A 57,671-nucleotide genomic window follows, 5' to 3' on the forward strand; every position below is an offset into this window, starting at 1 on the left:
ATTGGCTTTTAATCGTAGCACGTTAATAAGATAATGATTTACTTCATTAGTTAATTGAATTGTCTTATTATTTTCTGATATGTCAGCTATATAAATTCTTGGTATTCTCATATGTTTAATTAAATTACCTTTGGTTAATTTATAGCAAATCTTATGGCATAATGCCGACCTGCTTAATTTTTGACAATTAACTATAATTAAATTTAACAAAAAAATAAATCTAAAGTGAAAAAAATGAAAAATGAACGATTGATAATATTTACACCGCCTATTTTATTTGGCATGTACTGGGCAATGGTAAAAGTATCATTACCAATTGTTGCTTTACTTTCTAATTACTTTGAAACCTCAAGTCAAAATATTCAACAGATATTTTCAATTGCATTTTTCTTATCTGGTTGCTTTCCTATGCTTTGGGGACCTATTATTGATAACTTTGAGCTAAGAAAATTTATTTTAGTTAATGGCATCATTTTTATTATTCTGAATGTTATTTTATCGTTTTCTACGAATATTTATATGTTTGGATTATTATTCATTGCAGCCTGTTCGCTATCTTCTGCTTTTGTTGTAGTTGGTAGAACCTTTCCATTTGTTTATTTAAAAGATAAGAGCCTAGTTCAAAAGGCTTTAACTTATGGCATGTTTGGTGGTTATTTTAGTGCGTGGATTGCACCATTTATTTCTGGATATTTAGCAGAACATATCCATTGGCGTAGTGTATTTTATATATTACCTGTTTTAACGATTATTTTAATTATCATTGCATCTAGGCTTCCAAAACAAAAAGAAGTAGTAGAAAAGCGTACACTTGTAAAAAATATAGTAACGATGTTTACGCATTTTAAAATTCAATCATTTAGAAATAATGTATTGATATTAGGCATATTCTCCTTTTTTGCACAAAGTGTTCTTATTTCAGTGCCATTTTGGTTAACTGATGCTTATGCTTTAAAACCTTATATTATTGGTTATATATTATTTCCAATGTTATTACCGGGCATGCTAGGTCCATTAATGAGTAGATTAATTTATAGTAAATTAACCTATAAGTCAGTTTTTTATATTAGTAGTATTATGTTTGTTGCTGGTGGTATTATCGCCATTATATTAAGTCTTGTATTATTAGAAACACGCTTATCCTATTGGTGGTGGGTTATTCCAGGTGCATTGGCTAATTTTGCAGTTGTTGCAATATTTCCTGTTGTGAGTGTTTTAGGTTATCGAGATATTAAAACTGGACATAATGCTGCATCAAGTGTCTTCTCATTAGCATTATATTGCTCTGGCGGTATTGGTATTTTTGTCTGTTCATTAATCTCAATTCATACATTCTATATATTTGGTATATTAATGCTTATTGGAATTACACTTTCATTAATGCTTTTTTTACAGGATTACAAACAATATTTATTAGAGCATGTTGAGTGATTGTTTCAAGCGTATTGATTTAACTTTAAATCTAAATCTATTTGAGTTTTATCATAGTTCAGTTATGATGTTGATTACATGAAACATTATTAACTTCAATGAGTTGGAGTAATTGCCACAGTGTGGTTATCAAAACTAAGTGTTTATTATCGACTTTATTGGTTGCAACGGACTGGTTGGGTATTAATCGCTGGGATTTTATTTTACTGTTATGAGTTTTTTTTAAGGATTTTAACTGGTGCTTATCAAAATGAAATTACTAGCTATTTTCATATTAATTCTCATTTAGGTTTTTCATTTTTAGTATCAAGCTATAACTTAACTTACTTAATTATGCAGATTCCAGCTGGAATCTTACTTGATAGATTTGGGAGTCGACGGTGTTTGATGGTCGCAACAATTATATGCGGATTTGGTAGTGCATTATTCATAATTGGTGATTATTATTTGGCATTGATTAGTCGATTATTAGTTGGTCTTGGATCTTCATTTGCTTTTGTTGGCATTTTAAAACTGTCTCATGAATATTTACCAAGGCGTTATTTTGGGTTGTTTGCAAGTGTTGTTATTTCACTTGGGACAATTGCTGCTGTTCTTTCGCAACAAATTAGCGTATTTTTTAGTAGTTACAAAGTTTTATGGCAAAGTATTTTTATCTTATCAGGTTTGTTAAGCATACCTTTAGCTTGTTTTTTTTGGCTAGCAATTCCTAGAACTAAGTTGAAAAATCAGCTTTTACCAAATATTCAAGCGATAAAAAAGGGTATGCTAAAATTACTAAAAAATAAGTTAATTTGGCTCAATGCAATATGGGCAGGTTGTATTTATGTACCAACGGTTGTGATTACTTCTCAGTATGGTGTTTATTTTTTTAATCAAATGTTTCATAAGAGCCAGTATCAAGCAGCAACATTAATTAGTGTTTTATTATTAGGCTGGATAGTATGTTCACCATTAATTGTTTATGTTGCAACCAAATTAAACTGGTTAAACCAGGTTGTATCAGTTTTTTTAGCTATGCTATTGATTAATATATTAATGATTGGCTTTTTACCTAATTTAGCTATTCATCATTTAACCTTATTAATTTTTACGTTTGGGTTATTTTCATCAGTTCAAGTTATTGTTTGGCAATGCTTTAATCAGATTTGTGATATTTCAATATCCGGCATAGGTATTGCTGTAACAAATATGATTATTACAGCAGTAACTGAAGTTGGCCAATTATTTAGCGGTGTAGTTTTAGATATTGAAGAAAATTATTATCACAATTTATTAAACTATGATGTGCAAGTATTAATGCTTTTGTTTGTTTTATTTATTATAAGTGGCTGGTATGTGTTTTATATATTTAGAAGAAATGCTATCCATAGCCTTGTGTCATTATAGTAATTAACTAGTTGGCGGTAATGCAATGTTAACTTCGCCAGCTGACTGATCATAGGATGTCACAATACCACCATTAAAATTAGTAGATAAGAGGGTATTGTTTGAACCACTGGGTGGATTTGTATTAATACCATCTAATGTACTATAGCCGATTAATGCATTAGCATTATCTAAAGTGATTGTTAATGCACCTGTTGAAGTAGCAGTATAGCTACCATCTGCATTTGCTTTTAATATAGAGCCATTTAATGATACTAATTTTATAGTTTCACCTTGTGGGTGCGTAATGTTAATTTTATATGCTGAAACTGATTGCGCTTTTACATCAAGTTTCATACAACGATCATTCATTGCTTCGGGTGAGGGTGATTCGCTATAAGCACAATAAGAGATATTAGGTATAGGGTTACTCTGATCAAATGCTGGATCCATAACATTTAGCCAGCAAGTTCCATCTAAATAACACGCTTTATGTGTATTATCGCCAATAAACGAATCAAAAATACCAACATTTATTTTTGGATATTGTTGATCAATGCCATCATTGCCTGATTTAACACCTTCATATTGAGAGGTTTTTAAAACAACCGTATCGGCTGTCATTGGGTTGGTACTATAACCATCACCTAATTTATAAGAGACAACGCCCATATAATGCTGGTTAGTTAAGTTTTTAACCACAGGCTCATCAGAAAACTCAAAATAAGCAGCGCCTAAAATATTCATTTTCTGAGCAGTTAATAGAATTTTACGCCAGAATAAGTCATAGCCCCATAGGTTAGCAAAACTACCCCAGTCATAGGTATCATATTTTCCCCATTCAGAGATAAATAATGGTAATTTGATTTTTTCAGGCATACTATTATAAGTATTAAAAAAGGTATCTAATGCAGATAGGTTAAAATCTTGAGGCTTTGGTCCCATACCACGGTATGTATTAACGGAATAAAAATCAATATAGCTGCCAGAACCGTCGGATTTTGCAAATACATTCCAATATTTTTGCCAGTCAGAAACGCTAGCATAGTGATCTTGATTTGTAATTGTAACTAAAATATTAGGATCATATTGTTTAATTGTTCTAGCTAATAGGCGAACAACTTTAGCTGCATCAGCATTTGTATCAGCAAATGTTTCATTACCTACAGCCCATGCTAAAATATCAGGATTGCCAGCATATTTAGCTAGTGATAACTGCATTAAAGCACTCCATGGTTGACCATTTTTTGTTGAGGTCATTTGACTCCAATTAAGTAGCTTTCCTGTTAGTGGGCTATTATTGTAAGTTTGAGAACTATTAGGCTCAGGCGCTGGCATAATAACATAAATACCATAACTATGAGCAAGGTTTAGAAAAGTTGTCATATTTCTAACCAGTGGGTCAATATGATAAATACGGATTGTATTAACACCCATTGCCTGCATAAGGCTTAAATCTCGATTCCACATTTGAATAAGCAATTGATTAGGTTTATCAGCACCTTTTAGTGCAGTATTATTGAGATATTGATGCATAAAGCCGGTCATATCAGTATCAAAACAATAGCTTTGGTTAGGACTACCAAAAGGGCCACTTGGTAGCGGTTGGCATATTTGTCCACCGCCAGTTTTATTAAAATTAGCTAAGTATACAGTTTCACCTTGAGCAGTATTAGCGTTGATAGAGCCGTCTGTAAATGGTTGACCAACAGGTGTTGGTTCATAATCCATTCCTCGAATAAAAAATGCTTGATAGCTTTGAGTTCTATCATTCCAAACATAGATTTGTTTTTGTTTGGTTTGTGGGTTGATTTGTATTTTTGGTGGATGTGTTGGTTTATTAATTGCATTAGATGGACTTCCAACTAAATCAGCAGGTACTGGGCCTGAATCACTCCAGTGTAATTTATAAGTATTACCAGGTAATGAGCCATTATTAGAGTAATTGCTACCAGATACTGTAAAGTTAAGTGGGATTGTACCTGCCATTTGATAAGTCGGCGTCATAAATAATAAACGGTAATGCTTAAAGTTTGATGTACTAAACTGAGGAACAACAACGCTGATTCTTGTTGGATTTGTTGTAGATAAAGTTACAGAAGTATTTGACTGAGAACCATCTCCAAAGACGTTACTCCAACTACCATCACTTTTCTGTCCTTGAAGTGTATAAGTTACAGTTGATGAAATAGTCCAAGTTTTAGGCAATAACACATTAACACTAAAGTTTAAAACAGTATCAGAAATAGCAGGAATTTGTGGGTCGGCTGCTGCAGTTGAAGTAATTGAATTGTTAAAGGTTGTATTAGCTTTAGCATATGAAATATTTATTGTAGATGCACTTATTAATGGCATACTAATTAATGTTGATAAAAATAATTTTCTCTTGTGATTTAGGTGTATCATAAATGATCTCCATTACGTTAGTTTCGGGATGTATTATAATCAGACATTTGCTATAAAATAACTAGTAAATTTCCCTGTTCGTATATTAAAAGTTAATTATATGGGTATTCTTTTTATTAAAGATTTTAGATTGAATAAGCTAAAAAACTTCTATTTTATTTCTTAACACTTTTACTTTACAATATAGGCATCTTTAACCCTTAGATGGTATGTTAATTATGCAATTATGTGGATTTGAAGTTGGTCATGATAAACCATTTTTTCTAATTGCTGGTCCCTGTGTCGTTGAAAGTGAAGCTTTAGCATTAGATACAGCAGCTTATTTAAAAGAAGTCACGGATAAATTAGGTATTCATTTTATATATAAATCATCATATGATAAGGCAAATCGTTCCTCCTTAAAGAGTTTTCGTGGGCTTGGTGTTGAAGAAGGTTTAAGAATTTTAGAGACAGTTAAAAGTAAGATAAATGTACCAGTCTTAACCGATGTACATGAAGACTCCCCCCTAGAAGAAGTTTCAAGTGTTGTTGATGTTATTCAAACACCCGCTTTTTTATGTCGTCAAACAAATTTTATTTTAAAAGCATGCTCGCAGGGAATCCCAGTTAATATTAAAAAGGGGCAGTTTTTAGCACCGTGGGATATGCAGAATGTTGTTGATAAGGCTAAGTCTTCTGGGAATCAACAAATTATGGTCTGTGAGCGAGGCGCATCATTTGGTTATAATAATCTAGTTTCAGATATGCGTTCATTAGCTGTAATGGCTGAAACTGGCTGTCCTGTGGTATTTGATGCAACTCATTCTGTTCAACTACCTGGAGGTCAGGGAACTTCATCAGGTGGGCAACGTGAATTTGTGCCAGTATTGGCAAAAGCAGCGACTGCAGTAGGTGTTGCAGGTATTTTTATGGAAACACACCCTGATCCGGATAAGGCATTAAGTGATGGACCAAATGCATGGCCGATGTATCAAATTGAAGCGTTGTTAAAGACGTTACAACAAATTGATCAAGTCGTTAAAAAAGCGTAATTCAAATTTTTTGTATTTATAATAAATGAGTTTTTATATTAGGAGCGTAAATCATGGCTAAGATTGAAAAAATTATTGCACGAGAAATTCTTGACTCAAGAGGTAATCCTACCGTTGAGGCTGATGTTATATTAAGTAATGGTATTTCAGGTCGTTCTGCAGTACCATCAGGTGCTTCAACAGGTGTACGTGAAGCTTTAGAATTAAGAGATAAGGATCCTAAACGTTATTTAGGTAAAGGTGTATTAACTGCAGTTAGTAATGTGAATAATCAAATTGCTTCTAAATTAGAAGGTATGGATACAGATAATCAAAAAGTGCTTGATCAAGTGATGATTGATTTAGATGGTACTGAAAATAAAAGTAATTTAGGTGCTAATGCAATATTAGCTGTATCAATGGCATTAGCGAGAGCAAAAGCTAATGATTATCATGTTGAGTTATTTCAGAGTTTAACAAACACAAGTGAAACTTATCAAATGCCCGTGCCAATGATGAATGTATTAAATGGTGGAGCGCATGCAGATAATAATGTCGATATGCAAGAGTTTATGATTATTCCAACTGGCTTTGATTCATTTTCAAGGGCTTTACAAGCGGGTACTGAAATTTTTCATACCTTAAAAACAGTTTTAGTTGATGAGGGCTATCCTGTTGTTGGTGTTGGTGATGAAGGTGGTTATGCACCAAATTTACCATCAAACGAAGTTGCAGTTGAGATGATTATTAAAGCAATTGAGAAATCAGGGTATATTGCAGGAGAAAATATCTTTATTGGTCTTGATTTAGCAAGTAGTGAATTTTATAAGGATGGCCAATATCATTTGGCTTCAGAAAATAAAGTGTTATCAGCAGAAGCATTTGTTGATTATTTGGAAAATTGGGTTGATAAATACCCAATTATTACCATTGAAGATGGTATGGCTGAAGATGATTGGCATGGTTGGAAACTCTTAACAGAGCGCTTAGGTAATCGAATTCAATTAGTTGGTGATGATTTATTTGTTACCAATACAAAAATTTTAAAAGAAGGTATAGATAAAGGTATTGCTAATTCAATTTTGATTAAACTTAATCAAATTGGATCTGTAACAGAAACACTAGATGCAATTCATATGGCACAAGAAAATGATTATACAGCTGTAATTTCACATCGTTCAGGTGAGACATCAGATACAACCATTGCAGATTTGGCAGTTGCAACGAATGCAGGACAAATTAAAACAGGTTCATTATGCCGTTCAGATCGAGTCTCCAAATATAACCAACTGTTAAGGATTGAAGCATTATTAGGTGATCGTGCGCTATATCCTGGTTTAAAAGCATTTAAGGCACTTGAGAAGGTTTCTGTATAAATTAACAATCAAACTGTAGATGTTTTTGATGAAATTTATTAATTTAAATCGCTATTTCCTATTTGGCAGTTTTCTAGTGATTTGCTTATTAGCTTTGCAATATGAGTTCTGGTATAGCGAAACTGGCTATAGCCAATTAAAAATACTCAAAATTGAAAATGCTAAATTAGATGCCAGTAACGAAAAAGATTTATTAAGAAATCAGCTATTAGAAGATGAAGTGGTGAGTTTAAGGAAGAATGACCATGTGATTGAAGGAATGGCGCGTAAAGATTTAGGTTTGATTTCTGATGGTGAAGTTTATTATCAATTTGTATCACCGAATGTTACGTTAGATAAAGATAATAATAAGAACTAAAGTTAAGGTTAAATTTTTATGTGGTGTGTTATTCCTGCTGCAGGTATTGGCCAACGAATGAGTGCTCATTGCCCGAAGCAATATTTAAAACTTGATTTTGGTAAAACAATTTTAGAAATGACAATTCATTCAGTTTTACAAGCAGAGTCTATTGATGGTGTTGTTATTGCGTTGAATGCTCAAGATACCGATTTTAAGCAACTAAAAATTCAGTCATCAAAACCTATTTTAACTTGTATAGGTGGCCAAAGTAGAGCAGATTCAGTCTATCAAGGCTTATTATTTCTAAAAGATAAAATCAAGCATCATGACTTTATTTGTGTGCATGATGTCGCAAGGCCCTTGGTTGATCCTTGTGATATTGATCGCTTAAATAATAGAGCAGTTAATTTAAATGATGCTTTGGGGGTGATTTTAGTTGCTGAAGTAGCTGATACAATTAAACAGGTAAATAACAACAAGGTTATCAAAACAGTGGATCGTTCTGATCTATATCGAGCATTAACGCCGCAGACGATGAAATATGATGTTTTATTCAATGCATTAGCACATTGTAAAAAGAAAAATATTCAAGTAACTGATGAGGCTTCAGCATTAGAAGCTTGTGGTCATTTAGTTGAGATAGTTGTTGGCTCACCAAAAAATATTAAAGTGACTTATGCAGATGATTTAAGCATAGTGAATGCTTTGATAAATGAATAGTTAATAATACTAAATAAAGATATGTTTTAAACACCATATTGCTTACGATAGCTAAGTAATGCTTGATCGTAACTTTTAAAATCAGGCTTTGATTGAACAAAATGGATTATATCATCAAAGTTTATAATGCTAAAAACAGGTGTCTGGTAATTAGACTCTATTTGACTAACAGCAGATGAATTAAGATCTTTACCAACTTCTTGGCGGTTTAATGCTAATAAAATGCCAGTTACATTAGCATTAACTGGCTTTAATAAAGTCATACTCTCATCAATTGCAGTGCCTGCTGTAATTAAATCATCAACGATAATAACACGTTTATTATTCATATCAGCACCAATTAGATTGCCACCTTCACCATGATCTTTTTTCTCTTTGCGATTAAAAGCAAAGCCAACATTTTTATTATATTTTGAGGCAAGTGCGACAGAGATGGCACTGACTAATGGGATGCCTTTATAAGCTGGGCCAAAAAGTATATCAAACTCAAGGTTACTTTCTAATAACCTTTGTGCATAACAGTCAGCAATTTCAAATAAAGCTTCACCATCATTAAAAAGTCCAGCATTAAAAAAATAAGGGCTTTTTCTGCCAGATTTAAGTGTAAACTCACCAAATTTAAGTACATTTTTTTCTAATGAGATATCAATAAAAGATTGAGCATAGGGTTTCATTGATTAACCTTATTTTGTTTTATTTTCTATAACTTGCGTCGTGCTCTAACACCTTCGGCAAGCTTTTCAAGCATCTCAACAGTCATATCCCATGACACGCAAGCATCCGTAATACTTCTACCATAAACTAATGGCTTATCATGGATAGATTGGTTGCCTTCAAGTAGATGGCTTTCAATCATAACACCAAATACTTTATCTGTTGTCTCTGGTGTACTTAAGTGTTCATAAATACTATCAACAACTTTAGGTTGGTTGCGGTAATCTTTTTTACTATTACCATGGCTGCAGTCAATCATTAAGCGAGGTTGAAGCTTAAGTTTATCTAGGTGTTCGGTTGATTGGATAATGGTATCACGATCATAGTTTGGACCACTTTTACCACCACGAAGTATGATATGGGTATCTTGGTTTCCACCAGTTTGGAAAATAGCCGTATTACCTTCTTTCGAAACTGATAAGAAATGATGTGGAGATTGTGCAGCATGAATTGCATCAATGGCAATATTAATATTACCATCAGTTGCATTTTTAAAACCAACTGGGGAAGATAAACCTGAAACAAGTTGGCGGTGAATTTGACTTTCTGTTGTACGTGCGCCAATAGCCCCCCAAGAAACTAAATCACCAATATACTGTGGGCTAATCACATCTAAAAACTCAGTTCCACAAGGTAGGCCTTGATCGGAAAGTTCTAATAGTAATTGGCGAGCTAGACGTAAGCCTTTATTAATATTAAAGCTATCATTTAAATCAGGATCATTAATAAAGCCTTTCCAGCCAACAGTTGTTCTTGGTTTCTCAAAATAAGTACGCATGATAATGACTAAATCTTCATTTAAGCGTTTAGACTCTTGAAGTAGTTTTTCGCCATACTCTAATGCCGCATCTAAATCATGAACTGAGCAAGGCCCAACAACAACAACTAAACGATCATCTTCACCATATAAACAGTTATGAACTTCTTGTCTACTTAAATAAATTGTCTGCGATGCTTTATCAGTAATTGGTAATTCTTCAATGATTACAAGTGCAGGAATTAATGCACGTTTGCCCGTAATACGTACATCATCAGTATTGTACATCATGGAGTTTACGATCCCCTCATCTTATGTTTTAGTTAATTCACTTATTGCATTTGTTGTTAACTTTCTATTCTTATCAAATAGAAGGTGCAATATAAACATCCCTACATGCCCACCCAAATAAAACCAAACGGTATTAGCTAAATACTCATGCGTTTCTTTTATGATATAAATTGTAGGACTATTCAGACTACCAGTAATTGAGTAAACCGTAAACCATAAAAAACCAGTTAATGCAACACTTAAAACTAAAAGTACACCTAAGCCTTGGACAAAGCCTTTAGCACCACCTTGATCATGTTTTTTAGGAAATTTAAATTTAACTAAGCTTACTAAATCTAAAAGTACTAGCTTTAAGCCATTTTTTGACCAAGGAAAAAGGTGGCTTAATTTATGGTTATCTTGTTGAGATATATTATATATCAGATATAACAATAACATAATACCAGCAAATAGTCCGCTATAGATATGACCTTGAAACAACCATAATGACCATTCAGGATAGTTTTTCCCAGGTTTTAAACGTACGTGCATCCATTGGGCAGAAATCAATTGATAGCTTACAGCTAATGCAAAAAGTAGATGAAATAATTTATTAACTTTATTCATAAGATCTCAAATTTTATTAATAAATTCTGTTTGTAAATTGTACTAGTGAGGCATGTTATAGCATTAACCATGCTGCTTGTCTAGTTGATTGAAAAGGGTATTTTTCATTAATATTAATCAAGCAGGTTTTTATAATAGAATTAGTCAAAATATATTTATCTTAAGGTGAAAAACATTAATTAATTAAGCATTTTTTGTTAGACTCACTTTAGTTAATATTGAAAATAGTAATAATTAGTCAATGAAAAAACAAGTAAGCGCCAAAAAAACCGCTTTAATAACAACCTTAGGCGCGGCATTAGAATGGTTTGAGTTTAGTCTTTATGGTTATTTAGCAACTTATTTAAGTGTGTTATTTTTTCCTAATGATGTTCAGTCAGTTGCTTTAATTACAGTATTTGGTATATTTGCAGCTAGCTATTTTATGCGGCCTTTAGGTGGGTTTATACTAGGTTCAATTGGTGATCGTTTAGGTAGGCGTTACGCAATTACTTTAAGTATTGGCTTGATGAGTATTCCCATGTTTATCATGACAGTTATGCCAACTTATGAGCAATTTGGTATTGGTGCTGTGATTATTTTAATTATTGCTAGAATGCTTCAGGGTTTTTCTGTTGGTGGTGAATATACAGGAGTTTTGATTCTATTAGCTGAAAATGCCTCGCAAAAATATCGGGGTTTTGCAACAGCATTAGCAAGTACAGCATCACAGGTTGGTATTATTTTAAGCGCTGTAGTAGTTGGTATTTTATCAACAATTTTTACGAGAGATGAAATGTTACAATATGGCTGGCGAATTGCATTTTTGATTGGTTTTATTTTTGCATTAGTCTCTATGTTTTTACAACATACAGTACGAGAGTCGCCATTATTTGAAGAAGTTAAAAAATCTAAAAAATCACTTAAAAATCCTTTATTATCAGCATTTAAAGGGCCAAAAATGCCATTGGTTTGGGTGTTTGCATTAACTGGCTATATAGGAATAGCTTATTATATGATGGCAACGTTTCTACCGAATGATTTTATTGAAACCCGTCATTTAGATGTAAATATTGTCATGTTAATTACCGTGATTGTCTCAGTTATTTATGCTGTTTTTTCACCTCTTTTTGGATGGTTTGCTGACTTATGGGGTAGAAAAATTATGCTTAATGTACCAATCATTCTATTGCTCATTTTAGCATATCCTTTATTTATTTGGTTAAATCATGGCAGTATGGTTGAAATTCTGATTGCAGAAGGTATTTTTGCGCTATTAGTTGCGGCAATGACGGCATCTTTTCAAATAACCATCAGCGAACTTTTTCCTACTGAGTATCGTTATAGTGGTATGTCAGCAGCTTATAATATTGGTAATGCTTTATTTGCAGGTACAACACCAATGATTTCTCTTTTACTAGTTAAACTTTTTATGTCCAAATATGCGCCTTGCTATTATTTAATTTTTGCATCGATTATTACATTGATATTAATCTTTGAAATGCCAGAGACTAGAAAAAGTGAACACTTTAAGTTTGAGGCTTCTTCTGAAAGCTAGTGCGTAATTTTAATAAAACTCATTTAATATAAAATTTTCGTTGAATCCATAACGAGACGCTAACCAATCCAATTAATACAGGCACTTCAACTAATGGTCCTATCACGCCAACAAATGCTTCAGCTGAATTAATACCAAAAACTGCAATGGCAACAGCGATAGCTAATTCAAAATTATTTGATGCTGCAGTAAAACTTAAAGAAACGGATTGCGCATAATTTGCTTTGAATTTGTATGATAGTAAAAATGAAATAAAGAACATTAATAGAAAATAAATCAGTAATGGAATAGCAACTTTGATTACTTGAAATGGTAAGTGAATGATTTCATCACCCTTGGTAGAAAACATTAATATAATCGTATATAAAAGTGCAATTAATGTTAATGGTGAAATAGCAGGGCTAAATTGATTGATATACCAATTTTCACCTTTAATTGGTATTAATATCATACGAGTAATAATAGCTGCTAGAAAAGGTATGCCTAAATAGATACCAACACTTTGAGCAATGTCGAGCATTGATATATTAATTACAGTACTCTCAAGCCCCAATAGCTTTGGTATAATCGTAATAAAAATATAGGCATATGCTGCATAAAATAGTATTTGAAATAGTGAATTAAACGCAACAATTGCTGCACAGTATTCTCTATTTCCTTTTGCTAAGTCATTCCAAACAATGACCATTGCAATACATCGAGCTAAACCAATTAAAATAAGTCCAATCATAAAATGAGGTTGGTTATGAAAAAAGATAATTGCCAAAATAAACATTAAAACTGGTCCGATTAACCAGTTTTGTATCATTGATAGGATAAAAATTCGTTTGTTCTTAAATACAGTAGGCATCGATTTAAATTTAACTTTAGCTAATGGTGGATACATCATAACGATTAATCCAACTCCAATTAACCAGTTACCAGTACCAATATCAAATGCACTAATAAAATGTTTAATATTGGGAGAAACATAACTAATCAATACCCCTAAAAACATAGCTAAAAATATCCATAATGTAAGATATCTATCTAAGAATCCGAGTTTTCTAATATTTGTTTGCATTTTTAGAATCCTTAAAGCGCTTAACAAGTTTCGGTTATGTTTAATTTAGTCATCATATTTTGAACCACTTCATCTTGTTTAATGTCATTAAAAAGTTCTAATAATATGGATAAATGTGAATGTTTGATATTATCTGCTTGTTTATAAAATACCCACTTCCCTTGTTTAAATGACTGTAGTAGTCCAATGGTCGTTAGGTTTTTAAGTTGAATGGATAAAGCCCCTTGTGTTAATGGAATAACACTTTGTATATCACAGACACAGAGTGTGTTTCTATGTAATAAATATAAAATCAATAAGCGGTTTTTATCTGCGATAGCTTTTAAAAAATTAATCGTTATATTCATATGTATCTCAATATATTTACATATTTAAATTTATAAATATATTATCGTCTATTAAATTTATATGCAAGCTTTTTAATAAAATTTGTATTTAGCAATGAAGTAAAGTTAGCCATAGGTAACTGATTAATAGTGAAATAAATGTTATTGGCAAGCCTGCCAATAAGAAATTCCAGAAGGTAATACTATAGTTGTTTTGTTTTTCTGCTTTTTGAATAACGATTATGGTACTAGCTGCACTGATAATAAATAGATTACCAGCTAATGTACTACTAAGAGATAATGCCATTAATGAGCAAGCAGTATATTGCTGTAAATAGGATAAATATAATTCAACTAATGGCACATTAGAGATAATTTGGCTTAAAATTGAGCTGATAATAAATATATGACTAAATGATGTAGGGTCTATTTGATAAATTGTTATTAGATGTTGTATAACGTGACTTTCCCATAGCGAGCCTATAACTATAAACATGGCAATAAAAAAGATGAGCGTATGCCAGTCTATTTGTTTAAGTAATTTAAAACGTTCATGATAAAAAATATATACAGGAACAGCAGCAATTAGACTTGTTATTGCTAATGGTATCTTAGGAAAAAATTCGATGAAATGGCTTAGGCTAAAGTAAATTAATAATAAAATAAACAGCATAATAGATAACATACTTGGCCATTTGGCCGTTGAAGAATTTTGTATAGGAAAAGCTACTTTTGATAATGTTTGAGTTAAGTGATGACGAAATAAAAAATATAGCCAGCAATAAGCAAGAATAAAACTTAAAATAACTGGTGGAGCTGCATAAATTAAAAAATAACTAAATGGATTTGATAAGTTACTTTGACTAGCAATTAATAGGTTTTGCGGATTGCCAATAGGTGTTAAGGCACTGCCAATCGTTAATGAGAAACATAATGCTAAGAGATATAACTTTGAAGATGATTTTGTCTGTTTTGCTAGTAATAAGGCTATAGGTGTTAAAATGACAGCAATTGTGTCATTGGTAAAAATAGCGCTAGCTAAAGCGCTTACGAACATAAATACAAAAAGTAATTTTGGTGGTGATTTGATAGATGAGAAACAATGCTTACAAATAATACTTAACAAGCCCGAGTAGTTTAGTGCGCTGCCAATGCTAAAAAGCCCAAATAAAAAACCGATAATATTCCATTGGATCAAGTAAAATGCATTTAATAATGAGATCTGCTTAGTCAGTATCATCATAATGGCGCCTAAAAGCATAATAACCCAGATTCCAATTGCTTTAGGTAACCATTGACGCATGGCAATTAAAATGACAATAGCAATAAATATAATTAAGCTAATTGGTGAGTGCATAACGTATTAAAACTGTCGCTTTTGTACTTTAAATGTTGGTTTTATCTGATCTAGCAGTATTTTATTTTCAAAATCAATTCTCAATAAAATGCCTAAAGCATAGCACATAATTAATAGACTACTACCGCCATAGCTAATTAGTGGAAGTGTTAAACCTTTTGTTGGCAATATACCTGTATTAACGCCAATATTAACTAAGACCTGAAAAGCAAGCCAAAAAACAACGCCATATGAGACATAAGACTCAAACTCTCGGTTAAGTGTTAGTGCGGTTCTCGCAATTTTAATGCCAATGGCAATTACAATTGAATAGACTCCCATTAAAGCAAATACACCCAACGCACCAAACTCTTCAGCAATAATTGACACGATAAAATCAGTATGTGCTTCAGGTAGATAGAATAATTTTTGCACACTATTACCAAGACCAAGTCCAAACCATCCACCACGTCCAAAAGCGATTAAAGCTTGAGTCAATTGATAGCCAGAACCATATTGATTTTCCCAAGGGTGTAGAAAGCCAGTTACTCGTTCTAGTCGATAGGGGGAGTTTAAAACTAAAATGACGGCTAATAAAGCGCCAATGGCTGCTAAAATAATAAACCAACGAAGTTTAACCCCCCCCATAAACATAATGCCAAAAATAATGGTAAATAGAACGACAGAGGCACCAAAATCAGGCTCAAGTAGTAAAAAGAAGGCTAAGATTGCAAGTAAAACTAATGGTTTAACAACACCCCAGAATGCCTCTCTAGCATAGCGACCATGACGGACAATATAACTTGAAAAATACATAATACCACAGAGTTTTACCACTTCTGAAACCTGAATATTGGTAAAGCCTAGTGGAATCCAACGCCTTGAACCATTGACAACATGGCCAATGCCAGGAATTAAAACGGCAATTAATAAAATAAGGGATATAATAATCCAAATACCACCTAATTTCTCATAGTTATCAGTCGGTACAAAAAGTGCAACAGCCATTGCAATAAGACCTAAAATAACATAAATTCCTTGGCGGATTGAGAAGTAAAATGCATTATTATAATCATGCTGTGCTTCAACTAAAGAAGCTGAAGTAACCATTACCCAACCAAAAGCAAGTAAAATTAAAATGCTAAAAAAAAGCGTTAAATTTAAGTTAATTGGAGCACGAACTCGCTCAATTTTTGTAAATTTACGCTCTCTAAAGTAACGAAAGCATCGTTTTAGGATAGTCATTATAAAGATTCCGTTTGCTTTGCTGTGTTGATTCGTTCAACCAATGTCCTAAAATATTGACCACGCTGTAAATAATTGTCAAACTGATCAAAGCTTGCACAAGCTGGTGAAAATAATATTATATCACCTTTAGCTGAATTTTGTTTAATGAGTAAGACAATTTCATCTAATGTAGTATATAGTTTAATGTTTGTATGTTTAATCTGATTTTTAATTAATGTTTTATCTTGGCCAAAAAGATAAATGGTTTTAATATATCGATCGATCTCAGGTTGTAATTCACTAAAATCGCCACCTTTACTAAGACCACCTAAAATTAAAATACAATTTTTTTCAGAAGCTTGCTCTTTAGAAAGTCCAGAAATAGCAGCTTTGGTTGCACCAATATTAGTACCTTTAGAGTCATCAATCCAGGTAACTCCATTATAATTTGCAAATACATGACAACGACTTGGTAGATTTTCAAATGTGACTAAAGCCTTTTTAAAAGCAGCCATTTTTATTGTCTTTGAATAGGTGATATTTTGAATTTTTAAATAATACTCAACCGCTAATAAAGACATTAAAATATTTAGGTGGTTATGTTTGCCTTTTAAATAAATATTATTGATAGAGACAATTGGGTCATTGATATAAGTGATATTTTGATTGTCTATTTTAAATAGGTCTTGTTGATCGTAATAAGTAATATTAGAGTGAGTAATTATGCTATTTAAATCTAAATTACAAATAATATAATTGACTCTTTTAGCTAGTTGAAGCTTAGATTGTTTATAAGCTTGGTAATCACTATAACGATCTAAGTGGTCTTTTGAAATATTGGTGATAATACCAATGAGTGCTGTAAATGATTGCATTAAATCTAGTTGAAAGCTTGAGATTTCAATTATAAATACATCATAATCATTATCTAACAGATCAAATACTGCAATACCAATATTGCCACAAGCTTTAGCTTTAATATTTAAATGATTCAATAAGCTTGTAATTAGGCTTGTGACTGTACTTTTACCGTTTGACCCTGTAATTGCAATGATTGGTTTTGTCGTTATATGACTAAATAATTCAAGATCACAAATAATTGGGCAATTTAGTTTTTTTATAGGATTAAAACGCTCTTCTCTTAAATCAAAACCAGGGCTTGCAATGATTAAATCAATTTCTGATAGTTGGCTTAAGTCTTTAATTTCTGTTGACTGGTTAGTGAAGTTTGTTTGGTCGTTTTCATCATAATAGTAAACTGTCAGATGAAAGTTTTTAGTTAAATAATTAAAAACAGACTTGCCACTAATACCAAGCCCTAAAATAAGAACTCGCTTAATCAGTTTATTTTGATAATACAGTGCTTTCTTTTGTGTTAATTGATTCATTGCTATTTAATTTTTAATGAAGCTAAACCAATTAGAACAAATAAAATGGTTAAAATCCAGAAATGGATGTGAGTTTTAGTTTTATTATGGGCTAGACATTTTGGAAGATGATAATGAGATGTTTTGTTTTAAAAATTATTGAATATATTAAATTTATTATGTATATTGTAATTAATTGTTATATTTAATTAAATATAATGTTGAGAATTAATACTTATTAACTATTACTCAAAGGGGTTGCAGATGGGAAATCTAAATAATGGTAGATTAGGTCCAAATACAGAAAAAAATATTAATTCACCATTTGGTGTTTATTTCGATGGGGAAAAATATAAAAACTATACAGCCTCAGATGCTTTAGAAATGTTTTTTAATCGGTTTTACTCTGCTGAATTACCTGAAGGTGTGAGTGTTGAATTTTCGCCTGATGTAAAAGAATTTACTCCAAGAAAAAGTCCCTTAGCAAAAGACCAAGCCCCTGAGGAGCTAGAGGGACGTGATTTACATTCTGATGACTTTGATGATTTTCTTAATCAAAGTACAGTAACAATACCTGAACACATTAAATTAACTCAACATGATCTTAATGCTGTCGAGTCAGCTTTAAATGATTGTAATTGGAAATCACCAGTTCTTAATGACGATAAATATACATTTTGTGCTTTATGGCTATTTAAACAAAATAAAATATCTAGACAGCAAATGACAACTGTATTAAAGCATCAGCAGGTAAAAAATAAGCAAGATTTTTATACTGTATTAGATAAAGAAAATCAATTTACTAAAGAAGCAAAAGAAATATTAATACCAATTATTGTAGAAACATCTAAAAGAAGAGGAATTGATATAACAGATGGACATATAGAGCGATTTCGACTATTGATGTCAGAGTTACCGAAGTCAGAGCAAGTGTTTTTTACAGCGACTCCAGATCCTCAAGCAATAAGTAATGATAAGCAAAACCCATTGCTTGGTGATATTATGTTGCGAGAAGGGTCACTATATCAAATAGATAAAGTAGTTAAAGGAGGGGGTGAAGAAGAAAGTAAAGAAGAAGTTCAAGAAGAGTTAATTGAAAAACTAGATGTGCATTTATCATTGGGTATTTTAGATGCGCGTAAAATATCTATATTTGGTATTAATGGAGCATGTACTTCTCGAGCAATGCTAGGTAAGGTATCTATTTCAGATGTCGAAAAAGGAGTCAGTAGTTATCATAGACCTATGGCTATAAGTATTGAACAAAGTGGTGTTGCTCCTACAACCAAAGGTATCCATGAATATGATTATACACCTATGCCAGTTGTTACAGACCATGATGAGTATCATACTGAAGTACAATCTGTCCATGGAAGTCATTACAATTTGATGCTTAATCACATCAAAGATATACTAAGAAATGATACAGGAAGAAAATGGGCATTAGAAATTTGGGAAAATGTCGATCGTGATGGTTTTAGTCCATATCATGCAAACCCTTCTTACCAAGAATCATTAGATAAATTTGCTACTTTTTTAACCTATAAAATGAATTTAGATAACGATGGTCAATTAACAGTTGCAGGCTTTTCTTTACTGATGGATATGATTAATCATAAAGATCAATGGGATAAGCTATATAATATTAACTATGATTTGTTTCGTAATAAGCCTATTAAAAAAGAAATAGTTTCAAAATTTGAAAACTTTTTAGAAATCATTAAAGGTTATGAAGAGCAAAGTGACATATCACCGTTAGCAAATTTAAGTCATACAGATCAGATGAAATTTATGTATGCTCACTATATATTATTTACTCGATTAGGAGAAAGTGAGTTTAAGAGTGTGTATCTTTCAAATAAAGGAAGGATGAAAGCATTTGTAGATAATTTAACATTTGGTGTCTATAAAGATCATTTTGGTACTAAGAATAAATTAACTTTACGATATAATACAGATTCACAGGTAATAAATATTCCAGTTGATAGATCTGGAGAAGAGGAATATCCTCTCAATTTAGAGAATGAATTTGCATTTGTTGATAAAATAAAAGAAGAACTTGGCTTAGATCAGTCGGTCAGTGTTGAAAGTGATTCAGTTGAAAGTAATTCAGGCAGCTCAAGTAATCCACAGCTTATTTTTAATAGCCAAAGACAATCAGGAAATAAAGAGAGAGGGTGTACCATTTTGTAACAATATTTGGTACCCATTGCTATTTAATTTTTAATGAAGCTAAACCAACTAGAACAAATAAAATGGTTAAAATCCAGAAACGGATGGTAACTTTAGTTTCACTAAGGCCAAGTTGTTCGAAATGGTGGTGGATCGGTGCCATTTTAAAAATACGTTTTTTTCTTAATTTATATGAACCAACTTGTAAAATAACAGAAATAGTTTCAATCACAAATATAAAGCCCATAATAAATAGAATTAACTCTTGACGTAGAATAATCGCTGCTACACCTAATGCAGCGCCTAGCGCAAGGGCACCAACATCGCCCATAAATACATCAGCAGGGTGGGCATTAAACCATAAAAAACCTAGGCTTGCGCCAAAGATAGCAGATAAAAATATGGCAACTTCTTGGGTGCCTGGGATATAAACTAGGTGTAAATAATAAGCAAAAGTTGCATTGCTTGTCGCATAAGCAAAAATAGCTAAACCAGCAGCTACTAATCCAATAGGCACAATAGCAAGGCCATCAAGCCCATCAGTTAAGTTTACTGCATTAGAGCTACCGACAACAACAAAATAGCTTAATATGATAAAGCCTATAGCGCCTAAGGGAATGGCTAGTGACTTGGTATATGGAATTGCAATACTTAAATCCATATAACGATTAAAATGAAAATATAAAATAATGCCGGCAATTAAAGCAAAAATAGATTGTAATAGGTATTTCCAGCGTGATTTTAAACCCCTTGGATGCTTAAGTACCAATTTAAGAAAATCATCTAAAAAGCCAATGCCACCAAATAGTATTAACGTTATGATTAATACCCAGATATAGATATTGTCTAAATTGGCCCATAAAAGCGATGAGATAATGACAGAAAGTAAAATTAACACACCACCCATTGTTGGTGTTCCTGATTTCTTTAAGTGAGTTTGTGGGCCTTCTTCTCTGACAACTTGACCTACTTGCATTTTTCTAAGCCAGTTAATCATTGGTCGACCGAATACTAAAGATAGGATCAATGCAGTGGCGGCAGCTAGTACACAACGTAGCGTAATATAATTGAATACATAAAAGGGGCGATAAAAGTCAACGAGGAAGTTTGTAAGCCAAAGTAGCATGGACAGTCCTTGCCAAGAGTTTCATAGTTTGTATCAGTAAGGCTTATTGTAGCGAAATTTTAATCGATTTGTCATCTTAGAAATGAAATAACTTTTCGATTTTATGTCAAAATCAGGATAGAATTGATCTTTAACTATTTTGAAGCTAAAAAATGGATGAAAAAAATACGTGGACTGGATAACATCGATTATTGATTTTGTATTGCATTTAAATGTGCACTTGAAAGAATTAGTAGAACAGTTTGGCTCTTGGAGTTATGGCATATTGTTCTTAATTATATTTTTAGAAACAGGTGTGGTATTTGCACCATTTTTGCCAGGAGATTCACTATTATTTGCAGCAGGTTCAATTGCTGTATTTACGCATATTAATGTTCATCTATTGATTTTTTTGTTAATTATTGCAGCTTTTGTAGGAGATACCTGTAATTATTGGATTGGTCATTGGTTTGGTGAAAAGATTTTAGAAAAAAAATGGATTAAACGTCAGTATATTGATAAGACGCATGAATTTTTTGAAAGACATGGTGGCAAAGCCATTGTAATTGCAAGATTTGTACCTGTTATTCGTACCTTTGCACCCTTTGTTGCAGGCTTAAGTGATATGTCCTATCGTAAATTTATGATTTATAATCTTGCAGGTGCTATTTTGTGGGTTGTTTTAGTTACTTATGCCGGTTATTTTTTTGGTAATGTTCCTATTGTAAAAGAGAATTTCACAATTGTTATTTTTGTGATCATTATCTTATCTATAATGCCGGCAGTATTTGAGTTTATCAGACATAAATATTTCAAAAAATACTAATATTGCAGTTTTATTGTTGATTTTTTGATCATCTTCTGTTATCTTATCGCATTGAATGATAGGTACCTTGGGTTGCGTAATCAATGAAAAAAATAATAATAACAATGACATGTTTGATTGCTTTTTTAACTGCTAATGTTTTTGCTCAATCAAATCAATCTACTTCTGATAACCAGACTTCTATAAGCACTGATAATTCAGACCAGACAGCATCATTGCCAACAAAAGAAGAAATTAATCAGTTAGGTCAGAGTGATACGACGACAGAAGATACAAGCGATGATCAATCAACTAGTGATGAAAGTTGGTGGGAATGGATTAAGGGTAAACCACAACAAAACTCAGTTTATCTAGGTATGTTCACACTACACTTTAGTCCTGGAAGTATTAAAAATGATAACTGGAATAATCAGCTTATTGGTGGTACTTATAAGGGAATATTTTTTGGAACTTTAGTTAACTCATTTTATAATAGAGCGTATGTTGCTGGCTTTTCACGTGATTTATACGAAAGTCAAGTTAGTGAAAATGTTGATATGACAGCAGGTTACCGTTTAGGCTTAATTACTGGTTATACGATAGATATTAATGAATTTACTAGCCATTTACCAGCACTTCCATTTGCTCAAGCCTATGTTGACTTTACTTATAGAGGTATTGTAGGAATAGAGTTTTCATATGTAGGTATTGTTGTAACTACTGAGTTTTATTTAAGGTTTTAAGTTTATAAAATAACACAACAATTTGTAGACTCTTTATCATTTGAGGCTGATTTATCTAAAAGTGGTGTTTTAGGATCAGTTTTCCGTTTAGGTTTAATAGCTGAGATATCATTTAAATTATCAATTTGATCTATTTGTCCTTTTGATGTATCAGGTAATTGTCTTATTGCTTCTGGTAGACAGCCAGATTTAGCAACAATGCCATCATTAGTATAGTGCACACTGTTTATACTAATGGATACTTTTGAACTTAATTTGTATCCGTCAATAATTCCAGTTTCTAATAAGTCATCAGCCCATTTTTGAACATTTTCAGTTCTATAAGTTTCTTTTATTCGTTGCTCAGTATACTCATCATCTGTAATATCCAATATATTTAGTTGGCGTATACCTTGTGATTTTATAACTGATGCAAATGTCTTTAACTTTTCATTCGGAACATCTCCACCAAATGCGTGACCGAATAATCCAACTAATTCACCCTTACGATTTTTACCTATTGCACTAAAGCTGGAGCACATAGTGATAAACCCCCATGTCGCAACAAATTCATGCTTATATAATGTTGATAAATTAACAGTTTTGAACTCACCTTGTTTTAGTGGTATTGTCATAATGCAACCCTTCTTTTTAAAATCATTTAATTAATATTAAATAATCAGAAGTTGTATAAATATACTGAAAAATATGTGGCTTATTTAAGTTGCTATTATTGCTTTAAGAATAGAGCAAGACGTAGTTTATAGTATCACACATGAACAACATTGTTTTTTTGATGACTGTTGATTTCCATAATCATGTAAAAGTGGTGTTTTAGGGGTGGCTTGTCGTTGAGGCTTAATTGCTTTGATATTATTTAAATGATCAATTTGACTAGCATTACCTGTAATAATATCAGGTAATGCTTTGATAGCTGTAGGTACACAACCGGCTTGTGCAATAATACCAGAACTAGTATATCTAACAGCGTCGGCATGAATAGAGACTTTTGAACTTAGTTTATAGCCATCAATAATATCTGACGCCATTAAAGCATTTGCCCACTGAATAACATTTCTAGTTCTTTGAGGTTCACTAACTCTAAGCTCTGTATATTCTTCTAACGTAATATCCATAATATTTAATTGACGAATACCTTGCTCTTTTATAGTAGATGTAAATTTTTTTAATTCACTATTATCAACGCTGCCACCACCGGGATGACCAAATAATCCAATATATTCTCCATGACGATTTATTCCTATTGCGCTAAAGCTTGAACAACCCATAATAACACCTATGCTTGATTGAAACGTAGTCACCTTCACTTAAGTCTCTTGATAAGTTAACAGTTTGGTATTTATCTTGTTTAAGACGAATTGGCATAAGAACAATCCCATATTACGATATAATTAAGTTTTAATATAATAAACATATTATAACCAGACAAATTTTATGTAAATAAAAAACATTAGAATAAAGAAGTAAAATAAAAATATTATAAATATTATTAAAATTTTTATAATAATATTGCAAATTTTATAATATTATCAATAGGCAATAGTTAAGTAAAAGGTAAATATTAAAATGCAATTAAGTAAGATTTTATTTAGTCTATTTGTTTTATTAATGGTGCAATCAAGTCATGCTGCAACATGGCAAGAAAATTTAAAACTAGGAGAGACAACAACAGCAAGAAATGAGCTTAACGTTCCTTTTGTTAAGCCAACAGTTTGGCAGAGCTTCTATACAGCACCAGGTAATTGGCCAATTTTTGAAAATAGGGCATCACTTGATCGATCACCTAAAGATAAAAGCTCAAAAGTAGTTACCTTAGGTACTGGTGATCCAACACCAAATCCTTATCGTTATGGCCCAGCGAGCGTTGTTATTGTTAATGATTTTCCATACTTTATTGACTGTGGCGAAGGCTGGTGGAGAGCGTTGGCTAAGGCAGTTTTATCACAAGGAAATATTGACCTTGTCAATGTCTTTGCACTTAAAAATCTGAAATATATGTTTTTGACGCACTTACATGAAGATCATACAGTGGGTTTGCCATCTTTTATAGATAATCCTTTTAAGTTTGGTACAGGAGCAAATAAAAAAGTTTATGGGCCTAAAGGTATAGATTTGATGATTGGGCATATTAATGCAGCTTGGGCAGTAGATCGAAATGAGATGTTTCAAGGATCAGTGAGTGTTCAGCGATCTAATTTTGATGGCGCAACGGCTGTTGGTATTCCAATTGATCCAGCTGTAGGCGTTAAGGGTAGAGAAATTTTTGAAGATGATAATGTTAAAGTTTTTGCTTATCCTACTAAACATGGTAATCTTAAGCATACTTATGCTTATCGCTTTATAACAAAACCAGATAATCGAATTCTCGTTTTTGGTGGTGATGGTCATTACTCTAAAGGTTTAGTTGAAGCAGCTAAAAATGCAGATGTATTATTTATTGAAGGTATTACAAGAGAAAATATTCAATATGCAACTTGGGGGGGTGATACAGTGGAAGAAAAAGTTAAATCAATTAGCGCATATCATATGTTTCCTAGCGACTTAAAGAAAGTACAAGATGAATCAAAAGTAAAGGAAATTGTACTAATACATGTTCAAAATTATAACTCACCTGATAAGTTTGAAAGATTAGGCGTATTACATGAAATGATCGATGCAGGTGTGACTAATGTCCTACAAGCACAGGATGGAGATATGTATTAATAGTGATAAAGGATATACTATGCTTTTTTAATTTCATTTAATGCATGCTGGTAGAAAGCTCCTATTTTTTCATTATTATTAATGCCAGGGCCAAGTTGCTTTAAGAGGCCATCATTAAGTGAATATAAAACACCATGAATGGTAACGGACTGATTACGCTTCCAAGCATCTTGAATGATTGTTGTTTTCGCAATATTAATTGCTTGCTCTAAGACATTAAGTTCACACATAAGGTCATATTTAGAAATATTAGAATATTCTTGAATAATTTGATCGATTAAAGATTGGTGCTTATATTGAACATTTTGAATATGTCGTAACCAGTTTTCAACTAGACCACATGCAGCATTATCAACAGCAGCCTTAACACCACCACAGCTATAGTGACCACAGATTAAGATATGTTCAACTTTTAGTGCATCTACTGCATACTGTAAAACAGATAATAAGTTCATATCAGAGTGGACTACGATATTGGCAATATTTCTATGGACAAATATTTCACCAGGTAATAAATCCAAAACTTGATTCGCAGGTACACGACTATCTGAACAACCAATCCATAAATACTTAGGAGTTTGAACATCAGCTAATCGACTAAAAAACTCAGGGTCATTTTCAACTGTGGTTTTAGCCCAATGTTTATTTTTATCTAATAGATGTTTTAATGTTTCCATGGATATCCTTTTAAAGATTGTTTTGAATTTGTTTAACTTTAGCCATATAGCGACTTAAATCAGCTTGGGTAAAGCGTCGTTGTTGATCATTAGTTAATGTACCACCAAGTGACTCAGCTAATTGATGTGCTTCTGATAGAATATCTCTAAAAATAGCAACTGGTTGCTTTAGTCTTCTAATATCACAGTAGAGTGTTACTCCTGGTGTTTGTATTGCATTAACTTGACCAAATGTTTTAGGCTCTTCTAAGTTAATAACTGTTAAAAGTAATTCTGCATCATTGCTAAAATATTCATATGTATTATGAACACTCAAGTGGTAGTGTCTTAAGTTAAAGATTGTTTCTAAGTCTTCACCATAGAAAACATAACCTCTTGGTGCAATAATGTGAAATACCAAAAAGTTATCTTCAGAATCTTCGCTTGTTTGATTGCTTTGTATACTATGATCATGTTCAGTATCAAGATCAAATGATACTTGTTCTGGCTGAAGTTCATCGATATCAGACTGTCTAAAGCGTTTTTCTCTAGTTGCGTTTAAGGCGTTTTGCCATGGATTAGATGATGTTGATTTTATTTGAGCTTCATCATCATTGTTAACATCACTTTCAGTTTTATCCACTGCTTCTTGTTGTATTTGTGAGCGCTCACTATCTAAGTCGATAATGTTTTCTTTATCAGATGATGTATTGATATCATTATCGGTATTTACCGCGCTATATTGTGCTGTAAATGATTCCGTTGTTGTATCTTCTATTGATTCTTGAATCATTTGTTTTGAGTCATCAGTAGGCTCATAAGATTGACTTTGTTGAAACTCAGTTAGTCTTCTACGTTTAATTCGACGATAGATATCAATCATAATGAGTAAAATAAGTATAATGCCTAGAACTAGTATCGTTTGGTATTGTTCCATAATATAATCCGTTTTAAAGTTTCACCAAAGGTCATTTATTAGGGTAAGTTAATTTTAGATAAAACTGGCCTGATAAAAAAGTAAATTTAAACAATTCTTTCAGATTTCTTTAGAAATTTGCAATCATTTCAGTTAAATAAGTCGCTAACCTTTCTGAAACTGCATTTAACTGTGCTTTAAAGTCAATATCAGATGTATTATCAGCATGATCAGAAATAACTCGCGTGATCATAAAGGAAGTATTAAATTTATGACAGACTTGTGCAATGGCTGCTGATTCCATATCAAGTGCTAATGCATAAGGAAAGTTTGATTGAATATGTTGGATTGCTATATTAGAGTTGATAAAACTATCCCCTGATACAATCATGCCAAATTTAATTGGTAAGCTATGATTTAAGTTTTTAATTGTTTCAACTAATTTAGTATCCGGTTGGTAATACTCTGGCATATTGGGGATTTGGCCTTTTTTATATCCAAAGGCAGTTACATCAACATCGTGATAGCTTAGTTCGGTAGCAATAATAATATCAGAAATGTTAATATTTTTACCAATGCCACCGGCGCTACCAATATTAATTACTAAATCAGGCTTATATTGATAAAGCATAGTTGAAGTTGTAACGGCAGCATTTACCTTACCAATTCCAGATTGGCAAATAATTGTTTCATGTTGATTAATTTTCCCATGGTAATGCGGAATATCAATAAAGTTACTTTCATTTTCAGCATTTGTTAGATGACGAAACTGTTTGATTTCCTCCGTCATAGCACCGATGATTAAAATCTTCATAGCATTGCCTTTAGATTGCATTTTTTAATTGTTCAGCCTTATCAGTTATCTCCCAAGAAAACTCATCGCGCCCAAAGTGGCCGTAAGCTGCAGTTTTTTGATAGATAGGTCTAAGTAAATCAAGTGTTGTTGTTATACCATAAGGCCTTAAATCAAAATGTTCTTTGACTAAGCTCTCTATTTTGTGATCACTAATTTTACCAGTGCCAAATGTATTAATCATAATAGAAGTAGGTTCAGCAACACCAATGGCATAAGATACTTGTACTTCACATTTATCAGCAAGGCCAGCTGCAACAATATTTTTGGCAACATAACGCCCCATGTAAGCCGCTGAACGATCAACTTTAGATGGGTCTTTACCTGAAAAAGCTCCGCCACCATGATGAGCAGCACCACCATAAGTATCAACGATAATTTTTCTCCCAGTGAGCCCACAATCACCTTCAGGGCCTCCAATAACAAAGCGTCCTGTTGGGTTGACAAAATATTTAATGCCATCACTAAGCCATTCTTTAGGTAATACAGGTTTAATGATTTCTTCAATAACCCCTTCTTTAACTAGATCGTAGCTAACATCAGGTGTGTGTTGTGTTGATAAGACAACGGTATCGATACCAATAGGCTTGCCATTTACATAACGTAATGTGATTTGACTTTTTGCATCAGGTCTTAACCAGTTAATTTTACCTGATTTTCTTAAGTAAGCTTGGCGCTTCATCAATTGGTGTGCATAGTAAATTGCAGCAGGCATTAAAGCTTCAGTTTCATTGGTAGCATAGCCAAACATGATACCTTGATCACCTGCACCTTGGTTCATATCAACTTCTCTATCAACACCAATGGCAATCTCTGGTGATTGTTTGCCAATGGCATTAATAACAGCACATGAATCACCATCAAAGCCCATTTTAGGGTCGGTATAGCCAATATCGGTGACTACTTTTCTAACTAAAGACTCAATATCAACCCAAGTAGATGTACGTATTTCACCTGCAAGTAAAACCATGCCAGTTTTAACTAATGTTTCACAAGCAACGCGTGCATGTGGGTCATTGGCAATGATTGCATCAAGTACTGCGTCAGATATTTGATCAGCAATTTTATCAGGGTGTCCTTCTGAGACAGATTCAGAGGTAAATAAAATCTCTTTTGCCATGCATAGTCTCCTATTATTTTTATGTGCACAGACCTAATATTTGTATTTTTTAAAATACAGTCATTTAAAAATGTGTTTTATGATAACAAAGAGTAAGTAATCGGTCTATTAAATTTCCGTAATAGTGACAACTAGTCCACCGTTTTCGCCATTAGTAAAAGTAACTTTCATATGATGGATTTGCGCAATATGTTTGACAATGGATAAGCCAAGTCCCGTACCTTTGATGTGTTGATTATTTTCTGAAGCAACTCGGTAGAAAGGTTGTCCTAATCGCTTTAATTGATCTTTAGGGATGCCAGGACCATCGTCTGAGACAGTAATTATAATTTTTGATTCAATAGTTTGACCTAAATAGATTGCTGAGTTATTAGCATATTTTTTTGCATTATGAATAAGATTGATAATCATACGTTTAAATAGGTAGTATTCAATTGGGTAGACACATTCATCTAATTCAGTGGTAAATATAACTTGTTGTTTTGCTGTGTTTGCACCTTCTGCAAGGCGTTCTAATAAATCAACTAAGTCACAAGGTTCTTTTTCAAGAAAATTAAAACCTTTGGCATACTGTAAAGAGGTTTTAGAAATTTGTGTAATTTCTCCGGTACATTTAAGCAGGCTCTCAGCAAGACTCTGATCTTCAAGTAAGTGTAGTTTAAGCTCTAATTCAGTTAATGGTGATTTTAAGTCATGAGATAGTGCGCTTAACATGAGTGTTTTTTGATCCATAATAGATTGAACTTCACGAATTAAGTCATCCGTTGGATCTGTTGAAACTTTTTCATTAAAATCACGTTGCCTTAATCCTTTGGTCATGCGCATTTTTAAATTAAAGTTTGAAATATGAATAAAGATGGCACAGACAACTAAAAAAGCAACCAATAGCAGTATAGAGGCGATAACACTACCCCAATATGGATCAGGGGCTAAATGGAAAGAAACAAAAACAGATAACTTTTGTCTAGGGAAATTTACTTGTAAAAGATAAGGGTTTTGTAGAGGTGTTGTAATTTCAAAGTCAGCAGCTTGTGCGCCTTTAATTGGTATAATAGGGTTGTAGCGTTCAAATTGCCATGTTAGATAACTATTGAAAGTCTGTGCCATCTTGTTTGCTTTAGGTAGTATTTCTTTAATTAATTCACGGCCAAGCTCTCTAGCAGTAAGGTTTTTAGTATCAATTTGACTTAAATCTTGTTGAATGGTTGTAAGAATTTGGTTGTTATGATGAATAAAAGCATCAGCTTCCATTGCGCGGTTATTTGCTTGCATGCCAATTAATAAAATTGTTTGCAAGAAAACTAACACAAAACATATATAAGTTAAGTGGTTATAGCTAATATAAAATGGTGTTTTTGTTTTTTCCATTTTTTTCCATTAATTGATATTTTAATAGTTTCAGTGTTTTTTTTTCTTACTGTTACTATAATACTAGAAAAATAAAATGCACTATGAACAAACGGATTTTATGAAATATATTTACTTTTTAAGACTATTAGTTGTTTTTTTATTTGGCAATTTATATGCGTTGGCATTTATTATTGTAACGCTATATGGTCGCCATTTATTAATTTCACCATTTGAATTAACTATTTTTCCTTCAATGGCATTAGGTAGCTTGTTTTGTAGTTTTATTCCAGGAGAACGTTATTTAGCTCGATGGTTTAAATTTCGCTATGCATTGATTGCAACAGTAGTGATTGCAATTTCTTTGGTAGCTTTAACATTGGTTGCCCAGCGAATTGAGTTTGTGCATTATCGTAGTACATCTTTAATTGTTATTTGTGCGATGATGGGGCTTTGTCTTGGCTATTTAAAGGCAGAGTATCATGTGCGTCTATTTCAAGTGATTACTGGAAAACTATATGCCGTATTAGCAGCTGTTGCGTTTCTTTTGGGCGTCTTTACGGTTTATTGCTTTTTCTATCCGATGGATGTTGTTTTTATCTTAATTCAAGCAACGCCAAATTATTCACCACTGATAATCTCAGCAGTTGTTATTGTGCTATTATTATGGCTTTTAGGAATGGTTGATCAGTCAGTTATTTCAAATCCATCGTACTATGTGACGCATTATGTGACTGAAACAGATAATTATCACTCAGAGCAAGTGCAATTACAATTAGGCTTTCTAGCAGTTATAGCAATTCAAATTGCATTAGGTTGGGGAGCAACTTGGGCTTTTTATCTTCAAAAGGTTTATGATGCTGAATGGTTGCATCGTGTTGTTGGTAATTTCCGCTATGCAGTATTTATGATGGTGCTAGCTTTTGTAGTAATTGTAATAACTGCTTTGCTAATGTGGTTATTATCTAAGAAATTTATCTTTTATTTGGTGCAAAGCATTAGCCTAATTATTACACTTGGTATTTTAATTACGATGGTATTTACAGGTATTGAGTCAGAGTGGTTGGCAAAAATATCTGGGTTTGTACTAATTGGTATGTGCGCAATGCTACTGGTTGTGTTTCAGTATTATGTAATTTTATTTTTTAAAGGGCAGTTAATTAGAGCATTTGTGCCTATTGCTATTGGATTATCAAGCTTTTTAATGACAATTATTTGGATTGCAACACCAATATTAATTATGTATTCAAAATCAGTTTTAGGATTTTTAGTTGTGACGGCATTAGCGTTAATATTTTTATTTATTATTGCATCACTAAGCACATTTAAGCGCTTAGATCAGATGCGTCTTAGCTATCAAAGGCAAGATAATTCCTTGCCGTCATAAACATAGGTTAGATAAGAATCTAAAGTGTAACCTTGTGAACGTACAGCTTTAATTGGAGAAGCTGCATTATGGCGTTGTGTTAATTTTGTGCGTAAGCGATGAACATGAATGTTGACATCGCGAGCAACATCACCATGACTTGAAAGGTTTAAATAGCTTGCAATATCATCACGGCTAAATGTTTTTCCAGGATCAGAAAGTAATAATTTTAATAAGGCACTTTCTTTATCTGTTAAATAAGTTTCCGGATGATCTGGGTGGGTAACTAAAGACTTTTTAGGATAGTAGCTCCAACGACCAAATTGAATCTGGTTAAAGTCTTCTATATTAACATCACCAAATGAATCGATACCTGTTTGACGGCCTGATGTTTTTTCATTTTTTAATTTGGTACGAATGCGCGCTAAAAGAACATGTGGATTAAACGGTTTTTCAACGTAGTCATCAGCGCCTGCTTCAAAGCCTAGGACTGTTTCTGTTGCATCAGTAACACCAGTTAGGAAAATAATAGGAATACCTTTGCGTTTATTCTTAATGCGTTTGCAAATTTCGATACCATGCATATCAGGTAGCATCATATCTAATAAAATTAAGTCAACCTCATGTTCATCTAAGACATCCAGTGCTTCTTCGCCAGTTGCCGCTTCAAATACTTCAAATAAATAGCGTTCAAGAAAGCTACGAAGTGATTCACGTATTCCAGGCTCATCATCAACTAATAGGATTTTATATCTTTGATTCATTTTTACTGTTCCCGTAATATTTTTTTGTTGTTAAATTAATATTTTAAATTGTTTCATAATGTTGATTATAATGATGAAATAAAAATTGGTAAATATTTTGTTGAAGATTTTAGCAAAAGATTTCATATTTTTGCGAGATAAATTATAAAGAAAGTTAATTTTTTTGACAAAAAATGTTTTCATTGGCCGTGAAAATGCGTATAATTTCCGCTCCGAGTAGATATAGATTTACTTTGATAGAAAGTTTACATTAGATTTTAAAATATAAAAATAAAGTTGGAGAAACTGAAGTATGGTAGTTATTCGTTTGGCTCGTGGCGGTTCTAAAAAGCGTCCTTTTTATCGTGTAGTCGTTGCTGATAGTCGTAACCCTCGTGATGGTCGTTTTATTGAACGTGTTGGTTTTTTTAATCCGGTTGCTTCTGGTTTAGAAGAGAAAGTACGTTTAGAGTTCGATCGTATCGATTATTGGGTTTCAAAAGGTGCTAAGATGTCTGATCGAGTTGCAGGTATTGTTAAAAAAGAGCGTAAAGCAGATACAAATCCAGTTAAAGCTGATGCTTAATTTATAAAAACCCTTTTAATTTAGTAGATTCTATATTATGTCACAGCATGATGCTAAAATGGTTGTCATTGCTAAGATAGGCGCACCCTATGGTCTTGATGGGGATATGCGCCTTAATATTTTCTGTAATCCACCAGAGCATGCGATTAATAATTATCCTAAATGGTTTATTCGAAAAACACCTGATTCATTGTGGTTGGAGTTAGAAAATGAAGCGATTTATCAATTAGGCGGTAAATTCTTAATTCATTTGGCAGCTATTTCATCACCAGAAGAAGCAAAAAATTATACCAACGCTGAAATTGGTGTTCAACGTAGTGCGTTACCGCAAGCATTGGATAATGAATACTATTGGGTTGATTTAATTGGCTTGAGTGTTATTAATGAGTCACAAGAAACCTTAGGTGTTGTAATAGAACTATTTGAAACTGAGGGTGCTAATGATGTGCTTGTTATTGATGATGGTGGTGTTGAGCGTTTAATCCCTTTTGTTGACCAATATATAAAATCAGTTGACTTTGACTTAAAGCAAATTGTTGTGCATTGGCAAAAGGATTATTAAAGTGAAATTAGGTGTTATTTCTATTTTTCCGCAAATTTTTGATTCAGTTTTATCTTATGGTATTACTGCTCGTGCTGTTGAAAGAAATTTGCTAGAATGTCATTTCTTTAATCCACGTGACTTTACTGAAGATAATTATCGCACGATTGATGATCGTCCATTTGGTGGTGGGCCAGGTATGGTGATGTTATATGAACCTTTAGCAAAAGCAATTGTAGCGGCTAAAAAAGTACTAGGTGAACAAACACCTGTCGTTTATATGTCACCACAAGGTAAGCCTTTAGAGCATTCTATAGCAAGTGAGTTTGCTGCAATTTCAAGCCTTATCATTCTTTGTGGTCGCTATGAAGGTATTGATCAACGATTAATTGATGGCTATGTCGATTATGAGCTTTCAATTGGTGATTATGTCTTATCCGGTGGTGAATTAGCAGCAGCTGTATTTATAGATGCGACAGTAAGATTAATCCCAGGTGTATTAAATCATGCGCTTTCTTCTAAAGAAGACTCATTTTTTGATGGACTTTTAGATTGTCCGCATTATACTAGACCTCGGGTTTTGCCTTCAGGTACAAAAGTGCCGGATGTGTTAACTGGTGGAAATCACGCTGATATTAAACGTTGGCGAGATATGATGAAGTTAGGGCTTACTTTTGAGAAGCGCCCTGAATTAATCGAGCGCCGCTGTTTGTCGGAATACGAAAAAACATTGCTTGATGAATATAAAAGCAATATGAACAATAAATTAGATGATAAATAAGCGCTAAGAAAGAGGAAACTTAAATGAAAAATAATTTAGTTAAAATGATAGAAGACAATCAACTAAGAGATGATATTCCTGAATTTCGTGCAGGTGACTCTGTCATTGTTAATGTTTGGGTAAAAGAGGGTAATAGACGTCGTGTTCAGGCATTTGAAGGCGTTGTTATTGCGATGAAAAATCGTGGTATTAATTCATCTTTTACAGTACGTAAAATGTCAAGTGGTGAAGGTGTGGAGCGTGTATTCCAAACGCATAGCCCAATTATTGACTCAGTTAAAGTCGTTCGTCGCGGTAAAGTACGCCGTGCTAAATTATACTACTTAAGAGGTCGTACAGGTAAAGCTGCGCGTATTAAAGAAAAAGTATAATTTTTTTTATCGTCATGGGCGGTGGTAATCAATTTAATAACGATCGCTCATTAATTCAGTTATTTATTCAAGATTTACATACAATTTATGGATTGAGTGATAATACAATACAATCATATCAATCCGATTTATATCATTTTTTAGAATTTGTTAGTAAACAAAAAACTCAATTAGTTGCAGTTAAAATCAGTGATATTCATAAATATCTTGATTTTTGTTATCAGAAAAAGCTAACCAATCGCACGGTATCTCGATTTATTTCATCATTAAAAAAATTTTTTCAATGGGCTTTAGATAGGCGTTATTTAGCTGAAGATCCTGCAAGTCAGCTTGTATTGCCGAAGTTGCAAAAGTCATTGCCATCATCTATTTCAGAAGCTTGTGTTGAGCAATTACTTGATGCGCCGGATACATTAACTGAAATAGGTCTTAGAGATAAAGCAATGATTGAAGTTTTATATGCTACAGGGCTTAGAGTAAGTGAGCTTGTTGCACTAGAAGAATCGCAAGTTAGTCTATCTCAAGGTGTCATACGTATCATAGGTAAAGGTAATAAGGAAAGAATCGTGCCAATGGGGCAGTGGGCACTTGATTGGTTGGAGCGCTATATTAAGGAAGTTAGAAATGATTTCTTAGCTAAAAAGGTGCAGTCTGATTATGTTTTTTTAAGCCAGAAGGGAGGTAAAATGACGCGCCAAGCCTTCTGGTATCGTATTAAAGCTTATGTTAAAGCTATTGGTCTTCAAATAGAGATCTCACCGCATACATTGCGACATGCATTTGCAACGCATTTGTTGAATCATGGTGCTGATCTAAGGTCGGTGCAATTATTATTAGGGCATGCAAATATATCAACGACAACGATTTATACGCATGTGGCGAAAGCAAGGTTGCAAAAGCTATATCAGTTACATCATCCTCGAGCTTAATATAGTTTTTGTATTAAGATTTCAGAGATTTTGCATGATAATAACATGTCTTTGCGTTTTAGTTCGTAGCAGTGATTTTGTAGTGGTTCACTAAAACCAAAGATCAAACGACGTTCGATTTGCATAATTTGTTGATTTAAGCGTTCTTTTTGTTTATACAACCAGTTTAGTTGATCATCTTTGCTGCCCATTGACTTTTGGGATGGTTGTTCTTTTTTTGCACTTTGATATTTATCTGGTTGGCTTTTTTGATTTTTTCTTGGCGTGCAAAGACTTAATTTTTTGCGTCCATTAGGTGTAAATTTATCATTCATGGGGTTGTCATCTAGTTTGATTTTCTTTTAAATTTTTACAGTTTAAGATAGAGCATTTACAGTCATTTTACGCTATTTATCATATTTTACCACAAATTCTTGCTTTTTTTATTAGCTGGCTTTAGAATAACCAACCAGAATACTAAATTTGTACAATGTTTAACCAAAAATAAAAATGTAGAGGGATAATCAATGCCTGCAACAATGCATTACGGTGCAAAACAAGAAAATGCATCACAAGAAGCTTTGCCTATGGCAGAGTATATTAAAGAAGTTGTAACAAACTATTTTAAGAGTATGGCTGAAGAAGGCATGAGCCCAAGCCAGGTATATGAGTTAGTTATGAGTGAAGTTGAGTTGCCTTTAATTGAAGCAACAATGGAGTATACTGGTAATAATCAGAGCCGTGCTGCAAGTGTTTTAGGTCTTAACCGTGGAACATTTCGTAAAAAGCTATCGCATTATGGAATGCTCTAAATTAATACACTTTTTAAATTTTTTAGTTAACTTTTTGATTTGAAACCGCATTAATCAATGCGGTTTTTTTGTTTTAAAGGTTTTAAAATTTATTTAATTTAAATCTAATTTTGTAAACTCAAGTTTATGCGGGTTTACATCCATTTTAATCATGATAGGCTATTAGCGTAATTAAATTGCAAAAAGATGAGAGCGTTTAAGATGACAAAACTAGATAGTTTGCGAGAAATGACTAAAGTTGTTGCAGATACAGGAGATATTGAAAAAATCAAATTGCATAAACCAGAAGATGCAACAACAAATCCTTCTTTATTATTAAAAGCAGCAGCAATGTCACAATATCAAGATATTTTAAAGCATACTTTAGAAGAAACCAATCACCTAAGTGCTAATGAGCGACTAGAAGCTATTTTATATCATTTGGCCGTTAATTTTGGCGTTGAAATTTTAAAAATAGTTCCAGGTAGGGTGTCAACTGAGGTTGATGCGAGATTATCTTTTGACACAAATAAAACGGTTCAAGCAGCTAAACGCCTAATTCAATTATATGAGAGTCATGGTATATCACGTGAACGTATCTTAATTAAAATTGCAGCAACTTGGGAAGGAATACAAGCAGCAGAAATGCTTGAAAAAGAAGGTATTCATTGTAACTTAACTTTAATTTTTCATATTGCTCAAGCGGTTAAATGTGCTCAAGCAGGTGTTACATTAATTTCGCCTTTTGTCGGTAGGATTACTGACTGGTATAAACAGGCACTGAATCAAGCAGATTTTCCACCTGTTGATGAAGATGAAGGTGTCCAATCAGTGAAGGCAATTTATAATTATTTTAAAGCATTTGATTATACAACAACAGTAATGGGTGCAAGTTTTCGCCATGTTAAGCAAGTGGAAGCATTAAGTGGTTGTGATGCGCTTACGATTTCACCTGAGTTATTATCAGAGTTAGAGGCAGATAATGGTCAGCTTGAGAAGCATTTATCTAAAGATTTGATCGACCGTTCAATTGAAAAAATTGATGTCAGTGAAGCTCAATTTCGTTGGGCATTAAATGAATCTGCAATGGCAACTGAAAAGCTTGCTCAAGGGATACGAAACTTTGCAATAGATACAGTGAAATTAGAAAATTTAATTAATGAAAAAATGATTCATGGTAAAGATTATGCGTAAATCAATCGCAGTTAAGGTTGATCATATAACGATTGGTGCAAATGCACCTGTCGTTGTTCAATCGATGACAGATACACCAACAGAAGATATTGAAAAAACAATTAAACAAATTTTAGCCTTATATCACGCTGGCAGTGAAATTGTTCGTATTACTGTTAATAATGATAAAGCTGCAAAAGCTGTACCATTAATAAAAAAAGCATTATTAGATCAAGGTTGTCATGTACCATTAGTTGGTGATTTTCACTATAATGGCCATACACTACTTAAAGCTAATCCAGAGTGTGCTTCTAGTTTATCAAAATATAGAATTAATCCAGGAAATGTTGGCTTTGGTAAAAAAAGAGATAATCAGTTTGGTGAAATTATTCGTTGTGCCATTGAGCATGATAAGCCAGTAAGAATTGGTACGAACTGGGGGAGTTTAGATCAAGCATTGTTAGCTCAGCTAATGGATGAGAATGCAAAAAATGGTTTTAAGCTTACGAATCAACAAGTACTGTATGAAGCCTTAATTCGTTCAGCATTAGATAGTGCTGAATATGCTGAGTCGCTAGGCTTAAAACATGATAAAATTATCTTATCTTGTAAAGTCAGTGGTGTAGAAGATCTTATTGCAGTTTATGAAAATATTGCAACACGTTGTGACTATCCATTACATCTTGGTTTAACAGAAGCAGGGATGGGTGTTAAAGCAGTTGTTGCAACAGCAATTAGTTTGGGTGTTTTATTGCAAAAAGGCATTGGTGATACAATTAGAGCATCATTAACACCAGAGCCAGGTGGTGTCAGAACAAAAGAAGTATTAGTTTGCCAAGAAATACTTCAGACAATGGGCTTAAGAGCATTTACACCGATGGTAACATCATGTCCAGGGTGTGGTCGAACAAGTAGTAGCTTCTTTAGAGAGTTAGCAGATCAAATTCAAACTTATCTGCGCGATCAAATGCCCATTTGGAAAGCTGATTATCCAGGCGTTGAAAATATGAAAGTTGCTGTAATGGGTTGTGTTGTTAATGGCCCAGGTGAAAGTAAGCATGCCAATATTGGGATTTCTTTACCAGGAAGTGGCGAAGCGCCAGTTGCGCCTGTATTCGTAGATGGCAAAAAAGCACACACATTGCGTGGCGATGGTATAGCATCAGAATTCAAAATGATCGTCGATGATTATGTTAAGCATAATTATGGAATACCAGCTTAAATGAGACTGGGTGTTATATTAGGGATATTATCTGGCTTATTATGGGGCTTAAATGATGTGTTGACTAATTTATTTAGTTTGCATATTGATATCGGCTTATTAAAGTCAGTGGTTATTTTTTCATTGGGATTAGCATTTCTGCAAGATGCAGGCTCATCGATTGGCATTTTAAGTTATTATACAATTAAGCGAGAAGTTTTCTCTCAAATAAAGCAAATGCAACGTGCAACAATCGTCATTATTATTGCCGCACTTTGTGCAGGTCCTTTAGGCATGGTTGCAGGAATATTAGGTATTAGTTATGCAGGGCCTGTTTATGCCGGTGTCATTACTTCTTGTTATCCTATTATTGCATTAATATTATCATTTTTTTTAATACGTGAGCGAATTACCTATTTAAAAGTTATTGGCATTATTTTAAGTGTATTTGCAGTTATTATGATATCTGTAAGTGGTGCTGAGACAGATGCACATCATATTGGGCTTGGCATGACCTTTGCATCAATTGCAATGCTTGGTTGGGGGATGGAGAGTGTATTATTTGCGTGGGTGCATATGAAAACAAATTTAAAACCCATGTGGTTATTAGCTATTCGTCAATTAGCTTCAGCAGTTTCGTATCTGATTATACTTTTTATATTATTGATTTCATGGCGCTATCAGGTGCTTGATACCTTTAGAGAAATGCATTGGCCTTTATTAATTCTTTCTTGTATTGTTAGTGCATCATTTTCTTACATCTTATATTATCATACAATTAAACGTATTGGCGCAGCCTTAGGTACAACGTTTAATGCAAGTTTTGTATTTTGGGCTGCAATTTTTAGTCAAATATTGGGCTTAAGCCATTTAGGTATCAGTTTTTGGTTTTGGGCTGTGATGCTCATTATTGGTATTTATTGTGCGGTTTCTTATCAACTACCCAAAATACGGCTGAGAGGTTGAATAAATGCAGGTTGATTTTTATATCCTATCGACCAGTACAGAGAAAGAGCGATTAATATTTTGTTGTCGTTTGATAGAAAAAGTACTACAAAGTCAGAGTCGGCTTATTGTATTGTGTCATAACTATCAAATGCTTGAAGCATTAGATCAATTATTATGGTCGTTTAAAGACAGTAGCTTTATTGCACACCTACCAATTGATGAAATTACAGATAAAACAGCTAACGTACCTGTGATATTGACAACAGATGAGGTAGAAATAAATACTGACTGCCATATTATTGTTAAGCTTCAAAATAAGTCATTAAGCCAACATTGGCCCTTAAATGAAACATTTCGAGTTTTGGAAATTGTTGATCAAGATAAAACTGTGTTAGAATCATCGCGAAATAATTTTAAAGATTATAAAAAGCGTGGCTTTAAAATTGATGTACATAAACTTGATTAGTAGTAGCGATTAATAATAATGCTATAAACATGCTTTAGTCATTTTGAATAAAATTTTTAAAAGAGATTATATAAATGGATAAAAACTATCAGCCAAAAGCAATTGAAAAAAAGTGGTATGATCAATGGGAAAAAGAAGGTAATTTTCAAGCTGGAAAATCAGATGGTGTGACATACACCATTATGTTACCACCACCTAATGTAACAGGTACATTACATATGGGGCATGGTTTTCAGCAAACATTGATGGATTTATTAATACGCTATCATCGTATGATGGGTGATGATGCATTATGGCAAGTTGGTACGGATCATGCTGGTATTGCAACTCAGATGGTTGTTGAGCGTCAGTTAGCTCAAGAGGGTAAGAGTCGCCATGATTTAGGACGAGAAGCATTTATTGAGAAGATATGGCAGTGGAAAGCTCAATCAGGTAATCAAATTTCTAATCAAATGAAACGTATTGGTGCTTCAGCGGATTGGTCTCGACAGCGCTTTACCATGGATGAAGGCTTATCAGATGCAGTTAAAGAAGTATTTATTCGCTTATATGAAGAAGGGACAATCTATCGTGGTAAGCGTTTGGTTAACTGGGATCCTAAATTTTTAACAGCAATTTCTGATTTAGAAGTAATCTCTGAAGAAGAAGAAGGCTTTTTATGGCATATACGCTATCCATTGGTTAATGGTGAAGGTCATTTAACTGTTGCAACAACGCGACCTGAAACCATGTTAGGTGATATGGCGATTGCCGTACACCCAGAAGATGAGCGCTATCAACATTTAGTTGGTCAAATGGTTGAGCTTCCTTTATGTGATCGCCAAATTCCAATTATTGCGGATGACTATGTTGAAAAAGACTTTGGTACAGGCTGTGTGAAAATAACGCCAGCACATGATTTTAATGACTATGAAGTCGGTTTGCGTCACGATTTAAAATTATTTAATATTTTAACAAAAGACGCTAAAATTAATGAAAACGCACCGAAGGTATACCAAGGTCTTGGGCGTTTTGAAGCAAGAAAACGCATCGTTGAAGATTTAGAGGCAATCGATTTATTAGATCAAGTTAAAACACATGTATTAAAAGTACCAAGAGGTGATCGAAGTGGTGAAGTAATTGAGCCATTTTTAACTGATCAGTGGTTTATGAAAATGAATGAATTGGCTAAACCTGCAATCGATGTGGTTAAAAGTGGAAAAGTTAAATTTGTACCACAAAATTGGCAGAACACTTATTTTGAATGGATGAATAACATCCAAGATTGGTGTATATCACGTCAGCTATGGTGGGGGCATCAAATTCCAGCATGGTATGATAGCCAAGGTAACGTTTATGTCGCATCCAATGAAGAAGAGGTGCGTAAAAAATATGCAATTTCACCAGAAGAAATATTAACACAAGATAATGATGTTTTAGATACTTGGTTTTCTTCAGCCCTTTGGCCTTTTTCAACGCTTGGTTGGCCAAACAAAACAGAAGACTTAAAGAAGTACTACCCTACAAATGTATTAGTTAGTGGTTTTGATATTATTTTCTTTTGGATTGCCAGGATGGTTATGATGGGCTTGAAATTTATGGATGATGTACCATTTGATACGGTATATATTACAGGCCTTATTCGTGATAGCGAAGGAAAAAAAATGTCAAAATCAAAAGGTAATGTGTTAGATCCAGTAGATTTGATTGATGGTATTGATTTAGATCAATTGGTTGAAAAACGTACCTTTGGTATGATGCAGCCGCAATTAAAAGCAAAAGTAGAAAAAGCAACAAGACGAGAATTTCCTGAAGGTATTGATGCCTATGGTACAGATGCATTACGTTTTACATTTACAGCATTAGCATCAACTTCTCGAGATATTAATTTTAATGTCAACCGAATGGAAGGTTATCGTAATTTCTGTAACAAGCTTTGGAATGCCGCTCGTTTTGTTATGATGAATGTTGAGTCAAAAACCATTGCTAAGAAAAATACAGCAATGAAGCTGGGTATTTGTGAGCGATGGATTTGGCACAAGTTTAATGAAGTAGTAGCAGAAGCACATCGACATATTGCTCAGTACCGATTTGATCTATTAGCACAAGTTTTATATGAGTTTATTTGGAATCAATATTGTGATTGGTATGTTGAGTTAGCTAAAACAAGTTTAAATTCAGGTAATGTGGCGGAAAAAGATAGAGAATCTATACGATATACCTTGGTTTATATTTTAGAGCAATCACTTCGCTTATTGCACCCTGTGATTCCTTTTATTACGGAAGAAATTTGGCAGCAGTTTAAGCCGTTAACAGAGATAGCATCTGGTAATTTGACTCAACAGAAATACCCATGCTATCAAAATGAGTTAGTTGATGAGGATGCAGATAAAGTCATTCATTGGCTAAAACGTGTTGTTACTGAAATTCGAACCATACGTGCACAAATGAATGTTAAACCATCAAAATCGATTTCATTAGTATTTAAAGGTGCTTCTGAAATGGATAAAGCTTATGCTGAGATTAATGAATATTTAATTAAGTCATTAGCTAAAATTGACAATATTCACTTTGCTGAGACTGATGAAGAAATTGAGGCTTCTGCTTCAGGGTTAGTTGGTAAGCTCGAGTTACATATCCCATTAGCGGGCTTAATTGATGTAAAGGCTGAAACGGATCGTTTGATGAATGAACGAGATAAAGTATTAAAAGAATTAGCAAGACTTAACGGTAAGTTATCCAATGAAAAGTTTATCGCTAATGCGCCTGAAATTGTCGTTGAAAAAGAAAAAGAAAAATTAAAATTAGCACAAATAAAACAAGAAAATATTGATCAACAGTTAGAAAAATTAACCTCTCTAGCTTGATTGAAATAGGGGAGATGATACATGTTAAAATCAGGTGAGTTTGATACTCGAGTCGATCTATCATGGCCTAAATCGAGAAAAGTTCATCCAGATGAAAGTGAAAAAGAACTTTATCGTAATAAGATTAAACAACTACTTAAAGAGAAAAATGCGGTTTTAATTGCGCATTACTATGTTGATGGTGAAATTCAAAGATTAGCTGAAGAAACAGGTGGTCTTGTTGGTGATTCATTTGAAATGGCAAAATATGGTGCTAATCATAAGGCGGATATTTTAGTTGTTGCTGGTGTGCGCTTTATGGGTGAAAGTGCTAAGATTTTAGCACCTGAAAAAAAAGTTATTATGCCGTCATTAGACAGTGAATGTAGTCTGGATATTTCTTGTCGTCCAGATGAGTTTCAAGCTTTTATTGATCAGCATCCAGATCGGACGGTTGTCGTTTATGCAAATACATCTGCAGCCGTTAAGGCAAGTGCTGATTGGGTGGTTACATCAAGTATTGCACTAGATGTAATTGATTACCTTGACAGTGAAGGTAATAAAATTCTATGGGGGCCTGATAAGTATTTAGGTAAGTATATTGCTAATCAAACAGGTGCTGATATGGTACTTTGGAATGGTGCTTGTATTGTGCATGATGAGTTTAGAGCAAATGCTTTAGCTGATCTTAAAAAAGCACATCCTGATGCAGCAGTATTAGTTCATCCTGAATCTCCTGAAACTGTTGTAGCATTAGCTGATGTAGTTGGTTCAACGTCTCAGTTATTAAATGCCTCTAAAACTTTGGATAATCCTGAGTTTATTGTTGCAACAGATCGTGGAATTTTCTATAAAATGATACAAGCAAATCCACATAAACGATTTATTGAATCTCCAACTGCAGGCCATGGAGCAACTTGTAAAAGTTGTGCTCGATGCCCATGGATGGCACTAAATGGATTATTAAATCTAGCTTGCGCGTTAGAAAATGAAACAAATGAAATTGACGTTCCTGAAGAAATCCGCAAAAAAGCCTTAATATCTTTAGGGCGAATGGTGAATTTTAAGAAATAATATTAAATAGTTTCCTACTTTAAGTTTTATCTTAAGGGGTATTTATGCTTGGGTTTATTGCAGAAAATATACGCTATTATTATGAGGTGACTAGTCAATTCTTTTCTATGCTATTTCAAGAGCGTCAAAATGCAGCAAAAATAAATTTGCAAAGAATAAATAAGCCGCTAAATTTATTAGAAAGTAAGCAAAAAAAGCTCAATCGAAATTAGATAAAAAGAGTAGTCATATGACAGGGAAACATCTTAACTATAGTAAGTGTGCTAAGGAAGCCCAATTAGAAGCAAAAACCTTAGAAAACGTAACCGATGAAATATCATCAAGTGTAACGCCTTTTATAAAAGCTTATCCACCACCTAAACGTAAAAAACATAACTGGGGTGAGAAAGATCAAGCTAAAAAAGTAAAGACAACTAGTGTTGATGCTAAAGATTTTTTGGATGCTCAACAAAGGATAAAGCGAGAAGGTACTGTTGGCTCAAGGTCGCACTTAGGTGATGATATCTATGAGATTCGTACTAAAAAAGGAAAGTCAACAGAAAGACTTTATTATGATAAACAAACGGGTAAATCCTATAGCAGTCGCCATGATAATATTAAGGAAGTTAAAAAGCGCTTAATAAATAGTCGTAAAGCGACGAATTTAGCATCTAACCCCTTTTATCAGCAACAGTCCAACCAAGAAAGTAATAAGGATACAAGCCACGTATATAAATAAATTATATTATTTTTTTCCTGCGGTGGCTGTTTGAATATTTTTTATATCAACAAGATTCCAGCCTGTTTGATTGTTACGGTATAAGCGCTTATTTAATTTGGGATAATCACAAACATTCTGTTCATAGCGATTACCAACATTAAAGGAATATTACCTGTATTAATCATTGTATGTGCTTTTGATGCGTGTTTATAACCGATAAAATCACCTTCAGCAATTTCATGCTTTTCATCTCCAATAATCACAATGCCACTACCTTCTAGTACATAAGTGCATTCATCTTCATGATAATGCATGTGATATTCAGTTGACTCACATCCAGGTGGTACTTCAATAATATGAAAGCCAAAGCCAGTAATACCAACCAAATCTCCTAATGATTTATTAATTCTTTTAGCGTTAGGGTTTAAAAAATGTTGTTTATTTGTTCCATCTAATTGTTCAATTTCTGCTTTTTTAAGTAGGTGTCTATTCATAAATTTTCTCTAAAAGTTTAAGTGTATATCTTAAAAGGTTAATTGAATTAGTCTATAACTAGGTTAAATTAAAATCTATTAGGACTGTTAATAATAGATCAAGTAAATTTCCCTTATGGCCTTGGCTGCTTTTAGGTTATAATGTCGAATTAAATTTTTTTGATGTTGTAACGATGGAGATGGGCATCATGGTTAAAGTGGCGAAAGATGAAAGTCGTCAAATAGCAAAACTAAAACAACTTTGGAAGCGATTTGGTAATCTTATTTTATGGATTATTGTTATTATTGCTGCGGCGTTTGCCATTTGGACTTATTGGCAAAAACAAAAAGAAGGTAAAATTTTAGAGGCTTCTGCTAAATACCTTCAGTTAGAAAATGATTTACAAAGTGGCTTAAAGGCTGACACGATTATTTCAGAAGCACATAATTTAATGCAGCAGTATCCAGATACAGTGTATGCAAAATTTAGTGGTTTATTAATTGCCAATGAATACGTTGGACAGAAGTTATACCAAGCTGCTGAAACTAATTTAGACTGGGTGATTTCTAATACAGATGAGCAGTCAATTAAAGCAGTAGCAACTTTGCGATTGGCACGTATTAAATTAGCAATAGGTAATGCAAAGGATGCGATTAATATTATTAATCAAGCAAAATTACCCAATAGCTATCAAGTTTTAGCCAAAATGATTCAAGCACAAGCTTATATTCAGTTGGCAGATAAGAAAAATGCTCAAGTGAAACTCAATCAAGCAAAAGTATTGTTAGATAAAAGTGGAACTATGGCAAATCCTACAAATGACCTTTTGATCAAAGAGGCTAAAGATTATATTGATATGCAATTAAGTAATTTAAATCTCTTAATTAAAGAATCTAAAAATAATCAAGTTTTGGTTAAGAAAAACACAGATGATAGCTTAGATACAGTAAAAAAATAGATATTTAAAATGTAATTGATATCAAAAATTTAAAATAATAGAAGTTTTTTATCCGCTAGGAGTAACGATGCAAAAAGTATTTAAAAAAGTCTTATTAGCAAGTTTAAGTTTGGGGTTTGTGCTTGGTTTATCTGCGTGTGCTGATAAATCCAATATGATACCACCAAAGCCATTGGTTGAGTTTAAGCAAACGCAGTCATTGCAAAAATTATGGCGAGTTAATATTGGTGATGGGACTGATGATCAGTATTATATTTTTGCGCCTGTTTTATCAAAAGGAATTGTTTATACAGTAAGTTCTGATGGAGAGGTCAATGCGATTAATGCCAATACAGGTAGACGCCTATGGGATGTTTCTGTACCTGAAACATTAGGTGCAACACCTGGTTTTGGTGATGATATGGTTTTTGTTGGTTCAGTCTCTGGCAAGCTGTATGCTTTGAGCCAGAAAGATGGTCGCATATTATGGAAAGTACAGTTATCAAGCTCACTTTATGCGCAACCTGTTTATGATGATGGTATTGTAGTTGTTCATTTACATAATGGTGAAATTGTGGCTTATGATGCTAAAAATGGTAAACTGATATGGAAACATTCTGCTAATTTACCTGAAATTATTTTAGTTGGTAATAGCGCCCCATTAATTGATGACGGTGTTGTTTATACTGGTTTGGATAATGGTGAAGTATGGGCAGTTGAGTTAAAAAGCGGTAAACGTTTATGGGAGAGACCAGTTGCATTACCAACTGGCGGTTCAATTGTAGCGCGTATGGTTGATATTGAAGGTGCGCCTTTGATTCAGAATAATGTTTTGTATGCTGCGACTTTCCAAGGTAGAGTGGCGGCAATTAACTTAGAAAATGCATCACTGGTTTGGTCAAAACCGATTTCAACTTATGTATCTTTAGCTATCTCAGATGATCAGCTATTCGCTTCAACTGATAAGGGTTATTTAAATGCTTATAATTTATCAAATGGGACAGTTTTATGGAGTCAAAAAGACTTAGAAGGCAGACAAATATCAGCGCCTGCTGTTGTTAATGATCAATATGTTACAGTAGGTGACTTTGAAGGTTATTTGCATGTCTTTAATTTAAAAACAGGAAAATATGCTGCTAGGTATGATGTTGGTGGTGATGGTATACGTGCTGAGCCTGTAACGGTACTTAACCGTATTTATGTTCAGACAAATAGCGGTTATTTATATGCATTTAAACTAGGTAATTAAAAGGTTATTGATGACGGATAATCAAAAAAAAGTAACGTATGTATCACTTTATATTTTGGTGTTAATCTGCTCGATTGGGCCATTTGGTGATACTTTATATACGCCTTCATTACCTGAAATTGCGCATGCTTTAAATACTCAGTATAGTTGGGTTCAATTAACGGTAACTTCTTATTTATTTGGTTATGCAGTTGGTCAGCTATTATATGGGCCAGTTTCAGATCGCTTTGGTAGACGTCCTGTTATGCTGTTTGGGGCTTTGTGCTTTGCAATTGGTTCTTTAGTATGTTTGATGAGTTCCTCTATCTGGCCATTAATATTTGGGCGGATATTTCAAGGCTTTGGCGCTTGTGCAGGTGCTGTATTATCAGTTGTAGCAATTCGTGATGTTTATGAATATAAAGAGCGAAATAAGCGCTATGCACAACTGAATTTAGCATTTTCAATTGCACCAGGATTAGGGCCAATTGTCGGAAGCTTTACAGCACATTTTTTCCCATGGTGGGTTAATTTTGTTATTTTATTTGTTTTATCACTTTGGATGTTAATTGCGGTTATTTTTCAGTTTCCAGAGACCATTCCAAAGAAAAATCTACAAGCTATTTATCCTAAACGTTTGGTTCTAAACTATTTGGCATTATTTAAACAACCAGGTTATTTGATATTTCTACTTATCTTAGGTTTAACTGTAGCAATGATATATACATGCTTAGTTGAGGCTCCAAGCATTGTTATTACTTTATTAAAATTACAATATCGTTGGTTTTTAATCATTGCTGTAGGTATTGTATTTGCTTTTGTATTAGGTTCAATCACAACGGCATTATTAAATAATCGTCTTTCAAGCTATGGTATTATAATTTCTGGTCTTGTGATTATGCTATTAGGATCATTATTATTTTTATTATTGATCTTAATGAAATATATTAATATTTATAGTTTGCTCATTCCTACAATTGTCGTTTTTTATGGTGTGGCATTTGTTATTCCTGTTGCAATGAATTTAGCCTTACTACCGTTTGGCCATATTACAGGTTCGGCAACAGCTATGATGGGATGCTTTCAAATGGGTTTTGCTGCTTTAGCAACTGCTGCTGTTACATTTATTCCTTTTCATCCCGTTTTAACATTACCGATTGCATTTTCAGTGCTTTCTTTAGTGGCATTAATATTATTTATTTCTTATTTATTGCTTATTGGTGAGTCCGGGCGTCGTCATTATTTACATACACGTAATAATTAAGTTATGCTTAAAAACTAGTTTAGTTGATGTATTAAGCTTAATAATTAGGATGATTTATGTCTGAAGCTAAAAGTGCGGCATTACTTATTGAAACACTATTAAATTTACTCGATGTAAAATTAGAGAGTAATCAATATTTAGGTAATGTCAAATCAGTTGGCAGTGGTCGTTTATATGGTGGCATGGTAATGGCTCAAGCACTAAATGCAGCCAAATATAGCATTGAAGATACTAATTTTGAATTACACTCCTATCATTGTTATTTTATTCGCCCAGGCTTGGAAAGAGAGCCTGTAGAATATCAAATTATCAATAAACGAGATGGCAATTTTTTTAGTAATCGTAGTGTTGAAGCATATCAGAATGAACGTTTAATATTTTCTTTATCTGCATCGTTTCATAAAACTGAAGATATGCCAGAGTATGTAACGCGTATAAAAATCCCACAAAGGGATGAGAAACTTGAACCCTGGCAAGTAATTGGACTTCGATATGCCGAACGTATTCCAAAAGAAGCACATACATTTTTTCATAGGAAATGGCCTTTTGAAATTTATCCTGTTAATGGTGATCGACTGTTTTCATTAAATAGTGAATCAGCAAAACAAAGTTTTTGGCTAAAACTAATTGATGATATTACATTAGATGACCATCAACATAAGTTATTATTCAGTTATGTATCTGACTTAATGTTATTACAAATTGCAGGTTTACCAACAGACTTTAAACTTTGGCAAAGAAAAGCAATGTATTCAAGTTTAGATCAATGTATTTGGTTTCATCGCAATATTGATGTAACCCAATGGCTTTATTTTGATATTGAAAGTTCATCGTATCATGATGCACGCGGATTTGTAATTGGTAAGTTATATAATGAGTCAGGTACACCACTTGCAACGGTAACACAAGAAGGTCTAATTCGGTCATTTTTAATGTAGAGTTACAACAATAACAACTAGTACTTGATTATCATATACAGACAGGCGTATGATACTGTGAGCTTATAAAAAAACAATGATAGAAAGGTGAAATATGAGTATTCATGCCAGCGAGAAAGTCATGAGTCTTTTAATGAAGATTGAAAAAATGGCAAGTAAAAATCTTGAAGATCATGATGTTTCAAATATCATTACCATGGCAAAAGGATTATTTAATATTATATCAGAAAATGATTTGATAAGAAGAGATTTGATTGATTTATATGGTCTTTTATTGTCATTATGGCGTTTCATAAGTAAAAGGGATATTAAAAAGTCTTATCAAGTGCGTGTCTATAACCCTGATTTTGAAGAGCATGGTTGGAATTCTGGGTTAACAGTAATAGAGTTTGTTGGGCCAGATAAGCCATTTCAAATAGATACAATACAAATCTTATTAAGTCGTTTAGATATTGGTATGCATAGTATGATGCATATTGGTGGCGCTAAAATTGAGCGTGATAAAAAAGGGAATATGATTGCATTTCATGATATTTCAGAGCAAATTGATGTGCCTTATCAGTTTGAGTCTTTAGCTTTTTTTGAAGTCGATCGTCAGAAAGAAGAAGATGGCTCACTTGAATTATTACAAAAACAAATTAATGATGCATTAGAGCATGTTGATGTTGTTGTTGATGATTTTGAACCAATGCGTGTTAAACTAACAGAAGCAATTAGTGGTTTAAGTGAAAACTGCCCAGATAAACAATGTGAAGATTTTTCAGAAGCGATTGCCTTTCTTCAATGGTTAAGAGATCGTCATTTTATTTTTCTAGGCTATTGTGATTTAGATATTGTTCAGAAGACTAAAAAGACTTTTGAAGTTGTTAAAGATAGTCAGTTGGGTTTGCTTAAATTTGGCGAACGTTATTTATCATCAAATTATCATGACTTTGCTAAACGTCTATATACAGGGAAAAACCAATTAAGTATTTTGTCGATTGCTAAAAGTGATCATCAGTCGCCGGTACATCGTTCAGGACATATGGATATTATCGGGGTGACTCGTTATGATAGTAAAGGTAAACCTTGTGGTGAAAGGCGCTTTTTAGGCCTTTATACTTCAGTTGCCTATCACTCAACACCACATAGTATTCCGTTTCTTAGACAAAAAGTTGATAAGGTATTACAGCGCTCTAACTTCCGTTATGATGGGCATGCTTATAAGACACTTAATAGTATTTTAGAGACCTATCCTAGGGATGAATTATTTTTATCTTCTGATGATGAGTTATTTGAAACGGCATGTGGTATTTTGCACATTAAAGAAAGGCAAACATTAAAGTTATTTGTCAGAAAAGATCCTTATTCTCGTTATTATTTTTGTATGGTATTTTTACCACGTGAGCGTTATAACTCAGAAATACGTCAAAAAATTCAAGCTATTTTAGCGCGTATGTTTAGAGCTAAAGGTAGTGTCTTTAAAACAACTTTTGCAGATGAATCAATTCACTGTCGAATAGACTTTACTTTTTATATTGCCCCAGATAGTAAACCGTTAACCTATGATATTGCTATTATGGAAGATAAGTTAAAAGAAGTTTCAAGACAATGGGAAGATGATTTATTAGATGCGTTGATTGATGCCTATGGTGATAGCACCGGGAGGTCTTATTATACAGAATATCATGATGGCTTTACACCGGCTTATAAACACGACTTTCATGCAAGAAGTGCAGCAATTGATATAGAGCATTTTGAGAAAGTGCGTCAAACAGGTGAGATTGATATGACGCTTTATCGGACATTAGAGGAAGCATCTGATCGAGTGCGATTTAAGTTATATTTGGCTAATCAATCAGCAAAATTAAGTCATATCTTTCCAGTTTTAGAAAATATGGGGATGTTTGTTAATGAAGAGCGTCCTTATAAAGTCGCAGTTAAATCAGGTGGTTATGTTTGGATATCTGATTTTGGCTTGCGAGTAGACCATACGTTTAATATTGATCGTGTCAAACCATTATTCCAAGAAGTATTTTCACGAGTATGGGATGGTAGTGCAGAGAATGATCGATTTAATTACCTTGTGCCATATGCTGCATTAGGTTGGCGTGATGTAGCGCTGATTCGTGCAATCAGTAGTTACCTTGTACAATTAGGGCTTAGATATAGTCAAAGCTATATTGAAGATACAGTAATTGCTTATCCTAATATCGTGAAGAATTTAGTTGAATTATTTCATGTTCGTTTTCATCCTAAGCTAAATAAAACAAATAGGAAAAAACAGCAAAGTGAACTAATTAGTAAAATTGACCGAGTTTTAAGTGACGTACAAAACCGTGATCATGATCGAATTTTGCGTAAAATGAAAAGTGTTATTTTAGCGATCATGCGAACTAATTTTTATCAAACGGATGAAAATGGTGCAATTAAAGATTATATGTCATTTAAATTAAAACCGTCATTAATTCCAAATGCACCAAAACCAACACCATTATATGAGATTTTTGTTCATTCACCGCAAGTAGAAGGTGTACATCTTCGCTTTGCAAAAGTAGCTAGAGGTGGTCTACGTTGGTCAGATAGAAAAGAGGATTACCGAACAGAAGTTTTAGGGTTAGTTAAAGCACAACAAGTTAAAAATGCCGTTATTGTTCCATTAGGTGCAAAAGGTGGCTTTTATCCAAAACGTTTACCAATATCAAGTGACCGTGACTTAATTATGAATGAAGCGATTGCTTGTTATAAAATTTTTATTAGTGGTTTATTGGATGTGACTGATAATGTAAAAAGTACACAAATTATCTCACCGTTAAATGTTGTAAGACATGATGAAGATGATCCATATTTAGTTGTGGCTGCAGATAAAGGAACAGCTACATTTTCTGATATTGCTAATGAAGTTGCCAATGACTATGGTTTTTGGTTAGGTGATGCATTTGCTTCAGGTGGTTCAAATGGTTATGACCACAAAAAAATGGCAATTACCGCGCGTGGTGCTTGGGAGTCAGTTAAGCGCCACTTTAAAGAGCGTGGTAAAGACTGTCAAAGAGAAGACTTTACTGTTGTTGGTGTTGGTGATATGTCGGGGGATGTTTTTGGTAATGGTATGCTTTTATCAAAACATATAAGATTAATCGGTGCATTTAATCATATGCATATATTTGTTGATCCAAATCCTGTCGCATTAACTTCATTTAAAGAACGTAAGCGATTATTTAATTTACCAAGATCAACTTGGATGGATTATGATAAAAAGTTAATTTCAAAAGGTGGTGGTGTCTTTGAGCGTTCAGCTAAAAGTATTAAATTAACACCGGAGATGAAAGAAGTATTTGCTTGTGAGCGAGATGAGGTTGAGCCAAATGAGTTAATTCAATTAATACTAAAAGCAGAAGTTGAGCTGTTATGGAATGGTGGCATTGGTACTTATGTAAAAGCTGAGACTGAAAGTCACTCTGAAGTTGGTGATAAAGCAAATGAAGCTGTACGTATTGATGCAACTGAATTAAAAGTTAAAATCATTGGCGAAGGTGGTAATTTAGGCTTAACGCAGCTTGCCAGAATTGAATTTGCTTTAAATGGTGGTGCTGTTAATACTGATGCTATTGATAACTCAGCAGGTGTTGATTGCTCTGACCATGAAGTGAATATTAAAATTTTACTTAATATGGCCGTTGAATCAGGCACATTAACCATGCCATCTAGAAATAAATTATTAGCTGAAATGGCTGAAGATGTTGCACAACTTGTTTTACAAAACAACTACTATCAGAACCAAACGATTGCAAGTGCATTAAGAGAAAGAAGTTTAGCATCAGCAGAAACTTATATGCGTTTAATGCGTGAATTATCACATCGAGTTCAGCTAGATCGTGATATTGAATTTTTACCATCAGATAAAAGGCTACAAACACGCTATGCATCTGGTAAGGGGCTAACAGCACCTGAATTTTCAGTCATTATGGCTTATATGAAAATCTATATTAAACAGGAAATATTAAAGTCAAACTTACCTGATGAGCCTTATTTTCAGCGTTTCTTAATACAAGAATTTCCTGAAGTTTTACATAAAAAGTATGCAAAAATTATGCCGCGTCATGGTTTGGCACATGAAATTATTGCAACACAGTTAACAAATTTAATGCTTGTTTGTATGGGCATTCCATTTGTACAGCGTTTATATGATGAAACCGGCGCATCAGTTGCTGAGATTGCACGAGCATTTGTTATTGCAGTTGAAATATTAGATGCGGAAACCCTTTGGTTGAATGTTGATCATCTTCATAAAGTACCTGTAACAACACTACAAGATATGAATAAATCAGTTTATAAACTGGTACAAAGAGTTTGTCGTTGGTTATTAAGAAATCATCGTTCAGGATTACAAGTTGATGAGTTAATTGAGCAGTATCAATCAAAAGTATCAGCTGTGATGGAAAATTTCGTTGAATATCTAGAAGAAGATGATCGTGAAAAAGTTACCAAAAAGGCAAATAAATATCATAAAAATGGCGTTGATGAAAAGCTTGCAATAAAAGTTGCTCAGTTTAATTATGCATCGCCTGTACTTGACTTGTTAAATGCAGCAGAAAAATCATCAACAAAATTAATTGATATTGCTGGCGCATTTTTCTATCTGAATGAGAAAGTTGAGTTAGGTTGGTATCGTCGTTCGGTTAGAGGATTAAGTAGTCAAAGTTACTGGGGTACGATTGCTGCATCAGCATTACGTGATGATATTGATCGTATTCAGTGTGATTTGGCTTTATCAATTATCAAGCATCCAGGCAAAACAGAGGCAGAAAAAATTGCTAATTGGCTTGAGCATTTTAAAGCACCAATTGATCGCTGGTTAGAAGTTGTTAATGACTTAAAATTAGGTCAAAGCGATTATGTATCTTTAACGATAGCTTTAAGAAATTTACTGGATCTTGCGCAACTTTGTCGTTTTGCTGATGTTGGCGAGGCAGAAGTTGAAAATAATTAATTGAAGAATTAAAAATGGTATTAACTTAATGATCCAAGAACAAATTAATATTGAATTAACAAAAGAAGAAGCCAAATTAAGAATTGATCAGCTACGAAAAAATATAAGAGAATATGATTATCAATATTATAATGAAAATGAACCAATTGTACCTGATAGTGTCTATGATGCTGAGTTTAATGAATTATTAGCATTAGAGAAAGAATATCCTGATTTAAAAACACCAAATTCACCAACTTTAACAGTTGGTAGCAAACCATTGGATAAATTTCGTCAAGTGCCACATAAAAAAGTAATGTTATCTTTATCAAGCCAATTTTCAGAAGCAGATATTTTAGCTTTTGATCAAAGAATAAGAGGTCAGCTTTTAGAGTCTGAAGTTGAATATGAATGTGAACCAAAATTTGATGGTTTAGCTATAAGTATCCATTATAAAAAAGATGAAAAAGGTAAATGTCAATTAATCTTAGCCCTTACGAGGGGCGACAAAGAAATTGGTGAAGATGTTACTGAAAATGTAAAAAGGATTAAAACTGTTCCTAAAGTGATTGAGGGCACTAATATCCCTGACTATGTCGAAGTAAGAGGTGAAGTTATTTTTCCTAAAAAAGCATTTCATGATTTTAATAAAAATGCTGTTAGGAAAGGTGAAAAAATATTTGCTAATCCAAGAAATGCTGCAGCTGGAAGTATACGTTTGCTTAATCCAAATAGCTCAGCAAAGCGTCCTTTAATTTTTTATCCATATTCTATTAATGATATTTCTTCAGAGTTTCGATTACCATTGACCCAAGATAAAATTATAAAACTTTTTAAACATTGGCGATTTAAAATATCTAGTGATTGTAGGGTGGTATCCAATATACAAGGTTGCTTAGATTATTATCAAGAGATGGCAAGTAAAAGAAGTGGCTTGCCGTATGAAATTGATGGTTTAGTTTATAAAGTCAATAAGTTAAGTGACCAGGATGTATTAGGGTATACTGCACGAGAACCGCGTTGGGCAGTTGCGCACAAATTTCCAGCAGAAGAGAAACTGACAATAATTAAATCAGTTGATTTTCAGGTGGGTAGAACAGGCGCTTTAACACCTGTGGCGCGACTAGAGCCTGTTGAAGTTGGGGGTGTGGTAGTTAGTAATGTAACACTCCATAATATGGATGAAATCAGAGCATTAGATGTTCGAGTTGGAGATTATGTATATGTTAAACGCGCTGGTGATGTTATTCCAAAAGTTGTCCAAGTTTCAAAAAAAGATAGAGATGAAAATTTAGTTGAAGTCATTCAACTACCAGCATCTTGCCCTGTTTGTTCTAGTCAGTTAATTGAAGAGGCTGATCAAGCAATTATTCGCTGTAGTGGTGGCTGGAATTGTCAAGCACAGAGAAAAGAGAGGTTAAAGCATTTTGTTTCACGTCTAGCAATGGATATTGATGGTCTTGGTGATAAATTAATTGAACAGTTAGTAGAAAAAGAGTTGGTTGAATTTCCAGCTGATCTATATAAATTAACTGCATTAACCTTAGCCCGTCTTGATCGAATGGGTAAAAAATCAGCGGATAATACAATTGCAGCTATAAATGCAAGTAAAGAGACAACGTTAGCACGATTTATTTATGCACTAGGCATTCGTGAAGTGGGTGAAGTGACAGCTAAACAACTTGCTAAATATTATGGAAATTTAGCTTCAGTAATTAGTAGTGAAGTTGACGACCTTGAGAGTATTAATGATATTGGTCCTGTTGTTGCAAAGCATATTGTATCTTTTTGGCAGGATAGTAAAAATATTCATTGGGTTAATGATTTATTAGATCAAGGGATTATCTTTAGTGATCAAAATAGTGCTGAGAATGTAGAACCTATTGATGAAGATAATGTTTTTTTTGGTAAAACCGTTGTCATTACTGGTTCATTTACTGACTTTTCACGTGATAAATTAAAAGATCAATTAGAGGCACTAGGTGCTAAAGTCTCTGGCAGTGTTTCTAAAAAAACCGATATGGTGATTGCTGGTGCAAAAGAAAAAGCAGGTTCAAAAAGTTCAAAATTAACTAAGGCTGAAAGTCTAGGTATTGAAGTTTTAAATGAGATGCAACTCAAAGAGGTATTATGAGTCAAATAAAAAAAAATAATATAGCTATTTTAGGCAATGGTCAGCTAGCCAGTATGTTATCCGATTGTGCTGATCGACTATCTCTAAAAACAACGGCTTTCCCATTACTAAAGCTTGATAAAAAAGGCCAGATTGAAGCATCTGAAATTCACTATTGGGTTGAACAGTTAAAATCATTTGATGTGGTCACTTTTGAAATTGAGAATTTACCAGTTGAGCTGTTAAAATCATTAGAAAAAGTAACATCAGTTCGACCTGCGATTAAAGCGTTAGAAGTTGCTCAAGATCGACTAAAAGAAAAGTCGTTATGTACTGAATTAGTGATTCCTACAAACCGTTATATGGCGGTATCTTCTTATGATGATTTAAAATTAGCCGTTGAAAGTCTAGGCTTACCTCTAGTTATTAAAACACGACGTTTTGGCTATGATGGTAAGGGGCAGTTTGTTATTAAAGATAAAAATGAGATTGAGCAAGCTTGGCAAGCACTTAAAGACGCGCAAAATTTAATTGCTGAGCAATTTGTGCCATTTGACTATGAGGTTTCTCAGGTCGCAACTAGAGATGTAAAGGGTGATATTGTTTATTATCCATTGGTTAGAAATGAGCATCGAGCAGGCATTTTGCGTGAAAGTTTTGTTTTATCAGATCAACAAACCTTAATGATTAAAGCCCAAAAAATTGCTGAAAAATTATTAAATCACTTTAATTATGTTGGTACGTTTGCCATTGAATTTTTTGTTCAAGGTGATGAACTGCTAGTCAATGAAATGGCACCTAGAGTTCATAATAGTGGTCATTGGAGTATTAATGGAGCAACTGCTTCTCAATTTGAAAATCATTTAAGAGCAGTTAGTGGCTTGGAATTAGTTAAACCTAAGTTAGTTGCACCTTTTATTATGATGGTAAATTTAATCGGTGAAGATGTGCCTATTAATTGGCAAATAGCAGAAGGTATTTACCCAAAAACCTATGGTAA

53 protein-coding genes and 1 pseudogene (2 of these 54 only partly in view) are annotated in these 57,671 nt (G+C 33.3%); 33 read left to right on the forward strand and 21 right to left on the reverse strand.

All coding sequences use genetic code 11. The annotated features are described in order from the left end of the window. Positions 1-111, reverse strand: partial view of a 16S rRNA (uracil(1498)-N(3))-methyltransferase gene (locus tag KFE69_04750; GenBank protein ID UTW43407.1) — the beginning only. 621 nt of this gene lie to the left of the window's left edge; the window shows 111 of its 732 coding nt (coding positions 1-111); it begins with the start codon at positions 109-111; its stop codon lies beyond the left edge, outside the window. A 123-nt stretch (positions 112-234) separates the two neighbouring features. On the opposite strand from KFE69_04750, the gene KFE69_04755 reads away from it, so the two are divergent. After that, positions 235-1,431: an MFS transporter gene (locus tag KFE69_04755; protein ID UTW43408.1), complete on the forward strand. Its 1,197-nt coding sequence runs from the start codon at positions 235-237 to the stop codon at positions 1,429-1,431. 120 nt (positions 1,432-1,551) lie between these two features. Further along, positions 1,552-2,820 (forward strand): MFS transporter, encoded by a 1,269-nt coding sequence (locus tag KFE69_04760; protein ID UTW43409.1) that lies wholly within the window; start codon positions 1,552-1,554, stop codon positions 2,818-2,820. A 3-nt stretch (positions 2,821-2,823) separates the two neighbouring features. Here the strand turns inward: KFE69_04760 and KFE69_04765 are convergent, their stop codons facing one another. Beyond that, positions 2,824-5,205, reverse strand: coding sequence for a hypothetical protein (locus KFE69_04765; protein ID UTW43410.1), 2,382 nt, complete (start codon positions 5,203-5,205; stop codon positions 2,824-2,826). Between the two features lie 218 nt (positions 5,206-5,423). On the opposite strand from KFE69_04765, the gene kdsA reads away from it, so the two are divergent. Genes kdsA through KFE69_04785 form a run of 4 tightly spaced genes read left to right on the forward strand, consistent with a single transcriptional unit; the run spans position 5,424 to position 8,651 of the window. Next, a complete protein-coding gene (gene kdsA / locus KFE69_04770; protein ID UTW43411.1) occupies positions 5,424-6,236 on the forward strand; it encodes a 3-deoxy-8-phosphooctulonate synthase in 813 nt (270 codons plus the stop codon). 53 nt (positions 6,237-6,289) lie between these two features. Beyond that, on the forward strand, positions 6,290-7,591 hold the full coding sequence (gene eno, locus KFE69_04775) for a phosphopyruvate hydratase (protein UTW43412.1): 1,302 nt from the start codon (positions 6,290-6,292) through the stop codon (positions 7,589-7,591). Between the two features lie 28 nt (positions 7,592-7,619). Beyond that, the gene (locus KFE69_04780) at positions 7,620-7,949 is read left to right on the forward strand and encodes a septum formation initiator family protein (protein ID UTW43413.1); all 330 of its coding nucleotides are present in this window, start codon (positions 7,620-7,622) and stop codon (positions 7,947-7,949) included. 18 nt (positions 7,950-7,967) lie between these two features. Then, positions 7,968-8,651: a 2-C-methyl-D-erythritol 4-phosphate cytidylyltransferase gene (locus KFE69_04785; GenBank protein ID UTW43414.1), complete on the forward strand. Its 684-nt coding sequence runs from the start codon at positions 7,968-7,970 to the stop codon at positions 8,649-8,651. A 26-nt stretch (positions 8,652-8,677) separates the two neighbouring features. On the opposite strand, the gene pyrE is transcribed toward KFE69_04785, so the two are convergent. From pyrE to KFE69_04800, 3 genes are read right to left on the reverse strand one after another with little or no spacing between them, the layout of a single operon-like run. Further along, positions 8,678-9,325: an orotate phosphoribosyltransferase gene (gene pyrE / locus KFE69_04790; protein ID UTW43415.1), complete on the reverse strand. Its 648-nt coding sequence runs from the start codon at positions 9,323-9,325 to the stop codon at positions 8,678-8,680. A gap of 26 nt (positions 9,326-9,351) precedes the next feature. Continuing rightward, on the reverse strand, positions 9,352-10,413 hold the full coding sequence (locus tag KFE69_04795; GenBank protein ID UTW43416.1) for a 3-deoxy-7-phosphoheptulonate synthase: 1,062 nt from the start codon (positions 10,411-10,413) through the stop codon (positions 9,352-9,354). 21 nt (positions 10,414-10,434) lie between these two features. Beyond that, positions 10,435-11,019: a cytochrome b/b6 domain-containing protein gene (locus KFE69_04800; protein UTW43417.1), complete on the reverse strand. Its 585-nt coding sequence runs from the start codon at positions 11,017-11,019 to the stop codon at positions 10,435-10,437. 241 nt (positions 11,020-11,260) lie between these two features. Here KFE69_04800 and KFE69_04805 point away from each other — a divergent pair, with 241 nt between their 5' ends. After that, positions 11,261-12,556 (forward strand): MFS transporter, encoded by a 1,296-nt coding sequence (locus tag KFE69_04805; protein UTW43418.1) that lies wholly within the window; start codon positions 11,261-11,263, stop codon positions 12,554-12,556. A gap of 19 nt (positions 12,557-12,575) precedes the next feature. Here the strand turns inward: KFE69_04805 and arsB are convergent, their stop codons facing one another. The 5 genes from arsB to murD form a co-directional block, all read right to left on the reverse strand. Next, positions 12,576-13,607 (reverse strand): ACR3 family arsenite efflux transporter, encoded by a 1,032-nt coding sequence (arsB, locus tag KFE69_04810; GenBank protein ID UTW44011.1) that lies wholly within the window; start codon positions 13,605-13,607, stop codon positions 12,576-12,578. 32 nt (positions 13,608-13,639) lie between these two features. Continuing rightward, the gene (locus KFE69_04815; GenBank protein ID UTW43419.1) at positions 13,640-13,966 is read right to left on the reverse strand and encodes a winged helix-turn-helix transcriptional regulator; all 327 of its coding nucleotides are present in this window, start codon (positions 13,964-13,966) and stop codon (positions 13,640-13,642) included. An 88-nt stretch (positions 13,967-14,054) separates the two neighbouring features. Beyond that, entirely contained in the window at positions 14,055-15,302 is a 1,248-nt protein-coding gene (locus KFE69_04820) for an arsenic resistance protein (protein ID UTW43420.1), read from the reverse strand. A 6-nt stretch (positions 15,303-15,308) separates the two neighbouring features. Further along, positions 15,309-16,526, reverse strand: a complete 1,218-nt coding sequence (gene ftsW, locus KFE69_04825; GenBank protein ID UTW43421.1) for a putative lipid II flippase FtsW — start codon at positions 16,524-16,526, stop codon at positions 15,309-15,311. Continuing rightward, the gene (murD, locus tag KFE69_04830) at positions 16,526-17,896 is read right to left on the reverse strand and encodes a UDP-N-acetylmuramoyl-L-alanine--D-glutamate ligase (GenBank protein ID UTW43422.1); all 1,371 of its coding nucleotides are present in this window, start codon (positions 17,894-17,896) and stop codon (positions 16,526-16,528) included. Before murD ends, ftsW begins: the two co-directional genes overlap by 1 nt. Before the next feature lie 243 nt (positions 17,897-18,139). Here murD and KFE69_04835 point away from each other — a divergent pair, with 243 nt between their 5' ends. After that, positions 18,140-20,068, forward strand: a complete 1,929-nt coding sequence (locus KFE69_04835) for a hypothetical protein (protein UTW43423.1) — start codon at positions 18,140-18,142, stop codon at positions 20,066-20,068. 19 nt (positions 20,069-20,087) lie between these two features. On the opposite strand, the gene mraY is transcribed toward KFE69_04835, so the two are convergent. Continuing rightward, on the reverse strand, positions 20,088-21,173 hold the full coding sequence (gene mraY / locus KFE69_04840) for a phospho-N-acetylmuramoyl-pentapeptide-transferase (protein ID UTW43424.1): 1,086 nt from the start codon (positions 21,171-21,173) through the stop codon (positions 20,088-20,090). A 169-nt stretch (positions 21,174-21,342) separates the two neighbouring features. On the opposite strand from mraY, the gene KFE69_04845 reads away from it, so the two are divergent. Next, a complete protein-coding gene (locus tag KFE69_04845; protein ID UTW43425.1) occupies positions 21,343-21,978 on the forward strand; it encodes a DedA family protein in 636 nt (211 codons plus the stop codon). An 83-nt stretch (positions 21,979-22,061) separates the two neighbouring features. Further along, on the forward strand, positions 22,062-22,700 hold the full coding sequence (locus KFE69_04850; GenBank protein UTW43426.1) for a hypothetical protein: 639 nt from the start codon (positions 22,062-22,064) through the stop codon (positions 22,698-22,700). A 2-nt stretch (positions 22,701-22,702) separates the two neighbouring features. On the opposite strand, the gene KFE69_04855 is transcribed toward KFE69_04850, so the two are convergent. Together KFE69_04855 and KFE69_04860 are read right to left on the reverse strand one after the other, a co-directional pair. After that, positions 22,703-23,314, reverse strand: coding sequence for a hypothetical protein (locus tag KFE69_04855; GenBank protein ID UTW43427.1), 612 nt, complete (start codon positions 23,312-23,314; stop codon positions 22,703-22,705). Positions 23,315-23,440: 126 nt separating this feature from the next. Further along, on the reverse strand, positions 23,441-24,007 hold the full coding sequence (locus KFE69_04860; protein UTW43428.1) for a hypothetical protein: 567 nt from the start codon (positions 24,005-24,007) through the stop codon (positions 23,441-23,443). A 259-nt stretch (positions 24,008-24,266) separates the two neighbouring features. On the opposite strand from KFE69_04860, the gene KFE69_04865 reads away from it, so the two are divergent. Beyond that, a complete protein-coding gene (locus KFE69_04865; GenBank protein ID UTW43429.1) occupies positions 24,267-25,403 on the forward strand; it encodes an MBL fold metallo-hydrolase in 1,137 nt (378 codons plus the stop codon). 17 nt (positions 25,404-25,420) lie between these two features. On the opposite strand, the gene can is transcribed toward KFE69_04865, so the two are convergent. The 5 genes from can to KFE69_04890 all read right to left on the reverse strand — a co-directional run bounded on the left by can (position 25,421) and on the right by KFE69_04890 (position 30,316). Further along, positions 25,421-26,080, reverse strand: a complete 660-nt coding sequence (can, locus tag KFE69_04870) for a carbonate dehydratase (GenBank protein ID UTW43430.1) — start codon at positions 26,078-26,080, stop codon at positions 25,421-25,423. 10 nt (positions 26,081-26,090) lie between these two features. Beyond that, complete coding sequence (locus tag KFE69_04875) at positions 26,091-26,996, reverse strand: hypothetical protein (protein ID UTW43431.1); 906 nt, start codon at positions 26,994-26,996, stop codon at positions 26,091-26,093. A gap of 109 nt (positions 26,997-27,105) precedes the next feature. Further along, a complete protein-coding gene (locus tag KFE69_04880) occupies positions 27,106-27,789 on the reverse strand; it encodes a 5'-methylthioadenosine/adenosylhomocysteine nucleosidase (protein UTW43432.1) in 684 nt (227 codons plus the stop codon). A gap of 10 nt (positions 27,790-27,799) precedes the next feature. Further along, on the reverse strand, positions 27,800-28,948 hold the full coding sequence (gene metK / locus KFE69_04885; protein ID UTW43433.1) for a methionine adenosyltransferase: 1,149 nt from the start codon (positions 28,946-28,948) through the stop codon (positions 27,800-27,802). A gap of 108 nt (positions 28,949-29,056) precedes the next feature. Continuing rightward, a complete protein-coding gene (locus tag KFE69_04890) occupies positions 29,057-30,316 on the reverse strand; it encodes a HAMP domain-containing histidine kinase (protein UTW43434.1) in 1,260 nt (419 codons plus the stop codon). 76 nt (positions 30,317-30,392) lie between these two features. On the opposite strand from KFE69_04890, the gene KFE69_04895 reads away from it, so the two are divergent. Next, positions 30,393-31,682 (forward strand): hypothetical protein, encoded by a 1,290-nt coding sequence (locus tag KFE69_04895; protein ID UTW43435.1) that lies wholly within the window; start codon positions 30,393-30,395, stop codon positions 31,680-31,682. Here the strand turns inward: KFE69_04895 and KFE69_04900 are convergent. Further along, positions 31,652-32,425: a response regulator transcription factor gene (locus KFE69_04900; protein UTW43436.1), complete on the reverse strand. Its 774-nt coding sequence runs from the start codon at positions 32,423-32,425 to the stop codon at positions 31,652-31,654. The two genes, KFE69_04895 and KFE69_04900, sit on opposite strands and share 31 nt — an antisense overlap. 292 nt (positions 32,426-32,717) lie before the next feature. Here KFE69_04900 and rpsP point away from each other — a divergent pair, with 292 nt between their 5' ends. Genes rpsP through xerD form a run of 5 tightly spaced genes read left to right on the forward strand, consistent with a single transcriptional unit; the run spans position 32,718 to position 35,612 of the window. Beyond that, positions 32,718-32,990 carry a 30S ribosomal protein S16 gene (gene rpsP / locus KFE69_04905; GenBank protein UTW43437.1) on the forward strand — a complete coding sequence of 91 codons (273 nt, stop codon included), beginning with the start codon at positions 32,718-32,720 and terminating at the stop codon, positions 32,988-32,990. Between the two features lie 37 nt (positions 32,991-33,027). Then, positions 33,028-33,552, forward strand: coding sequence for a 16S rRNA processing protein RimM (gene rimM, locus KFE69_04910; protein UTW43438.1), 525 nt, complete (start codon positions 33,028-33,030; stop codon positions 33,550-33,552). Then, positions 33,545-34,312 carry a tRNA (guanosine(37)-N1)-methyltransferase TrmD gene (gene trmD, locus KFE69_04915; GenBank protein ID UTW44012.1) on the forward strand — a complete coding sequence of 256 codons (768 nt, stop codon included), beginning with the start codon at positions 33,545-33,547 and terminating at the stop codon, positions 34,310-34,312. The genes rimM and trmD overlap by 8 nt, the downstream gene beginning before the upstream one ends. Positions 34,313-34,335: 23 nt before the next feature. Beyond that, on the forward strand, positions 34,336-34,683 hold the full coding sequence (gene rplS, locus KFE69_04920; protein UTW43439.1) for a 50S ribosomal protein L19: 348 nt from the start codon (positions 34,336-34,338) through the stop codon (positions 34,681-34,683). 14 nt (positions 34,684-34,697) lie between these two features. Next, positions 34,698-35,612, forward strand: coding sequence for a site-specific tyrosine recombinase XerD (gene xerD, locus KFE69_04925; protein UTW43440.1), 915 nt, complete (start codon positions 34,698-34,700; stop codon positions 35,610-35,612). Here xerD and KFE69_04930 read toward each other — a convergent pair. Continuing rightward, complete coding sequence (locus tag KFE69_04930; GenBank protein UTW43441.1) at positions 35,609-35,926, reverse strand: hypothetical protein; 318 nt, start codon at positions 35,924-35,926, stop codon at positions 35,609-35,611. The two genes, xerD and KFE69_04930, sit on opposite strands and share 4 nt — an antisense overlap. Positions 35,927-36,118: 192 nt before the next feature. Between KFE69_04930 and KFE69_04935 the strand changes: the two genes are divergently transcribed. From KFE69_04935 to KFE69_04975, 9 genes are all read left to right on the forward strand, one after another. Continuing rightward, positions 36,119-36,403: a Fis family transcriptional regulator gene (locus KFE69_04935; GenBank protein UTW43442.1), complete on the forward strand. Its 285-nt coding sequence runs from the start codon at positions 36,119-36,121 to the stop codon at positions 36,401-36,403. A gap of 201 nt (positions 36,404-36,604) precedes the next feature. Beyond that, on the forward strand, positions 36,605-37,576 hold the full coding sequence (gene tal, locus KFE69_04940; protein UTW43443.1) for a transaldolase: 972 nt from the start codon (positions 36,605-36,607) through the stop codon (positions 37,574-37,576). Further along, positions 37,569-38,777 (forward strand): flavodoxin-dependent (E)-4-hydroxy-3-methylbut-2-enyl-diphosphate synthase, encoded by a 1,209-nt coding sequence (gene ispG, locus KFE69_04945; protein UTW43444.1) that lies wholly within the window; start codon positions 37,569-37,571, stop codon positions 38,775-38,777. The genes tal and ispG overlap by 8 nt, the downstream gene beginning before the upstream one ends. After that, positions 38,778-39,722, forward strand: coding sequence for a DMT family transporter (locus KFE69_04950; protein ID UTW43445.1), 945 nt, complete (start codon positions 38,778-38,780; stop codon positions 39,720-39,722). 4 nt (positions 39,723-39,726) lie between these two features. Beyond that, positions 39,727-40,170, forward strand: coding sequence for a DNA polymerase III subunit chi (locus tag KFE69_04955; GenBank protein UTW43446.1), 444 nt, complete (start codon positions 39,727-39,729; stop codon positions 40,168-40,170). Between the two features lie 74 nt (positions 40,171-40,244). Beyond that, positions 40,245-43,016 carry a valine--tRNA ligase gene (locus tag KFE69_04960; GenBank protein ID UTW43447.1) on the forward strand — a complete coding sequence of 924 codons (2,772 nt, stop codon included), beginning with the start codon at positions 40,245-40,247 and terminating at the stop codon, positions 43,014-43,016. A 21-nt stretch (positions 43,017-43,037) separates the two neighbouring features. Further along, on the forward strand, positions 43,038-44,069 hold the full coding sequence (nadA, locus tag KFE69_04965; protein ID UTW43448.1) for a quinolinate synthase NadA: 1,032 nt from the start codon (positions 43,038-43,040) through the stop codon (positions 44,067-44,069). A 44-nt stretch (positions 44,070-44,113) separates the two neighbouring features. After that, positions 44,114-44,281: a hypothetical protein gene (locus tag KFE69_04970; protein UTW43449.1), complete on the forward strand. Its 168-nt coding sequence runs from the start codon at positions 44,114-44,116 to the stop codon at positions 44,279-44,281. A gap of 17 nt (positions 44,282-44,298) precedes the next feature. After that, on the forward strand, positions 44,299-44,787 hold the full coding sequence (locus KFE69_04975; protein ID UTW43450.1) for a hypothetical protein: 489 nt from the start codon (positions 44,299-44,301) through the stop codon (positions 44,785-44,787). 6 nt (positions 44,788-44,793) lie between these two features. On the opposite strand, the pseudogene KFE69_04980 reads toward KFE69_04975, so the two are convergent. Next, positions 44,794-45,263: pseudogene (locus tag KFE69_04980) on the reverse strand (cupin domain-containing protein). Positions 45,264-45,451: 188 nt separating this feature from the next. Between KFE69_04980 and KFE69_04985 the strand changes: the two are divergent. The 7 genes from KFE69_04985 to KFE69_05015 form a co-directional block, all read left to right on the forward strand. Beyond that, complete coding sequence (locus KFE69_04985; protein ID UTW43451.1) at positions 45,452-46,201, forward strand: tetratricopeptide repeat protein; 750 nt, start codon at positions 45,452-45,454, stop codon at positions 46,199-46,201. A gap of 67 nt (positions 46,202-46,268) precedes the next feature. After that, positions 46,269-47,429, forward strand: coding sequence for an outer membrane protein assembly factor BamB (gene bamB, locus KFE69_04990; protein UTW43452.1), 1,161 nt, complete (start codon positions 46,269-46,271; stop codon positions 47,427-47,429). Between the two features lie 10 nt (positions 47,430-47,439). After that, positions 47,440-48,672, forward strand: a complete 1,233-nt coding sequence (locus KFE69_04995; protein ID UTW43453.1) for a multidrug effflux MFS transporter — start codon at positions 47,440-47,442, stop codon at positions 48,670-48,672. Positions 48,673-48,728: 56 nt separating this feature from the next. Continuing rightward, on the forward strand, positions 48,729-49,610 hold the full coding sequence (locus tag KFE69_05000) for a thioesterase family protein (GenBank protein UTW43454.1): 882 nt from the start codon (positions 48,729-48,731) through the stop codon (positions 49,608-49,610). Between the two features lie 94 nt (positions 49,611-49,704). Then, entirely contained in the window at positions 49,705-54,579 is a 4,875-nt protein-coding gene (locus KFE69_05005; protein ID UTW43455.1) for an NAD-glutamate dehydrogenase, read from the forward strand. 28 nt (positions 54,580-54,607) lie between these two features. Continuing rightward, positions 54,608-56,692, forward strand: a complete 2,085-nt coding sequence (ligA, locus tag KFE69_05010) for an NAD-dependent DNA ligase LigA (GenBank protein ID UTW43456.1) — start codon at positions 54,608-54,610, stop codon at positions 56,690-56,692. Then, on the forward strand, positions 56,689-57,671 hold the 5' portion of the coding sequence (locus KFE69_05015) for a 5-(carboxyamino)imidazole ribonucleotide synthase (GenBank protein UTW43457.1). 124 nt of this gene lie beyond the right edge of the window; 983 of the gene's 1,107 nt are visible here — the first part of the coding sequence; the start codon lies at positions 56,689-56,691; its stop codon lies beyond the right edge, outside the window. The genes ligA and KFE69_05015 overlap by 4 nt, the downstream gene beginning before the upstream one ends.

The organism is bacterium SCSIO 12844 (genome assembly GCA_024397935.1).
Lineage (GTDB): Bacteria > Pseudomonadota > Gammaproteobacteria > Francisellales > Francisellaceae > M0027.

Bases quoted from the DNA above. Each gene is read 5' to 3' on its own strand.
- KFE69_04755 (UTW43408.1), top strand. From the start codon at position 235: ATGAAAAATGAACGATTGATAATATTTACACCGCCTATTTTATTTGGC.
- KFE69_04765 (UTW43410.1), bottom strand. From the start codon at position 5,205: ATGATACACCTAAATCACAAGAGAAAATTATTTTTATCAACATTAATT.
- kdsA (UTW43411.1), top strand. From the start codon at position 5,424: ATGCAATTATGTGGATTTGAAGTTGGTCATGATAAACCATTTTTTCTA.
- eno (UTW43412.1), top strand. From the start codon at position 6,290: ATGGCTAAGATTGAAAAAATTATTGCACGAGAAATTCTTGACTCAAGA.
- KFE69_04780 (UTW43413.1), top strand. From the start codon at position 7,620: ATGAAATTTATTAATTTAAATCGCTATTTCCTATTTGGCAGTTTTCTA.
- KFE69_04785 (UTW43414.1), top strand. From the start codon at position 7,968: ATGTGGTGTGTTATTCCTGCTGCAGGTATTGGCCAACGAATGAGTGCT.
- pyrE (UTW43415.1), bottom strand. From the start codon at position 9,325: ATGAAACCCTATGCTCAATCTTTTATTGATATCTCATTAGAAAAAAAT.
- KFE69_04795 (UTW43416.1), bottom strand. From the start codon at position 10,413: ATGATGTACAATACTGATGATGTACGTATTACGGGCAAACGTGCATTA.
- KFE69_04800 (UTW43417.1), bottom strand. From the start codon at position 11,019: ATGAATAAAGTTAATAAATTATTTCATCTACTTTTTGCATTAGCTGTA.
- KFE69_04805 (UTW43418.1), top strand. From the start codon at position 11,261: ATGAAAAAACAAGTAAGCGCCAAAAAAACCGCTTTAATAACAACCTTA.
- KFE69_04815 (UTW43419.1), bottom strand. From the start codon at position 13,966: ATGAATATAACGATTAATTTTTTAAAAGCTATCGCAGATAAAAACCGC.
- KFE69_04820 (UTW43420.1), bottom strand. From the start codon at position 15,302: ATGCACTCACCAATTAGCTTAATTATATTTATTGCTATTGTCATTTTA.
- ftsW (UTW43421.1), bottom strand. From the start codon at position 16,526: ATGACTATCCTAAAACGATGCTTTCGTTACTTTAGAGAGCGTAAATTT.
- murD (UTW43422.1), bottom strand. From the start codon at position 17,896: ATGAATCAATTAACACAAAAGAAAGCACTGTATTATCAAAATAAACTG.
- KFE69_04835 (UTW43423.1), top strand. From the start codon at position 18,140: ATGGGAAATCTAAATAATGGTAGATTAGGTCCAAATACAGAAAAAAAT.
- mraY (UTW43424.1), bottom strand. From the start codon at position 21,173: ATGCTACTTTGGCTTACAAACTTCCTCGTTGACTTTTATCGCCCCTTT.
- KFE69_04850 (UTW43426.1), top strand. From the start codon at position 22,062: ATGAAAAAAATAATAATAACAATGACATGTTTGATTGCTTTTTTAACT.
- KFE69_04855 (UTW43427.1), bottom strand. From the start codon at position 23,314: ATGACAATACCACTAAAACAAGGTGAGTTCAAAACTGTTAATTTATCA.
- KFE69_04865 (UTW43429.1), top strand. From the start codon at position 24,267: ATGCAATTAAGTAAGATTTTATTTAGTCTATTTGTTTTATTAATGGTG.
- can (UTW43430.1), bottom strand. From the start codon at position 26,080: ATGGAAACATTAAAACATCTATTAGATAAAAATAAACATTGGGCTAAA.
- KFE69_04875 (UTW43431.1), bottom strand. From the start codon at position 26,996: ATGGAACAATACCAAACGATACTAGTTCTAGGCATTATACTTATTTTA.
- KFE69_04880 (UTW43432.1), bottom strand. From the start codon at position 27,789: ATGAAGATTTTAATCATCGGTGCTATGACGGAGGAAATCAAACAGTTT.
- metK (UTW43433.1), bottom strand. From the start codon at position 28,948: ATGGCAAAAGAGATTTTATTTACCTCTGAATCTGTCTCAGAAGGACAC.
- KFE69_04890 (UTW43434.1), bottom strand. From the start codon at position 30,316: ATGGAAAAAACAAAAACACCATTTTATATTAGCTATAACCACTTAACT.
- KFE69_04895 (UTW43435.1), top strand. From the start codon at position 30,393: ATGCACTATGAACAAACGGATTTTATGAAATATATTTACTTTTTAAGA.
- KFE69_04900 (UTW43436.1), bottom strand. From the start codon at position 32,425: ATGAATCAAAGATATAAAATCCTATTAGTTGATGATGAGCCTGGAATA.
- rpsP (UTW43437.1), top strand. From the start codon at position 32,718: ATGGTAGTTATTCGTTTGGCTCGTGGCGGTTCTAAAAAGCGTCCTTTT.
- rimM (UTW43438.1), top strand. From the start codon at position 33,028: ATGTCACAGCATGATGCTAAAATGGTTGTCATTGCTAAGATAGGCGCA.
- rplS (UTW43439.1), top strand. From the start codon at position 34,336: ATGAAAAATAATTTAGTTAAAATGATAGAAGACAATCAACTAAGAGAT.
- xerD (UTW43440.1), top strand. From the start codon at position 34,698: ATGGGCGGTGGTAATCAATTTAATAACGATCGCTCATTAATTCAGTTA.
- KFE69_04930 (UTW43441.1), bottom strand. From the start codon at position 35,926: ATGAATGATAAATTTACACCTAATGGACGCAAAAAATTAAGTCTTTGC.
- KFE69_04935 (UTW43442.1), top strand. From the start codon at position 36,119: ATGCCTGCAACAATGCATTACGGTGCAAAACAAGAAAATGCATCACAA.
- tal (UTW43443.1), top strand. From the start codon at position 36,605: ATGACAAAACTAGATAGTTTGCGAGAAATGACTAAAGTTGTTGCAGAT.
- ispG (UTW43444.1), top strand. From the start codon at position 37,569: ATGCGTAAATCAATCGCAGTTAAGGTTGATCATATAACGATTGGTGCA.
- KFE69_04950 (UTW43445.1), top strand. From the start codon at position 38,778: ATGAGACTGGGTGTTATATTAGGGATATTATCTGGCTTATTATGGGGC.
- KFE69_04955 (UTW43446.1), top strand. From the start codon at position 39,727: ATGCAGGTTGATTTTTATATCCTATCGACCAGTACAGAGAAAGAGCGA.
- KFE69_04960 (UTW43447.1), top strand. From the start codon at position 40,245: ATGGATAAAAACTATCAGCCAAAAGCAATTGAAAAAAAGTGGTATGAT.
- nadA (UTW43448.1), top strand. From the start codon at position 43,038: ATGTTAAAATCAGGTGAGTTTGATACTCGAGTCGATCTATCATGGCCT.
- KFE69_04970 (UTW43449.1), top strand. From the start codon at position 44,114: ATGCTTGGGTTTATTGCAGAAAATATACGCTATTATTATGAGGTGACT.
- KFE69_04975 (UTW43450.1), top strand. From the start codon at position 44,299: ATGACAGGGAAACATCTTAACTATAGTAAGTGTGCTAAGGAAGCCCAA.
- KFE69_04985 (UTW43451.1), top strand. From the start codon at position 45,452: ATGGTTAAAGTGGCGAAAGATGAAAGTCGTCAAATAGCAAAACTAAAA.
- bamB (UTW43452.1), top strand. From the start codon at position 46,269: ATGCAAAAAGTATTTAAAAAAGTCTTATTAGCAAGTTTAAGTTTGGGG.
- KFE69_04995 (UTW43453.1), top strand. From the start codon at position 47,440: ATGACGGATAATCAAAAAAAAGTAACGTATGTATCACTTTATATTTTG.
- KFE69_05000 (UTW43454.1), top strand. From the start codon at position 48,729: ATGTCTGAAGCTAAAAGTGCGGCATTACTTATTGAAACACTATTAAAT.
- KFE69_05005 (UTW43455.1), top strand. From the start codon at position 49,705: ATGAGTATTCATGCCAGCGAGAAAGTCATGAGTCTTTTAATGAAGATT.
- ligA (UTW43456.1), top strand. From the start codon at position 54,608: ATGATCCAAGAACAAATTAATATTGAATTAACAAAAGAAGAAGCCAAA.